Source organism: Amycolatopsis sp. NPDC102522, assembly GCF_055584485.1.
Window position 1 is genome coordinate 54,989 of sequence record NZ_JBVJLY010000025.1, and the last position, 54,189, is coordinate 109,177.

Annotated in this window: 62 protein-coding genes (2 of these 62 only partly in view); 19 read left to right on the forward strand and 43 right to left on the reverse strand. The window is 68.7% G+C overall.

Translation table 11 applies throughout. From position 1 onward, the window contains the following. The 16 genes from ACZ6YV_RS37455 to ACZ6YV_RS37530 form a co-directional block, all read right to left on the reverse strand. Positions 1-443, reverse strand: the start of a protein-coding gene (locus ACZ6YV_RS37455) for an HNH endonuclease (protein ID WP_465514128.1). It extends 616 nt beyond the left edge of the window; the window shows 443 of its 1,059 coding nt (coding positions 1-443); its start codon is at positions 441-443; the stop codon falls past the left edge of the window. Between the two features lie 116 nt (positions 444-559). After that, entirely contained in the window at positions 560-682 is a 123-nt protein-coding gene (locus ACZ6YV_RS37460) for a hypothetical protein (RefSeq protein ID WP_465514129.1), read from the reverse strand. Next, positions 675-1,085, reverse strand: coding sequence for a hypothetical protein (locus ACZ6YV_RS37465; protein WP_465514130.1), 411 nt, complete (start codon positions 1,083-1,085; stop codon positions 675-677). The genes ACZ6YV_RS37460 and ACZ6YV_RS37465 overlap by 8 nt, the downstream gene beginning before the upstream one ends. Next, complete coding sequence (locus ACZ6YV_RS37470) at positions 1,078-2,205, reverse strand: DNA translocase FtsK (protein ID WP_465514131.1); 1,128 nt, start codon at positions 2,203-2,205, stop codon at positions 1,078-1,080. Before ACZ6YV_RS37470 ends, ACZ6YV_RS37465 begins: the two co-directional genes overlap by 8 nt. Next, the gene (locus ACZ6YV_RS37475; protein ID WP_465514132.1) at positions 2,205-2,597 is read right to left on the reverse strand and encodes a hypothetical protein; all 393 of its coding nucleotides are present in this window, start codon (positions 2,595-2,597) and stop codon (positions 2,205-2,207) included. Before ACZ6YV_RS37475 ends, ACZ6YV_RS37470 begins: the two co-directional genes overlap by 1 nt. Further along, positions 2,597-3,175 carry a hypothetical protein gene (locus tag ACZ6YV_RS37480; RefSeq protein ID WP_465514133.1) on the reverse strand — a complete coding sequence of 193 codons (579 nt, stop codon included), beginning with the start codon at positions 3,173-3,175 and terminating at the stop codon, positions 2,597-2,599. The genes ACZ6YV_RS37475 and ACZ6YV_RS37480 overlap by 1 nt, the downstream gene beginning before the upstream one ends. Then, the gene (locus tag ACZ6YV_RS37485) at positions 3,172-3,855 is read right to left on the reverse strand and encodes a hypothetical protein (protein ID WP_465514134.1); all 684 of its coding nucleotides are present in this window, start codon (positions 3,853-3,855) and stop codon (positions 3,172-3,174) included. Before ACZ6YV_RS37485 ends, ACZ6YV_RS37480 begins: the two co-directional genes overlap by 4 nt. Further along, positions 3,852-4,325 carry a hypothetical protein gene (locus tag ACZ6YV_RS37490; protein ID WP_465514135.1) on the reverse strand — a complete coding sequence of 158 codons (474 nt, stop codon included), beginning with the start codon at positions 4,323-4,325 and terminating at the stop codon, positions 3,852-3,854. Before ACZ6YV_RS37490 ends, ACZ6YV_RS37485 begins: the two co-directional genes overlap by 4 nt. After that, positions 4,322-4,801, reverse strand: coding sequence for an SsgA family sporulation/cell division regulator (locus ACZ6YV_RS37495; protein ID WP_465514136.1), 480 nt, complete (start codon positions 4,799-4,801; stop codon positions 4,322-4,324). The genes ACZ6YV_RS37490 and ACZ6YV_RS37495 overlap by 4 nt, the downstream gene beginning before the upstream one ends. After that, complete coding sequence (locus ACZ6YV_RS37500; protein ID WP_465514137.1) at positions 4,798-5,109, reverse strand: hypothetical protein; 312 nt, start codon at positions 5,107-5,109, stop codon at positions 4,798-4,800. The genes ACZ6YV_RS37495 and ACZ6YV_RS37500 overlap by 4 nt, the downstream gene beginning before the upstream one ends. Continuing rightward, a complete protein-coding gene (locus ACZ6YV_RS37505; protein ID WP_465514138.1) occupies positions 5,106-5,435 on the reverse strand; it encodes a hypothetical protein in 330 nt (109 codons plus the stop codon). The genes ACZ6YV_RS37500 and ACZ6YV_RS37505 overlap by 4 nt, the downstream gene beginning before the upstream one ends. Further along, complete coding sequence (locus ACZ6YV_RS37510; RefSeq protein WP_465514139.1) at positions 5,432-6,004, reverse strand: hypothetical protein; 573 nt, start codon at positions 6,002-6,004, stop codon at positions 5,432-5,434. The genes ACZ6YV_RS37505 and ACZ6YV_RS37510 overlap by 4 nt, the downstream gene beginning before the upstream one ends. Further along, positions 6,004-6,450, reverse strand: coding sequence for a hypothetical protein (locus ACZ6YV_RS37515; protein WP_465514140.1), 447 nt, complete (start codon positions 6,448-6,450; stop codon positions 6,004-6,006). Before ACZ6YV_RS37515 ends, ACZ6YV_RS37510 begins: the two co-directional genes overlap by 1 nt. Beyond that, positions 6,447-6,947, reverse strand: coding sequence for a hypothetical protein (locus ACZ6YV_RS37520; protein ID WP_465514141.1), 501 nt, complete (start codon positions 6,945-6,947; stop codon positions 6,447-6,449). The genes ACZ6YV_RS37515 and ACZ6YV_RS37520 overlap by 4 nt, the downstream gene beginning before the upstream one ends. Before the next feature lie 100 nt (positions 6,948-7,047). Further along, positions 7,048-7,323, reverse strand: coding sequence for a helix-turn-helix domain-containing protein (locus ACZ6YV_RS37525; protein WP_465514142.1), 276 nt, complete (start codon positions 7,321-7,323; stop codon positions 7,048-7,050). Then, entirely contained in the window at positions 7,320-7,664 is a 345-nt protein-coding gene (locus tag ACZ6YV_RS37530) for a helix-turn-helix domain-containing protein (protein ID WP_465514143.1), read from the reverse strand. The genes ACZ6YV_RS37525 and ACZ6YV_RS37530 overlap by 4 nt, the downstream gene beginning before the upstream one ends. Before the next feature lie 216 nt (positions 7,665-7,880). Here ACZ6YV_RS37530 and ACZ6YV_RS37535 point away from each other — a divergent pair, with 216 nt between their 5' ends. The 4 genes from ACZ6YV_RS37535 to ACZ6YV_RS37550 all read left to right on the forward strand — a co-directional run bounded on the left by ACZ6YV_RS37535 (position 7,881) and on the right by ACZ6YV_RS37550 (position 11,297). Continuing rightward, on the forward strand, positions 7,881-8,372 hold the full coding sequence (locus tag ACZ6YV_RS37535; protein WP_465514144.1) for a helix-turn-helix domain-containing protein: 492 nt from the start codon (positions 7,881-7,883) through the stop codon (positions 8,370-8,372). Between the two features lie 209 nt (positions 8,373-8,581). Continuing rightward, positions 8,582-8,929, forward strand: a complete 348-nt coding sequence (locus tag ACZ6YV_RS37540) for a hypothetical protein (RefSeq protein WP_465514145.1) — start codon at positions 8,582-8,584, stop codon at positions 8,927-8,929. A 151-nt stretch (positions 8,930-9,080) separates the two neighbouring features. Beyond that, positions 9,081-10,142: a site-specific integrase gene (locus ACZ6YV_RS37545; protein ID WP_465514146.1), complete on the forward strand. Its 1,062-nt coding sequence runs from the start codon at positions 9,081-9,083 to the stop codon at positions 10,140-10,142. A 507-nt stretch (positions 10,143-10,649) separates the two neighbouring features. After that, positions 10,650-11,297: an MFS transporter gene (locus ACZ6YV_RS37550; RefSeq protein ID WP_465514147.1), complete on the forward strand. Its 648-nt coding sequence runs from the start codon at positions 10,650-10,652 to the stop codon at positions 11,295-11,297. 3 nt (positions 11,298-11,300) lie between these two features. Here ACZ6YV_RS37550 and ACZ6YV_RS37555 read toward each other — a convergent pair whose 3' ends face one another. Then, on the reverse strand, positions 11,301-11,711 hold the full coding sequence (locus tag ACZ6YV_RS37555) for a MarR family winged helix-turn-helix transcriptional regulator (protein WP_465514148.1): 411 nt from the start codon (positions 11,709-11,711) through the stop codon (positions 11,301-11,303). Positions 11,712-11,798: 87 nt separating this feature from the next. Here ACZ6YV_RS37555 and ACZ6YV_RS37560 point away from each other — a divergent pair, with 87 nt between their 5' ends. From ACZ6YV_RS37560 to ACZ6YV_RS37570, 3 genes are all read left to right on the forward strand, one after another. Next, positions 11,799-12,875, forward strand: coding sequence for a substrate-binding domain-containing protein (locus ACZ6YV_RS37560; protein ID WP_465514149.1), 1,077 nt, complete (start codon positions 11,799-11,801; stop codon positions 12,873-12,875). 82 nt (positions 12,876-12,957) lie between these two features. Next, entirely contained in the window at positions 12,958-13,581 is a 624-nt protein-coding gene (locus ACZ6YV_RS37565) for an AmiS/UreI family transporter (protein ID WP_465514150.1), read from the forward strand. Beyond that, positions 13,568-14,566, forward strand: coding sequence for an aliphatic amidase (locus ACZ6YV_RS37570; protein ID WP_465514151.1), 999 nt, complete (start codon positions 13,568-13,570; stop codon positions 14,564-14,566). The genes ACZ6YV_RS37565 and ACZ6YV_RS37570 overlap by 14 nt, the downstream gene beginning before the upstream one ends. Here ACZ6YV_RS37570 and ACZ6YV_RS37575 read toward each other — a convergent pair. Next, positions 14,547-15,035, reverse strand: a complete 489-nt coding sequence (locus ACZ6YV_RS37575; RefSeq protein WP_465514152.1) for a hypothetical protein — start codon at positions 15,033-15,035, stop codon at positions 14,547-14,549. The genes ACZ6YV_RS37570 and ACZ6YV_RS37575 overlap by 20 nt on opposite strands. 65 nt (positions 15,036-15,100) lie before the next feature. Here ACZ6YV_RS37575 and ACZ6YV_RS37580 point away from each other — a divergent pair, with 65 nt between their 5' ends. Next, a complete protein-coding gene (locus tag ACZ6YV_RS37580; RefSeq protein WP_465514153.1) occupies positions 15,101-15,565 on the forward strand; it encodes an SRPBCC family protein in 465 nt (154 codons plus the stop codon). Here the strand turns inward: ACZ6YV_RS37580 and ACZ6YV_RS37585 are convergent. Beyond that, positions 15,505-16,917: an MFS transporter gene (locus ACZ6YV_RS37585; RefSeq protein WP_465514196.1), complete on the reverse strand. Its 1,413-nt coding sequence runs from the start codon at positions 16,915-16,917 to the stop codon at positions 15,505-15,507. The two genes, ACZ6YV_RS37580 and ACZ6YV_RS37585, sit on opposite strands and share 61 nt — an antisense overlap. Before the next feature lie 125 nt (positions 16,918-17,042). Between ACZ6YV_RS37585 and ACZ6YV_RS37590 the strand changes: the two genes are divergently transcribed. Continuing rightward, positions 17,043-17,465 (forward strand): winged helix-turn-helix transcriptional regulator, encoded by a 423-nt coding sequence (locus ACZ6YV_RS37590; protein WP_465514154.1) that lies wholly within the window; start codon positions 17,043-17,045, stop codon positions 17,463-17,465. A gap of 8 nt (positions 17,466-17,473) precedes the next feature. After that, a complete protein-coding gene (locus ACZ6YV_RS37595; RefSeq protein WP_465514155.1) occupies positions 17,474-18,592 on the forward strand; it encodes an ROK family transcriptional regulator in 1,119 nt (372 codons plus the stop codon). On the opposite strand, the gene ACZ6YV_RS37600 is transcribed toward ACZ6YV_RS37595, so the two are convergent. From ACZ6YV_RS37600 to ligD (ACZ6YV_RS37615), 4 genes are all read right to left on the reverse strand, one after another. Then, complete coding sequence (locus ACZ6YV_RS37600) at positions 18,570-19,958, reverse strand: amino acid permease (RefSeq protein ID WP_465514156.1); 1,389 nt, start codon at positions 19,956-19,958, stop codon at positions 18,570-18,572. The genes ACZ6YV_RS37595 and ACZ6YV_RS37600 overlap by 23 nt on opposite strands. A 34-nt stretch (positions 19,959-19,992) precedes the next feature. Continuing rightward, positions 19,993-21,357, reverse strand: coding sequence for a pyridoxal phosphate-dependent decarboxylase family protein (locus ACZ6YV_RS37605; protein WP_465514157.1), 1,365 nt, complete (start codon positions 21,355-21,357; stop codon positions 19,993-19,995). Positions 21,358-21,435: 78 nt separating this feature from the next. Next, positions 21,436-21,981 carry a MarR family winged helix-turn-helix transcriptional regulator gene (locus tag ACZ6YV_RS37610; RefSeq protein ID WP_465514158.1) on the reverse strand — a complete coding sequence of 182 codons (546 nt, stop codon included), beginning with the start codon at positions 21,979-21,981 and terminating at the stop codon, positions 21,436-21,438. A gap of 133 nt (positions 21,982-22,114) precedes the next feature. Then, positions 22,115-23,032: a non-homologous end-joining DNA ligase gene (gene ligD, locus ACZ6YV_RS37615; protein WP_465514159.1), complete on the reverse strand. Its 918-nt coding sequence runs from the start codon at positions 23,030-23,032 to the stop codon at positions 22,115-22,117. A 46-nt stretch (positions 23,033-23,078) separates the two neighbouring features. Here ligD (ACZ6YV_RS37615) and ligD (ACZ6YV_RS37620) point away from each other — a divergent pair, with 46 nt between their 5' ends. The 3 genes from ligD (ACZ6YV_RS37620) (at position 23,079) to ACZ6YV_RS37630 (ending at position 26,430) form a co-directional block, all read left to right on the forward strand. Beyond that, positions 23,079-24,035: a non-homologous end-joining DNA ligase gene (gene ligD / locus ACZ6YV_RS37620; protein ID WP_465514160.1), complete on the forward strand. Its 957-nt coding sequence runs from the start codon at positions 23,079-23,081 to the stop codon at positions 24,033-24,035. A 126-nt stretch (positions 24,036-24,161) separates the two neighbouring features. Then, positions 24,162-24,995 (forward strand): DUF4097 family beta strand repeat-containing protein, encoded by an 834-nt coding sequence (locus ACZ6YV_RS37625; RefSeq protein WP_465514161.1) that lies wholly within the window; start codon positions 24,162-24,164, stop codon positions 24,993-24,995. Between the two features lie 178 nt (positions 24,996-25,173). Further along, a complete protein-coding gene (locus tag ACZ6YV_RS37630) occupies positions 25,174-26,430 on the forward strand; it encodes an HNH endonuclease signature motif containing protein (RefSeq protein WP_465514162.1) in 1,257 nt (418 codons plus the stop codon). A 340-nt stretch (positions 26,431-26,770) separates the two neighbouring features. Here the strand turns inward: ACZ6YV_RS37630 and pip are convergent, their stop codons facing one another. Further along, on the reverse strand, positions 26,771-27,712 hold the full coding sequence (pip, locus tag ACZ6YV_RS37635; protein WP_465514163.1) for a prolyl aminopeptidase: 942 nt from the start codon (positions 27,710-27,712) through the stop codon (positions 26,771-26,773). Positions 27,713-27,847: 135 nt separating this feature from the next. Here pip and ACZ6YV_RS37640 point away from each other — a divergent pair, with 135 nt between their 5' ends. Next, positions 27,848-28,945, forward strand: coding sequence for a carboxylate-amine ligase (locus tag ACZ6YV_RS37640; protein ID WP_465514164.1), 1,098 nt, complete (start codon positions 27,848-27,850; stop codon positions 28,943-28,945). A gap of 12 nt (positions 28,946-28,957) precedes the next feature. Here ACZ6YV_RS37640 and ACZ6YV_RS37645 read toward each other — a convergent pair whose 3' ends face one another. Beyond that, positions 28,958-29,563, reverse strand: a complete 606-nt coding sequence (locus ACZ6YV_RS37645) for a response regulator transcription factor (RefSeq protein ID WP_465514165.1) — start codon at positions 29,561-29,563, stop codon at positions 28,958-28,960. Between the two features lie 491 nt (positions 29,564-30,054). Here ACZ6YV_RS37645 and ACZ6YV_RS37650 point away from each other — a divergent pair, with 491 nt between their 5' ends. Next, the gene (locus ACZ6YV_RS37650) at positions 30,055-30,753 is read left to right on the forward strand and encodes an AraC family transcriptional regulator (protein ID WP_465514197.1); all 699 of its coding nucleotides are present in this window, start codon (positions 30,055-30,057) and stop codon (positions 30,751-30,753) included. Positions 30,754-30,836: 83 nt separating this feature from the next. Here ACZ6YV_RS37650 and ACZ6YV_RS37655 read toward each other — a convergent pair whose 3' ends face one another. Further along, entirely contained in the window at positions 30,837-31,832 is a 996-nt protein-coding gene (locus ACZ6YV_RS37655; protein ID WP_465514166.1) for a DUF1702 family protein, read from the reverse strand. Between the two features lie 435 nt (positions 31,833-32,267). Between ACZ6YV_RS37655 and ACZ6YV_RS37660 the strand changes: the two genes are divergently transcribed. The 3 genes from ACZ6YV_RS37660 (at position 32,268) to ACZ6YV_RS37670 (ending at position 34,597) form a co-directional block, all read left to right on the forward strand. After that, positions 32,268-32,873, forward strand: a complete 606-nt coding sequence (locus ACZ6YV_RS37660) for a response regulator transcription factor (protein ID WP_026466657.1) — start codon at positions 32,268-32,270, stop codon at positions 32,871-32,873. Positions 32,874-33,039: 166 nt separating this feature from the next. After that, positions 33,040-33,864 (forward strand): AfsR/SARP family transcriptional regulator, encoded by an 825-nt coding sequence (locus ACZ6YV_RS37665; RefSeq protein ID WP_465514167.1) that lies wholly within the window; start codon positions 33,040-33,042, stop codon positions 33,862-33,864. A gap of 46 nt (positions 33,865-33,910) precedes the next feature. Then, a complete protein-coding gene (locus tag ACZ6YV_RS37670) occupies positions 33,911-34,597 on the forward strand; it encodes a winged helix-turn-helix transcriptional regulator (protein WP_465514168.1) in 687 nt (228 codons plus the stop codon). A gap of 59 nt (positions 34,598-34,656) precedes the next feature. Here ACZ6YV_RS37670 and ACZ6YV_RS37675 read toward each other — a convergent pair whose 3' ends face one another. Continuing rightward, a complete protein-coding gene (locus tag ACZ6YV_RS37675; RefSeq protein ID WP_378237285.1) occupies positions 34,657-35,277 on the reverse strand; it encodes an L-threonylcarbamoyladenylate synthase in 621 nt (206 codons plus the stop codon). A gap of 393 nt (positions 35,278-35,670) precedes the next feature. Between ACZ6YV_RS37675 and ACZ6YV_RS37680 the strand changes: the two genes are divergently transcribed. Further along, complete coding sequence (locus ACZ6YV_RS37680) at positions 35,671-37,992, forward strand: sensor histidine kinase (RefSeq protein ID WP_465514169.1); 2,322 nt, start codon at positions 35,671-35,673, stop codon at positions 37,990-37,992. A 7-nt stretch (positions 37,993-37,999) separates the two neighbouring features. On the opposite strand, the gene ACZ6YV_RS37685 is transcribed toward ACZ6YV_RS37680, so the two are convergent. From ACZ6YV_RS37685 to ACZ6YV_RS37760, 16 genes are all read right to left on the reverse strand, one after another. Further along, positions 38,000-38,608: a response regulator transcription factor gene (locus ACZ6YV_RS37685; RefSeq protein WP_465514170.1), complete on the reverse strand. Its 609-nt coding sequence runs from the start codon at positions 38,606-38,608 to the stop codon at positions 38,000-38,002. Positions 38,609-38,862: 254 nt separating this feature from the next. Next, entirely contained in the window at positions 38,863-39,054 is a 192-nt protein-coding gene (locus tag ACZ6YV_RS37690) for a hypothetical protein (protein ID WP_364201272.1), read from the reverse strand. Between the two features lie 269 nt (positions 39,055-39,323). After that, positions 39,324-39,869: a carboxymuconolactone decarboxylase family protein gene (locus tag ACZ6YV_RS37695; protein ID WP_465514171.1), complete on the reverse strand. Its 546-nt coding sequence runs from the start codon at positions 39,867-39,869 to the stop codon at positions 39,324-39,326. Then, a complete protein-coding gene (locus tag ACZ6YV_RS37700; protein ID WP_465514172.1) occupies positions 39,841-40,326 on the reverse strand; it encodes a DUF6187 family protein in 486 nt (161 codons plus the stop codon). Before ACZ6YV_RS37700 ends, ACZ6YV_RS37695 begins: the two co-directional genes overlap by 29 nt. Further along, entirely contained in the window at positions 40,319-41,638 is a 1,320-nt protein-coding gene (locus ACZ6YV_RS37705) for an FAD-dependent oxidoreductase (protein WP_465514173.1), read from the reverse strand. Before ACZ6YV_RS37705 ends, ACZ6YV_RS37700 begins: the two co-directional genes overlap by 8 nt. Before the next feature lie 8 nt (positions 41,639-41,646). Next, positions 41,647-42,132 carry a DUF6423 family protein gene (locus tag ACZ6YV_RS37710; RefSeq protein ID WP_020629598.1) on the reverse strand — a complete coding sequence of 162 codons (486 nt, stop codon included), beginning with the start codon at positions 42,130-42,132 and terminating at the stop codon, positions 41,647-41,649. A 276-nt stretch (positions 42,133-42,408) separates the two neighbouring features. Next, on the reverse strand, positions 42,409-42,717 hold the full coding sequence (locus ACZ6YV_RS37715; protein WP_378237291.1) for a DUF6235 family protein: 309 nt from the start codon (positions 42,715-42,717) through the stop codon (positions 42,409-42,411). Between the two features lie 113 nt (positions 42,718-42,830). Beyond that, entirely contained in the window at positions 42,831-42,980 is a 150-nt protein-coding gene (locus tag ACZ6YV_RS37720) for a hypothetical protein (RefSeq protein WP_465514174.1), read from the reverse strand. A 448-nt stretch (positions 42,981-43,428) separates the two neighbouring features. After that, positions 43,429-43,629, reverse strand: a complete 201-nt coding sequence (locus tag ACZ6YV_RS37725) for an acyl-CoA carboxylase subunit epsilon (protein ID WP_465514175.1) — start codon at positions 43,627-43,629, stop codon at positions 43,429-43,431. An 11-nt stretch (positions 43,630-43,640) separates the two neighbouring features. Then, positions 43,641-45,182, reverse strand: a complete 1,542-nt coding sequence (locus tag ACZ6YV_RS37730) for an acyl-CoA carboxylase subunit beta (protein ID WP_465514198.1) — start codon at positions 45,180-45,182, stop codon at positions 43,641-43,643. 158 nt (positions 45,183-45,340) lie between these two features. After that, entirely contained in the window at positions 45,341-45,508 is a 168-nt protein-coding gene (locus tag ACZ6YV_RS37735; protein ID WP_465514176.1) for a DUF6222 family protein, read from the reverse strand. 16 nt (positions 45,509-45,524) lie between these two features. After that, a complete protein-coding gene (locus ACZ6YV_RS37740) occupies positions 45,525-46,097 on the reverse strand; it encodes a flavin reductase family protein (protein ID WP_465514177.1) in 573 nt (190 codons plus the stop codon). Between the two features lies 1 nt (position 46,098). Beyond that, positions 46,099-46,539 (reverse strand): acyl-CoA thioesterase, encoded by a 441-nt coding sequence (locus tag ACZ6YV_RS37745; RefSeq protein WP_101605876.1) that lies wholly within the window; start codon positions 46,537-46,539, stop codon positions 46,099-46,101. A 1-nt stretch (position 46,540) separates the two neighbouring features. Next, on the reverse strand, positions 46,541-52,360 hold the full coding sequence (locus ACZ6YV_RS37750; protein ID WP_465514178.1) for a type I polyketide synthase: 5,820 nt from the start codon (positions 52,358-52,360) through the stop codon (positions 46,541-46,543). Positions 52,361-52,540: 180 nt separating this feature from the next. Further along, complete coding sequence (locus ACZ6YV_RS37755; protein ID WP_465514179.1) at positions 52,541-53,470, reverse strand: carboxymuconolactone decarboxylase family protein; 930 nt, start codon at positions 53,468-53,470, stop codon at positions 52,541-52,543. A gap of 2 nt (positions 53,471-53,472) precedes the next feature. Further along, positions 53,473-54,189 carry the 3' end of a GMC family oxidoreductase N-terminal domain-containing protein gene (locus ACZ6YV_RS37760; protein WP_465514180.1) on the reverse strand. Its footprint extends 936 nt past the window's final position, so only the last 717 of its 1,653 coding nucleotides appear in the window; the start codon falls outside the window, past its right edge — the gene reads right to left on this strand; its stop codon occupies positions 53,473-53,475.

Consider the following 54,189-nt stretch of genomic DNA (forward strand, 5'->3'; position numbering starts at 1 on the left):
CGGCAGCAACCGCCGTCCCGGTCATAAACCGCCTGGCGCAGCGGCTGGTCCTTGCTGTCGGCGTTCTGGGCGTCGTTGCGGTCCTTCTCGGCGCGGCTGGGGTTGCGCTTGCTGAACGCGCACAACCGGTACGCGAAGCCTTCGACCCAGGGCGGGCTGTCGTCGATACAGTTCTTCGCCGCGCAGGTGTCGCCCTCACGATGCAGCAGCGACGGCATCCCGAGCACCGGAGTGGTCAGCAGCTCCAGCAGCTTCTTGCGGCCACGGCACGCCTTCTGGGCGTCGTAGGCGGTCAGGTAACCGTCGTGCATGTGGTGCGCCGTCGAGCTGAACAGGCGAAGGTACGCGGCCTGGAGCGCGTCGACGAGCGGGTATCTGCCCTCGGCGAGTTGCATCCATCGCGGATCGTCGCCGACGTTGTCAGGCAGCAGGAAGTACGCCACGGCGTCACCACCTGCCCTGAAGGCACGACAAAGCCCGGAGATGATCTTGCATCTCCGGGCCTTGACGTTTGTGCAGGTTGATCACGGTGGTGGAGCTCCTGTCACCGGGAGGTCGGTCACTTGTCGATCCCTTCGTGCCGCTTCGCGTTCGAGTTCCAACAGCCCTCGTGGAAGCAGTTCCCGTTGGAGTTCACCGGGTGACCACACGCGCTGTCGGGGAGCTTGGGGAGGTCAGCCACGATCAGGCCCTTCCGCGATGGCGCTGCGACGGCTCTCGACGCCGAGAAGCAGAGCGTGGTCCTGTCGCAGGTGGTCCGACATGTCGTCGATGAGCTGCAACGCGGCGCTGAGCCGCTCGCGCAGGTTCTCGGCTTCAGCCCGCACCCGTTCGTAAGCGGCGTCGACCTCGGCTTCGGCGGCGATATCGGCGTCGAGTGAGCGACCGGACGGCAGGCCCACAGCCCACGAAGAGGCTCGGACGAACGCCTCCCGCATCCGCTGGGCGGACCGTTCGTCACCTGGCAGCGGGATGAACATCGCGGGTTCCCGCTCGATCTCGCCCACGATGCGCCATCCGCGCGCCGCGATGGCGGGTGACGGGTCGTCGCCGGTGGCGGCCGCGCCGTTCGTGTCGTCAGTCATGGGTGACCTCGGTGTCGCTCGGGCCGTCGGGGTTGCGGATGGTGTCGAGCAGGGTCGCCAGGTGCTCGGGCTTGACGAGGACGTCGCGGGCCCGGCTGCCCTGGGCGGGGCCGACGACGCCGCGGGCCTCCAGCTCGTCGAGCAGTCTCGCGGCCTTGGCGAAGCCGATCCGGAGCTTGCGCTGCAAGTACGACCCGGACCCGAACTCGCCGTTGACGACGTGCTCGGCGGCCTCGCACAGCAGGTCGGTATCCGTTGCCACGGTGGGAAAGTCGGAGATCGGGACGTCGTCGGTCGCGGCCGGGGCACCGACGCGCACACCGGTGCCGAAGCGGAGGATGCCGGCGCCGGTGCCATCGTCCGGTCCGGTCTTGGTCGTGGGGTCGGGCGGGGGCGGCAGGTCGGGCGGGTGGATCTCGCTGTCCGGGGCGACACCGGCGCCGGGGGTCTCGGTCTCGTCCCAGCGGCTCGGGAACAGGACTCCGCGGTAGGACGATCCGATCTGGATCAGGACCGGGTGGTGCTGGTGGAACCGGTAGAGCTCCAGTGCCGCCTTGAGGATCTTCGCGGCCTTCACGAACGGTTCCAGCTGCGACGCGTTGACGTCCGTGCGCGGCCGCTCGGGCACCACACGGTTCTTGTGGTCGCGCACCTCGGGGTTGATCAGGACGTCGGCCAGCGTCCGCCAGACCTCGCGCGGGAAGTCGCCCAGATCCTTCTCGGTGAACACCAGCCGTAGGCCTTCGCCGTCGAGGTCGAGCTGCCCGGACTCGGCTACTTCGATCTCCTTGTCCCGGATGCTGATCGACACCTCGGCGAGCTTGTTCGCCCGCAGCTTCGGCTTGAACGCGTCCAGCACCGCGCGCACGTCGTCGATGCCCCACAGCACCGCGCGGCGCCACTGCCCGCCGGTCGGCACGAACAGGTGCCCGGCGGCATAGCGGGTGGTCGACGTGCCGACGAGGATGTCCGTCTGCCCCGACTGCGGGCCGTAGCCGTAGCCGCGGGCGGTGTGCAGCAGCACGCCGCCGGTCGGCAGTGCCTCGTCGTCGGGCGAGGTCAGAGACAGCACGGTCAGCAGCTCGACCAGGTACCGGGTGCCCATCGTGATAGTGGCCATCACGCACCACCCGCCGCGGTGGCGGTCCAGTCGAGGACCAGGCGCAGGTCGAGCACGATCCGCCGCTGGTCGGCCTCGGCGGCGTCAGGGTCGTCGGAGTGCCCGCCGATCTCGCCGTAGACGGCCTGGATCACCTCGTAGACGTCCATGCGCAGCCGCTCGGCGGCCGCGCGGACCTCGACCGGCTGCGCCGGGATCTCTCGCGGCCATATGACCTCGACGTGTTCGGGCACCAGCCCCGCCGACAGCTGCCTGCGCGCGGCCGTGACCAGGCGCACCGCGGTGTCGCGCGCTTCGTCGCTGGACGGGAGATCACCGGCCCCGGCGGGCACGCCGAGGACCCACCGCAGCAGCGTGTTGACGTCCTGCGCCTGGCCGTTGTTCAACGCCATCAGTCGGTCTCGCTCTCGGGGGCCGCCGCACGCGGCGTGAAGTACTGGTCGAACTTCGGCAGCAGCCCGGCGGCCTGGAGCTCGTAGGCCGCGGTGCGCCACGGTTCGTGGAGCGGGTTGCCGTCGAACATCCAGTCGTCGGCCGCGGGGATGTAGCCGAGGCGGCCGAGCTGGTCCAGGGTCAGCACGGAGAAGCCGGGGCCGAACGGGTCGTTCGCCTCGTGGTCCAAGACGTTGCGCAGCTTGGTGTGCACGCGCCGGTAGGCACCGGCGAGCACGTAGGCCAGCTGTCCGGCACGCCGCAGGGTCTGCTGGAACTCCTCGACGATCTCGGGGTCGACGACGTCGCACGGGTGGTCGAGCTGTGCCTGGCTGTCGGTTTCCTCGGCGATCTTCGGTGCCTGGACCTGCCAGGTGGCCAGCATGTCCCCGTTCCGCTGGTGCGCGTTCGCGACGTCGGCCGCTGTGGTGGCCTGCTCGTTGAGCGTGGCCACGCGGATGCGGTGATCGTCGGCGTCCCGGGCGCTGATCGGGTAGTCGTCGGAGTCCGGTGTGGACGGTTCGGGGGTGGTGGTCATGCGAGTGGCCAGTCCTTCAGGTCGGCGCGGATAGAGGTCCACGGGTCGGGCTCGGGTTCGGGTGGCGCGGGCCGTTCGGGGCGCGGCGCGGTGAGCGGCCACGCCTTGCCGCAGGCGCACGGCAGCGGGGGGTGTTTCGGGTCCGCCCAGGGGTAGTGGTGCTGGTGGTTGCTGTCGGCCTCGATCTGGGCGCGCTGCTGCTGGACCAGGACGGCCTTCTGCTGAAGCGCGGAGCGGGCCTGTTCGAGCTCGGCCGCCAGACGCTCGGCGCGGGCTTCGGCCTCGGCGTGGTCGTTCGCGATCTGGGCGTTGTCCTCATCGAGGGAAGTCACGCGCTCGGCGACCCGCTTGACCTCGGCCAGCTCGCCGCGCAGTTGCTCGAGTTCGCGGCCGCGCTCGGCGACCTTCCCGCGCAGCGTGTTGACGGCCTCGTTCTGCCGCCGCAGCTCCAGCCGGACGCGTTCCAGCTCGCCCTCGTCGACGACGGCCGGGGCCGGGGTCGCGGCGGCGAGCTCGGCGCCGGCGTCCTCGGCCGCCTTCAGCAGCGGCGCGACGACGGCGGCGAGCTCGGCGATGTACTCCGGCTCGCGCGGTTCCTCGTCGCGGCTCTTCGCGTACTGCTTGTCCGCGCGGGTCAGCACCGAGGACAGGTCGGCAGCCGGGGCGATCGTGGCGGTCATGCCTTCCACCCCGCGGCGAACTCCGGGGTGAACATGTGCTGCGGTGAGTCGACGGCCGCACCGCCGCTGATCACCTTCGCGATGTAGCGCCAATGCCCATCCGCGCCCCAATAACGCTGGTCGATCTTCACCTGCAGCTTGCCCTGGAACCACACGCGGTCTCCGCGCTTGTACTTAGGTTCGGTGGTGGCGTGCGCGGTGAACGCACCCTTGGCGTCGCCGACACGGTCGACCTTGTGCACGCGCATGTCCCGCCACGCCACGTGATACGGGCAGTACTCGAACCCTGCCTGCGCCTTCACCCAGCGGCAGGCGGTGCACTGCCCTTCGGGATCCGGGCCGATCTTGTAGGCCAGCAGCGGGTTGCGTACATAGGGGTTCCCCGGTGGCGGCTTCGGCTTCGGCACGGCCGACGCACCCGGGGCGGGGACCGCGGACAGGCGGCGGGTGTCCCCGCGCCCGGCGGTCACCGTGCACCGTCCTGGTCGAGCAGGGCCTGGAGCGCGGCGTCCATCTCGGACGGATCCGCGCGCAAGTCCGGTTCGGCGGTCAGGGGCACGAGCTGGTCGAACGCGATCAGCGCGCCGTCGACGTCGACGATCGCGACCGACAGCAGGTAACGGCGCCCGGTCACCGAGTCGATCAGCGCGAACTCGACGAAGCGGGCCTTCGGCGCGATCCGCACGGTGCCGGGCGCACCGCCGACCGGCCCGACACGGCCGCTGTCGAGCATCTCCCGAGCGAAGGTCCACTCCCCCAGCGGCGGACGGCCCACCGTCGGCGCGACCGTCAGCGTGACCGCGAACGGGCACGCCGGGTCGAACCCGAACGCGATCCCGACGGACTTCCCTTCCGGGGATCGGTGTTCAGCGCACAGCTGCTGATCGATCAGCATCCCCGCCGAGAAGAAGTAGCGCGGCCCGGACACCGCGGGTGTCTGCGTCATGTGGACGGTCCCTTCTGGACGAGCTCGACCCAGGCCGTGACGTCCTCGTCGTGCAGGGCCTGGTGGAAGTGGTGGCTGCGGTCGCCGGGCGGCACGTACACGACCGACCACGGACGGGCACGGTCGCTGAAGCGGCGGTCACCGCGGATCGCGACCACCCCGCCCAGGGACTCGCGCATCTCCAGCCGCGGCGTGGCGTCGGCGAGCATCCGCTGACGGGCCTCGTCGGCGGCGTGCTGCCCGTGATCCGCGAACAGCTCCTGCAACTCCTCGATCTGGGCATCCGTCAGCCCCTCGACGCGGGTCACGGCTTGCTCCCCGCCATGGCGGTGTGGAAGGGGCACTTCGCCCCGTCCGTCGCCGAACACGCCGGGCATTCGGTCTCCGCGGTTTCAGGGGTCGGCGGCTGAGTCGGCATGTCGTCTCCGGAGACTCCGAACTCGCCATCCGTCCAGAGGTGCAGCAGGAGCAGGGCTCGCCGAACGCCTTGGTAGTAACCGGTTTCGTTCGCGCTGAGCTCGCCCGAGAACTTCGCAGCGAGACGGGCCGCGTTGTCGAGATCCTTCTGCAGCGTCTCGCTCACCCGGTCAAGCGCGTGCCGCAGATCGGTGGCGTTCTGCTTGTTCTTGTTCACGCGTTGCGCTCCTTCGAGGTGTAGGGGCAACGGCGGCAGCCGAACACGCCAGTGACCGGGTTGAGGTTCCGTTCCGAGTAGCCGCAGTTCGGGCAATCGGCGTCGATCGCGATCAGCGGCGTCGGTTCGCCGGGGCGGCTGCGTTCGTAGTCGATCGCGGCCAGTAGGCGGTCGATCAACGCGGTCGCGGCGGGGAAGTCCAGCCGCAGGTCGCCGAGTTCGATGCCGTCGGCCGAGCTGTAGACGGCCGGGACCGGGTCGATCGGCGAGCCCGGTTCGACGACGGCCTGGCCCCAGCGGGCGAAGGTGTCGCCGTGGTGGTCGAAGACGTCGTCCGGGCGGATCGGGGTCGCGTCGTCGACGCGGTCCCCGATCACCAGGTCGCCGTCGCCGTCGAGGCAGACGGCGAACCGGCCGACCTCGGCGGCGGTGGGCTGCATCAGCTGGCGCTCGGCGGCCACGTTCACCGGGCAGTCGAACAGGTTCGGGCGGCACGACAGCGGGTGCTTGATCATCCAGCCGTCGGCCCCGCGATCGAGGACGTGCTGCCCAGCCTTGGTATCGGCCATCACTCGCACACCTCCACCCGGACGACCGCGCCGGGCGCGGCTAGGGCCTGGCGGATCGCGCCGATCCGCTCGCCGCGACCGGGCATTGCGGGGGTGCCGAGCGCGCACGGCAGGCAGGTGTCGGCCTTGCGGATGAACGCGAACTGGTCGCCGTTGCGCGGGGCGCCCCAGACCCGGATCGAGGTGATCCGAGGCCGGTCGGGGAAGCACCAGATGCAGCCGGTCGGCACGAACGCCGCCGTCGCCTCGTCCACCCGGATGCGGCCGGGGTCGGCGAGTGCTTCGATCCGTGCGATTCGATCGGCCAGGGCGGGCAGCAGCGCGTAGACGTCGTGCCGCGGCTTCGGGATCGTGACCGGGCCGCGCCGGGCCCAGGAGAACGCGGCGGTGCAGAACCGGGCGAGACGCGAGCCGCCCGCCTGAAGGTCGAGGATCCGGGCGCTCACGCCAGCCACCAGCCCAGGCCCGTGCCCAGCAGCACGCCGACGGACAGGAAGAGCACCGCGACGCGCGGGTACGTCATCCGGCGGTACACCCACCCGACGAACCCGGGCCGCTTCTCCCCGAGCACCTCCAGCATCCCGGCGACGTCGAGCGGCGGCAGACCAGCCTGGAGCGAGGCCGTGGGGAACGCGTCGAAGGCGCCGTCGCGGTAGAGCTCGGCGGCCGCCTGGCGGACGTCGGGCCGCTGCATCGCGTCGGTGAGCCGCTCGGTGTACTCCGGGTCGATGTCGTCGACGACCGCGCCGTCAGGCTCGACCACCGGCATCCCCGGCAACGTGCCCGAGACCCGCCCGGCCCCGTCAGTGACCGGCTCGACCGGTCCGAAGACCTCGGTGTCCACGGTCTCGACGAAGTGGCGGCCGCGAGTCGGGCCGTTCGTACGCTGCGCGGCGGCGACAAGGTCATCCACCACGGCGTTGATATCCTGCCTATCGATCATGAGGGACTGCTCCTCTGTGGTCAGGGCCCCATGCCCGGGGCCATCGGTCCGCCTTGCGTTCCCGCGCGAGGCGGACTTTTTTGTTGGGACGTAAGGAGATTCAGACGACGCTGTCGTTCGCGTCACGGACTTCGAGGTAGCGCCGCAGTTCGGCAGCCGGGACGACCCAGAGGTGCCCCGCGCCCACCTGCCGAGCAGGGAGCTCGCCGGTTCGGCACATTTCGAGGACGGTCTCGTAGCCGATGCCGATGAGCTTCGCGACCTCGCTGGGCCGGTAGGCCTCGCGCGGCGGCTGTTTGGCCGCCTTCTCCAGCCGTTCGACCTTCTTGATCAGGCGTTCGACGGCTTCGAGGACGGTGTCGAGGACGGCGGTCATACGGCTGCCCCGGTCAGCCGCTTTGGCCCCTTGGTGCGTTCGGTGGTCGAGCGCTTCGGCGGGCTGGTCGGCTTCGACGGCTGCTGCGGTGGCGTGTCCGGAGTGCCGTCCGAGGCATAGGCGATTTCCGCCACCACGTCGCGGACTTCTTCGTCGCCCCGAACGAGGTGGTTGCAAATCGCGTAGATGCGGTCAAGCCGGATGACGTCGCGTCCAGCTACCGCGTTGCGGAGCGTGCCGTACGGGATCTCGGTCAATTTCGCGAGAGCCTTCGAGCTAACGCCCCGCTCGGCCATGCGGTGCTTGGTGGCATCCGCGTGAAACTTGTTGGGCGTGGTCATTGCCACAGTCTGCAACGTTCTGCATCATCCTGTCAATGCAGAACGTTGCAGAATATTGAACTTACCCTTGCGTCTCTGCACTACTCTGCACTACTCTGCATAGCCATGAGGGGAACGAGAGAAAGATTCCGAGGTAGAGCCAGGAAAGTTCGTCACACCAGACAGGTAGCGGACTGCAATGGTCTGCGGCATTCTGCACACGTGACTGGAAACAGGGTGCGCACAGCCGACTACAGCGAGGCGGCCCGCCAGCGCCTCGGTAATGCGGTTCGCGAAGCCCGCGAGTCCATGGGCGCCAAGTTCAAGTTCCGGCCAGCCTTCGCGAAGGCGGCTGGCATGGCCAAGCGCTCACTTGATGACCTTGAAACCGGCAAGCCGACCGTCGGCGAGACGAATCTGCGACTGGTCGGCAAGTTCATTCCCCATTGGACCCAGGACACGCCGCAGAACATCCTGGAGGGCGGCGAGATCCCGCCGAACCCGCCCACACCATCGTCGACCGAAGAGGGCAGCGCCACACCGCCGCAGCACCAATGGTCAGCAGAGGCCTGGCAGCGGATGAAGTCCATGTCCGTCAGTGAGGCTCTGGAGTTCGTCGAGCGCGAGCGCGTCATGCGCGGCGAAGCCACTGCACTGCTCGCCATGCGGGCGATCGTGGAAGCCCAAGAGGAAGCCCGGCGCGAGCGCAAGAAAGACGACGAGTCCTAAGAGGACGTGCAGCCTACGTTGTCGCATAACGATCACGCTCGCGCTGTAACACATCCGATATCGATGTAACACACCGGTGATCGGATCATTACGCCACTCGAACGAAAGTTCGAAAAATCCTGTTGAACCGCCTAACAAACCGTTAAGACCTGCGGATATACCTCCGACAACCGGGTTAACCCGTACACCCGAAGGAGGGACTCCGACCTGTGACTGCTCCGACCACCACCAGCACAGTCCCAGCGAACGCGAAGAGGCTCTACAGAGCAGCTGTCGCGATCTTCGCCCTGGCGATCGCACACGCCGTCGTCGCGTTCGCGCAGGACTGGACTTCCGCGCTTCTCGTTGTCCACATGTCGACCGCGTTCGGCGTCGGCTTCGTCGGCCTGTACGTCGAATGCCGGGACCGGCGCGTCGAGGCTCCCCCGCCGAGGTCCCGGCTCGCTGTTCGCGACCTCTACCTGGCGGAGATGGACGACCTTGATCGGAGATTGCGGGAAGGCGGTGACGACGACCCGACCGAGGAAGGACCCGAATGTGGCCAGACCAAGAACTGAGATCGGCACCTACGGGAAGATCAGCGTCACGAAGCTGGGCGAGAAGAGCTACGTTGCCGGCGCCCGCTTCCGACTCCGTAACGGGCGCCTGCCGTTGGTTCGGCGCCGCGGTGAGACCGGCCCGGCGGCCGTGCGACGGCTGAAGAAGGCCATGACCAAACTGGCCAACGACGCGGCCGGACGAAAGATCGACGGCGACACCAGCTTCGGCCGGCTGATCGATCTGTACCTCGAAGACTTCGAGAAGAAGGTGAAGCGCGGCGAGCGCGCGCACAAGAGCCTGTACGACTACCAGGACTCGGGCGCACACCTGAAGCGAGAGATGGGGGAACTTACCTGCCGGGAGGCCGAGAACGTCGGCGCGTGCAACGACGCGTTGCAACGGATCCGGGACACGACAGCGAAGAGCAACCGGTCCAAGCGCGGCGGCGGGGGGTACGCCGCTACCCAACGCGCGAAGACGGTATTGAGCGGAGTGTGCCGGTTCGGTCAAATCCACGGCGCCATGGAGACGAACCCGGCGAAGTCGGTCGACCCGATCGAGCAGCGCAAGGACGGCACCAAGGACGAGATCAAGGCTCTCGAACCAGAGGTCCGCAGGGACTTTCTGGACAAGCTGCGTAAGTACTGCGAAGCAGCCTCGACGGGGCCGCGGCGCGGGGTCAGGGGGCAAGCATGGGAAGACCTGCCCGATACAGCGGAAGCGATGTTGGCGACCGGGGGGCGGCCCGGCGAGGTGCTCGCCACAACCGGACCAGACATCGCACCGACGGATCGCACGTGCTACCTCGCTTTCCACCTAGTACGCGTCGAGGGGGAAGGCATGGTCCGCAAGCCAGGTCGGAAGCACAACGGCAAGCCGATCCGGCCGCGTTACCCGACCTGGTCGGCGGCGATGTTCGCCCGGCGAAAGCTCGCGGCCGGCGAAGGCCCCCTGTTCCCAACTTGGAACGGGCAGTGGCAGGACCCGTCCAACTTCATGAAGCGGATGCGGATCGCGTGCGACGCGATCGGCTACGGCTGGATGTCGTCGATGATGCTGCGGCACACCGTTGGTACTCACCTCGGCGACTCCGGGGTGTCCAGCAACCAGATCGGCGATCAGCTCGGCAACACGGCCGAAGTGGTCGAGCGCCACTACCGCCGGCCGAAGGTTACGAACGACGCGATCGCGGACGCGCTCGAGGATTTGCTGGGCGACGAGACGGGGTGAAGATCGGTACACGGGATCATTAATGGATCACAAACCCTTCCGATTAGACCCGACCAGACCCGTCACTTTGCGACCGTCCACCCAGGTAAACCGATAGAACAGGGTTAGATCCGACGGTTTCCTTAGATTCTCTAGGTCGCAGGTTCAAGTCCTGCCGGGGGCACGTCGCGCCTGGTCAAGAGCCCCTCTTGACCAGGCATTGGGACCCAACGGGGTCCGAGGGTCCAGCAACGGGCCACACCGGGCGAGATGCCGTCCTGGTACCCACAGTCGAGGTACCGGGACGGCGTCCCACCCGCCTACCCCTCGTGATCATCCCGACACTCACGGCAGGCCTTGCAACCGCTCCAAAACTCACCCACGGGTGGAAGTTCACCAGGCGACTTGGCCGCACGAAAAGGATCCACCGAGCATTCGCGTCCGAAGCACGCGGCGTCGCGTTGTCACGTCCCATGCGGTATCGAGGAAGTGGTCCATCGGCGGCGACGGCCGCTATAGGTTGTGCGCATGTACGTGCCGACGCCGCCCCAGAGCGACCCGCATCCGACCGCCGGGCCTCCCTGGTGGCTCGTCATCGGGCCAGGCTTCGCCGCGCTCATCGGTCTTTTCCTGGTCACCGTGATCTATCGCTTCGACGGCGGGTCGGCCCTTCAGATCGATCTGGCCATGTCCAGCCAGTCCCTGCTGCTGAACGGCCTCGTCGCATACCTCGTCGCGGCCGCGATCGCCTTCCCGGCAGGCCTGCTTCTCGGCGCGCGCTTTCCGACGTCGGTGACCGTGCCCGCGATCGTCTTGATGCTCTTCGGCGTGTTACTGGTCGCCTTCGTCCCGAACAGCGGCCTGTTCCTGGCCGGCCGGGTGCTCAACGGACTCGGCGCGGGCGCCGTCCTCGGGGTGACCGTCGCACTGATCCGGCGACTCCAGGCCGGTCGCGGCGCCGCGACCGGGGCCACGGCGGGCCTCGGTGTCCTCGCCTTGGTGGTGGCACCGGTCCTCGGCGGTTTGCTCTCGGACGCCACCGGTTTCCGGGTGGTGTTCGTGGTGGCCGCGCTGTTCGTGTTCCTCGCGCTCGTCGTCGCCGGAGTCCTCGGCATCGTCGCGCTGGTCAAGGCGAAAACGCCGGCCCGGCCGATGCCGTACCCGCCGTACGCCTGACCTTCAGTCGCCGAGACCCCGAAGCGCCACAAGCAGTTCGTCCGGCACGTCGAGCCCGGCTTCGACCTCGGACACCTTCGCGGCCACGCGCCGGTACGTCGCCCGGCCGCGGGCGCTGAGGTGGACGAGTACCCGGCGCCTGTCCGCGGCGTCGACCTCGCGGTACGCCTGCGCGGTGGTCACCAGTTTGTCGACCACCCTGGTCAGGGTCGGGGCGGTGGCCAGCGTCCGATCGGCGAGGTCGGCCATGGCGAGGCCGCCCTTACCGCTCAGCGCGTCCAGCACCAGCCACTGGTCCAGGGTGAGACCTTCCTTGGCGAGCACCTGCTCGACCCTGGCGGCGACGGACCTCGCGGCGCGGGTGAGCGAGCCGGTGAGCGACATTCCGGCGGTCGCGACGCCGCGTGTCCCCATATCCCGTCCCCTTGCCAAAACCGGACACCCTCGCAATACTTCCAGGTGGAAGCACTTTGACCTTACCGGGCCACCGCACGGAGCGCCATGCCCCTACGCCTCGCCACGCGGCCCCGCGACGACACCTGGCGGGTGGCCATGGTGGTCCCGTTGCAGGGGCCGGCCGGGCTGTTCGGCCCGTCCTGCGAGGCGATCACCGAGCTGGCCGTCCACGAGCTCAACGAATCCGGCGGCATCCTCGGCAGGCAGGTCGAGGCCGAGGTGGTCGACGGCGGCGGCAGTCCCGGACAGGTGGCCGAAGACCTGCGGCGTCTCGTGGACAGCGGGCGGGTCGACGCGGTGAGCGGCTGGCACATCTCGTCGGTCCGGCACGCGCTCGCGCCGGTCGTGGCCGACAGGCTGCCGTACGTGTACACCTCGCTCTACGAAGGCGGCGAGCGCCGTTCGGGGATCTTCTGCACGGGCGAGACACCACGCTGCCAGATCGAACCGGCACTGCGCTGGCTGCGCGACCAGCTCGGCGCCCGGCGCTGGTTCGTCGTCGGCGACGACTACGTCTGGCCGCACCGGTCGGCGCGGGCGATCCGGCAGTACGCCAAGGATCTCGGCCTGCGCATCACCGGCGAGGCGTTCGTCGGACTCGGCGAGGGCGATATGTCCACAGTGGTCCGTTCGGTCGAACAGTCCACCAGCGACGGTGTGCTCATGTTGCTGGTCGGACAGGACGCGGTGCGCTTCAACCGGGCCTTCGCCGCGCGAGGGCTCACCGACCGGTTGATCCGCTTCAGTCCGCTGATGGAGGAGAACATGCTCCTCGCGAGCGGCGCGAACGCCACCGGCAACCTCTACGTCTCCGCCGCCTACTTCCGGTCCATGGTCACCGCCGACGCGATGGACCTGCTCGGCCGCTACGTCGACCGCAACGGTCCCGGCGCCCCGGCCTTGAACAACGCGGCCGAATCCTGTTACGAGGGACTGCACACGCTGGCGAAACTCGTCCGCCGCGCGGGGACGCCGGATCTTCGCGCGCTCAACGCGGCGATCGACGGTGTCGCCTACCACGGCCCGCGCGGCACGATCGAGTTCCGCGGGCAGCAGGCCGACCAGCACGTCCATCTCGCGGTCGCCGACGGCTACGACTTCGAGGTCCTCACCCGGCTCTGAACTCCCCTCTTGACTCGCTCCGGCACACCACATACTTTCATTTGAAATTATTCCACGTGATGCACGTTACGCGGAGGTGAGCATGGGCAACGTGGGCCTTCTCTACGTCGGCGCCGCCTTGATGATCAACGGCCTGATGTTGCTCGGCCGAATACCGCCGCGCTCGGCGGCGGTGCTGAACCTGTTCGTCGGCGCACTCCAGTGCGTCACCCCGACCGTGCTGATCCTGCAGGCGGGCGGGAACCAGGACGCGATCCTCGCCGCGTCCGGCCTGTACCTGTTCGGTTTCACCTATCTGTACGTCGGCATCGCGAACCTCGCCGGCCTGGCGCCCGAAGGCATCGGCTGGTTCTCGCTCTTCGTGGCGGGCGCCGCCGTGGTGTACGCGGGAATCGCTTTCTGGCACGACAACGACCCGGTGTTCGGCGTCATCTGGCTGTCCTGGGCGCTGTTGTGGACGTTGTTCTTCCTGGTGCTCGGTCTCGGCAAGGAGCGGCTGACGCGGTTCACCGGCTGGACCGTCCTGTTGCTCAGCCAGCCGACCTGCACGGTGCCCGCCTTCCTCGGCCTGACCGGCGCCTACCGCAGTGACGCCGGGACGGCGTTGCAGGCGGCCGCGATCGCGGTGGCGCTGGTCGCGGCGGCCGGTTCTCTCGACGTCCTGAAAAACCGTTCCGAGAAAAGGAGTCTTCATGCGACACGGTGACATTTCCGCCAGCCCGGACACGGTCGGCGTCGCGGTGGTCAACTACAAGATGCCACGGCTGCACACCAAGGCCGAAGTCCTCGACAACGCCCGCAAGATCGCCGAAATGGTGGTGGGCATGAAGTCCGGGCTGCCCGGCATGGACCTGGTGATCTTCCCGGAGTACTCGACGCAGGGCATCATGTACGACCCCAAGGAAATGTACGAGACGGCGGCGAGCATCCCCGGCGAGGAAACCGAAATCTTCGCCGCGGCGTGCCGGGAAGCCCAGACCTGGGGCGTTTTCTCCATCACCGGCGAGCGCCACGAGGACCACCCGAACAAGCCGCCGTACAACACGCTCGTGCTCATCAACGATCAGGGCGAGATCGTCCAGAAGTACCGCAAGATCCTGCCGTGGTGCCCGATCGAAGGCTGGTACCCCGGCGAGGAGACCTACGTCAGCGACGGCCCCAAGGGCATGAAGATCTCGCTGATCATCTGCGACGACGGGAACTACCCGGAGATCTGGCGCGACTGCGCGATGAAGGGCGCCGAACTGATCGTGCGCTGCCAGGGTTACATGTACCCGGCCAAGGAACAGCAGGTGCTGATGGCCAAGGCGATGGCGTGGGCCAACAACTGCTACGTCGCCGTGGCGAACGCCGCCGGTTTCGACGGCGTCTACTCGTACTTCGGCCACTCCGCGATCATCGGCTTCGACGGGCGCACGCTCGGCGAGACCGGCGAAGAGGAATACGGGATCCAGTACGCGCAGCTTTCGGTGTCGGCGATCCGCGACGCGCGGACCTACGACCAGTCGCAGAACCACATCTTCAAGTTGCTGCACCGCGGTTACACCGGCGTACAGGACGCGGACGAGGGCGACAAGGGTGTCGCGGACTGCCCGTTCGACTTCTACAAGCTCTGGGTCACCGACGCCAAGAAGGCGCAGGAGAAGGTGGAGGCGATCACCCGCGACACCATCACTCCTCCGACCCCATGATGAGGACGGTGAGCCGGACACCGCGTGAGGTGTGGGCGAAGCTCAGCACCAGCGGGACGAGCACCATCGCGAAATAGGTCCACAAAGGCCAGTGGTAAAGATGGGTCAGGTGCCAGGTTTCCTTGAGGGCGATGAAAAAGGCGCCCGCGCACACGATGAACCAGCCTTTGGCCTTGTTGGCGAAAGTGGCCATGGTGCGCCGCTGACCTGCCGTGAGCGTCCGCATGAACGCACGCTGCACCTTCTTCCGGCGGCGCCGTTCCTTGATGACGGCCACCGGCGGCACCAGCCACCACCAGCGCGACGTGGGGGTGCCGCCGGTGGGACGGCGAGTCTGGACCGAACGCAGGTCTTCGAACCGCTCGCCCTCCTCGCGCAGTTCCAGCGCGCCCTGGTACATGGGCCCGGCGACGAGGAGCCAGCCGCCGAGGAAGGCGGACCAGGCGACGACGTACTCGATGTGGATCACCCCTCCCGGACCACCCGACGTCCGTGATCCGCGGTGACCAGCCTATCCGCCCTAGACTCGGGACGATGGACAGGATCGACAGCGGCAGCAGGGTGATCGCCGCCCCGCCCGCGGCCGTCTACAAAGCCCTCCTCGACCGGGAGTCCCTCGAAGCCTGGTTGCCGCCCGAAGGCATGCGCGGCCGCGTCGAACACTGGGATCCGCGGCCCGGTGGCGGCTTCCGGATGACCCTCACCTACCTCGACGCGTCCACCGCGCCCGGCAAATCGTCGGACGCGACGGACATCGTCGAAGTCGGGTTCGCCGACCTGGTGCCGCCGGAACGCGTGGTGCAAACGGCCGTCTTCGAGTCCGAAGACCCGTCGTTCGCGGGCACCATGACGATGACCTGGCAGCTCGCCGCCGCGGGTGACGCCACCGAAGTGACCGTCACCGCGACGGACGTGCCGACCGGCATCGGCCAGGCGGATCACGAGGCCGGGATCGCCTCCTCCTTGGCGAATCTGGCTTCCTTCACCGAAACGCGCTGACGGCCGGACGCGATGACGATCGCGGCGAGGACGGCCATCACCAGCGGCACGACCAGCGCCGCCCGGAAGCCGCCCAGTGCGGCCTGCGGCGAACCGTCCCCGAGCGCGGCGACGTTGACGGCGGTCACCGCGGACAACCCGAGCGCCGCGCCGAACTGGAAGGCCGTGTACAGCAGACCACCCGCCAGCCCCTGCTCGTCTTCGGCGATCCCGTCGGTGGCGACGATCGTCAGCGGGCCGTAGGCGAGAGCGAACCCGAGGCCCAGGATGATCATCGACGGGAACATCGCCGCGTACGTCCAGTCCAGGTCCAGCGGCAGGAAGAGCGCGTACGCCACGGCGGCGAGCACGAAGCCGCCGAAGATCAGCCGCGTGTTGCCGAACTTCGCCACGAGCCGCGGGGTCAGCGTCGGCGCGAGGATCGCGTCGATCCCGACGGCCAGCAGCGCCAGGCTCGTCTCCACCGTCGACCAGCCCCGGAGCTCCTGCAGGTACAGCGTGACGAGGAACTGGAACCCGAAGAACGAACCCGCGAAGAGCAGGGCGCTGACGTTCGCCCGCACCAGCGGACCCGACCGCAGGATGCCCAGCCGGACCAGCGGCGCGGGCGACCGGCGTTCGACGGCCACGAAGGCCGCCAGGGCCGCCACTCCCCCGGCGAAGGACGCGACAGTCCAGCCCCAGCCCTGCGCGGGGTGTTCCAGCCGGACCACCGCGTAGGCGATCAGCAGCATCGCCGCGGTCACGGTGACCGCTCCGGCGAAGTCCGCGCGCCGCTGGACACGTTCCTGGTTCGCGGGTTCCTTGATGAGCCAGAGCGCGGCGAGCAGGATGACGGCGGAGAGCAACACCGGAGTGAAGAACACCCAGCGCCAGTCGATCCTGGTCAGCAGCCCGCCGATGACCAGGCCGAGCGAGAACCCGCCCGCCCCGGTGCCGGCGTAGAACAGCAGGGCCTTGTTGCGTTTCGGACCCTCCTCGAAGCTCGTGGTGATGATCGACAGGCCGGCCGGGGTCATGAAGGCCGCGGCGACGCCGGTGACGAACCGGGCGAGCAGCAGCATCCAGCCTTCGGTGGCGAACCCGCCCAGCCCGGAGAAGACGAGGAACACCATCAGCCAGGTGACGAACATGCGGCGGCGGCCGTACATGTCCGCGGCGCGCCCGCCCAGCAGCATGAACCCGCCGTAGCCGAGCACGTAGGCGCTCACCACGCCGCTCAGCGTCGCGGTCGAAAGGCCGAGCTCGGCCCGGATGGACGGCAACGCGACGTTCAGCATCGCGACGTCGATGCCCTCCAGGAAGATGGCGCCGCACAGCACCAGGAGCACACCCCAGGCCCGCCCGCTCATCCGGTCGGCGGCACGTGTTGCAGTCAAGATCAGTTCTCCCTCAGTGGACAAGGGACCGACGGTTACCCATCTGCCGGTCGGTTCCCTCTTGTAACCAAGGAGATCTTCCGACACTATCGGTGACCATGGAAGAAGGCACTTTGAACTCACCCAGTCGTTGTGAACTCACCGAGGAGGACTACGAGGCCTTCCAGTGGGACACCCGGGAGGACTGCGAGGTCCGCCAGATCCTGGACCGGGTGGCGGACAAGTGGTCGCTGCTGGTGATCGCGCTCCTCGACCGGAACACCCTCCGGTTCACCGAACTGAAGTACAAGATCGACGGCATCAGCCAGCGCATGCTCACCACCACGCTGCGTCACCTCGAACGCGACGGGCTCGTGACCAGGACCGTCTATCCGGTCGTGCCGCCCCGCGTGGACTACGCGCTGACCCCGCTGGGCATCACGCTGCACCAGACCATCCAGTCGCTGGTCACCTGGACCGAGGAGCATCAGAGCGAGATCGCCGTCGCACGCGACCAGTACGACAAACGCGTCACCGTCTAGGGAGTCGCATGGCCAGACTGTCCGGAGGGGATCCGTCACTGTTGCGGCGGTTGAACGCCGCCGCCGTCCTGCGAGCGCTGTACGCGGCCGAAGAACTCACCCTCTCGGAACTGGTCAAGGCGAGCGAGGTCTCCCGGCCGACGGTCGAGGAGATCGCCGCCGACCTGGGCGGACAGGGCCTGGTCGAGGAGGTCCCGCTCTCCCCCGGCGCACCACGCCCGGTGGGCAGGCCCGCGAAGCGCTACCGCTTCCGCCCCGAGTCCGGACACGTCGCCGGGCTCGAAATCAGCCCGCATCAGACGTTGTGCCTGGTCGCCGACCTGCGGGGCGAGGTCGTCGGACGGGCGAAGGCCGGGCTCACCCCGGAAATGGACGCGGCCGACCGGCTCGACACCGCGCGCCGGGTGCTCGGCACCGCCGTCGAGGGCCACGCGAACGTGCGAGTGCTCGGCATCGGCACCACCGGCGTGGTGTCCGGCGGCAAGGTCGTCCGCAACGATCGCCTTCCCGGCTGGACCGGCCTCGACCTGCCCGCGAAGTTCGGCGGCGGCTGCCCGGTGCTCGCGGGGAACGACACCAAGCTCGCGACGCTGGCCGAACACTGGCGCGGGATCGCGCACGGCGTCGACGACGTCGTCTACGTGCAGGCCGGGCGGACGGTTTCGCTGGGCTTGCTGCTCGGCGGGAAGCTGCACGCCGGCCACAACGGCGCGGCGGGCGAGATCGGCGCCCTGCGGCAGGTCGGCTGGTACACGGCGCTCGACAGGTTCCTCGCGTTCGGCGACGGCTCAGGATCCGCCAAGGCCACCAGACGGGTCTTCGAGGCCCTGCGTGGCGGCGATCCGGAGGCCGAGGCGATCGTGGCCGCCTTCGTGACGGATCTGTGCGTCGGCGTCGCCGCGACCGTGCTCGCCGTCGACCCGCAACTGGTCGTCATCGGCGGCGGGCTCGCGCAGGCCGGGGACCTGCTGACGACGCCGCTGCGCGCCGAACTCGCCCGGCTGTGCCTGTTCCCGGTGCGCGTCGAGACGTCGACACTCGGCGACGACGCGGTGGCGCTCGGCGCTGTCCGGCTGGCGCTGAGCCGCGTGGAGCGCGAACTGTTCAGCGTCGCGGACGTCGCCTGAGCAGGCCGATCACCACGATCAGCACGGCCACCGCGCCACTGGTGAACAGCTGCGCCCGCGCGTCGGCGTCCGTCCACATGAGAACGAGGACGCCCGCCATCGCGACCAGGGCGACCCAGCTGAGCCACGGGAAACCCCACATCCGCACCGGCAGGTCCGCGGCCGTGCCGTCGCGTTCCGCCGCTTTCCGCAGCCGCAACTGGGAGAGCGCGACGAAGATCCAGACCAGCAGGATGTTCGCCCCGATGGCGTTGAGCAGGAACGGCAGCACGTGTTCGGGGGCGAGGAAGTTCAGCAGTACGGCCACGAAACCGAACGCGACCGACGACAGCACCGCCGTCCGGGGGACACCCGTTCCGGACAGTTTCAGCATCGCGCGCGGCGCTTCACCGCGCTCGGCCAAGGAGAACACCATCCGCGAAGCGCCGTAGAGGTTCGCGTTCAGCGCCGAGAGCAGCGAGGTCAGCACGACGAAGCTCATCAGCAGCGCCGCCGACGGCACCCCGATCTGCTCCAGGATGGTCACGAACGGGCTGGTGTTGGCCGAAGCGGACTCCCACGGCAGCAACAGCACGATCAGCGCCACGGAGCCGATGTAGAACAGCAGCAGCCGCACGATGACGGTGCGCGTGGTGCGGCGGATCGAGCCTGCCGGGTCTTCGGACTCCGCCGCGGCGATGGTGACCAGCTCCATGCCACCGAAGGAGAACGCGACCGCGAGCAGACCGGTCAGCACTCCTTGGAGACCATTGGGCAGGAACCCGCCGTGCCCGGTGAGATTGTCCAGCCCGACCGGCGTCGTCCCCGGCAGGACCCCGAACACCGCCAGCGTGCCGAGCACGAGGAACCCGACCACGGCGGTCACCTTGATCGCGCCGAACCAGAACTCGAACTCCCCGAACGAGCGCACGGCGAACAGGTTCACCACGGTCAGCACCGCCATGAACAGCAGCACCCAGGTCCACTGTGGAATCGTGGGCAGCAGCCCGCTCGCGATCCCCGCCGCCGCGGTCGCCTCGGCGGCCACCACGACCACCAGCAGCGACCAGTACAGCCAGCCGACGGTGAACCCTGCCCAGCGCCCGAGCGCCTTCTCCGCGTACACCGAGAAAGATCCGCTGCTCGGCTCGGCCGCCGCCATCTCGCCCAGCATGCGCATGACCAGCACCATCAGCAGGCCCGCGACCACATAGGACAGCAGGATGCCGGGACCGGCGGTCTTGACCCCCGCGCCGGTGCCGACGAACAGCCCGGCGCCGATCGCGCCGCTGATGGCCAGCATGGTGACGTGCCGCCGCCGGAAACCGGTGCCGAGCGACCGGGTTTCGGTCGCGGTCACGGGTTCGGCGGGACCTGGTGCGGGCATGGTGGATCCATTCGTGTGCGGCGGTACGCGGTGCTCAACCGCGGGACAACTCTTCCAGCCGTTCATGGAGCCGGTCGACGTGGTCCTCACTTTCGGGCTTCATCAGCACGCTACGCAGGATCCTCGCGCCGTCCGCATCCGCGTCGACCCCGGTGTGACGCAGGCCGAACTGCGGCCCGCTCACCCGGAGCGTGCTGAGGAACACCGGATCCTTCGCCGCGGCCATGCCGACACGCATGATCCGTGCGCTCGTCTCGTCGATCTTCGACAGCGAAAGCGGTTCCGTGCGGGGGAAGTAGGTGACGATGTCGAGTTCCGGTGGCTGGTACAGGTCGAAGCGCTCGGAGTCCTCCAGCAGCTTCGCCCATCGCAACGCCGCGCGGCGCCCGGCCGCGAGCACCCGGCCCAGCCCGTCGGGGGTGGGCGGCAGCACCCGGAAGGTGAGCCACAACGCGGCGGCGGCCGCGCCCGCCCGGGAGCATTCGAGACTGATCTCGCCGAGGTGCAGGTCTTCCGAGGTGAAGTAGGTGTACGGCGAATCGTGCAGGTAGAACCGCCCTGCCCCGGGATCCTTGAACAGCACCGCGCCGCAGCCGTAGGGCTGGAGGCCGTGCTTGTGCGGGTCGATGACGATCGAATCGGCCTCGGCGATGGCGAGCCACGGCGCTTCGGGCAGCCCTTCCGGACCGTCCAAACCGGACAGAAGCCGGAAGAAACCACCGTAGGCGGCGTCGACGTGCACCCGGACGCCGTAGCGTTCACGCAGCGCCATGGCCTCGTGGACCGGTTCGACCGTGCCGAGCGCGGTCGTGCCCGCGGTGAGCACCACGGTGCCGATCTTCCCGGTGCGCAGCAGCTCTTCGAGCGCGTCGAGGTCCATCGCGCCGCGAGCGTCGACAGGCACCGTATGCCCCTCGACGCCGAGCACCCCGCACATCCGGCCGTGCGTGTAGTGCGCCTCGGCGCTGTACGCGATCCCCTTGCCCGGATGCGTTTCGCGCGCGACGAACAGCGCCTCGAGGTTCGCCATCGTGCCGCTGGTGGTCAGATGCCCCAGATGCTCTGTGTAGCCGAACATCGTGGCCAGCTGCCGGACCACCTCGCGTTCCATCTCGGCCGTCGCGGGCCCGCCGTCGAGCGCGTGGTTGTTGGGGTTGACCAGCATCGCGGTCAGATAGCCGACCACCGCGGCCGGATGCGGCGGTTTGAGCATCTGGCCCGCGTAGGACGGGTGGAAGAACGGGTAGTTGTCCTTCAGTCGCTCGGTGAGCTCCTCGAACGCGGTCTCGAACCGCCCGTCGGGGATCTCCAGCGACGGATGCGTCCGTACGGGGGTGAACGTCTCCGCCCACGCCTCGTTCGACGTCAACGCCTGACCGAGCCAGTACCGGAAGTCCATCAAGCGCGCCCTTCGATCGTTCGGCTCCAAAAAACGTAGAAGTCGCCGGAGGTCTCGCGCAACCGTCTTCGGTAGGGGTCAGCTCTCCCGGGCTATAGCCGCCTGGCGCCGCTCTTCGCCCCTCTCCTCCAGTTGCTTGACGATCTCCCGCAGCGAAACGGCCAGATCGGTGCACTCCGCCGGGCTCAGCCTGTCGGTGACGAACGCTTCTTCCTGGTTGAACTCCGGGAAGAGCTCCCGCATCAGCCGCTCCCCCTCCGGTGTCAGCGCGAGCAGCACGAGCCGACCGTCGACGGGGTGTTTGCGCCGGGTGACCAGGCCATGGGCCTCCAAGGTCTTCATCACCCCGGTCAGCGTCCCCTTGGTGATCCCGGACTCCGCGGCGACGTGCCTGGTCTCCTTCTCACCGAAGATCCACACCACCCAGAGCACCACGAACGCGGTCCAGGTGAGGCCGGCGGTGCGCAGGACCGAGTTCTCGAAGTGCAGCCGTACCGCCGTGGCGGCGCGGTGGAGGTTGGCCACCGCCTCCATCCGCTCCCAGAGCAGCGGGATCCCGCCCAGTTTGGCCCGCACGGCGTTCTCGGTCTCGGCCAGCGTGTGATACCCGGTCAACAGCCACATCCTCACCGGCCCCGCGGCGCCAGTACGGTGGGCGCGCACCCCCGCGCGCCCGATCCGCCGATCGTATGCGGAACGGGCGGGAGTCCACAGTGGTCTTTCGGGGCGCCTGTCCTGTTTCGGACAATTTCGCGCCTCACCGAGTGGGAACGGCGGCGCGGTGCTCGGCGATGTCGCCGAACAGATCGCCCATCTCCTCGACGCGCTCGATCACCTGCCCGGCGGTGAACAGCAGGTCGGCGGCCTTGCGGCAGGCCTCGACCTCCTCCCAGGTCACCGGGGTGGACACGGTCGGGACGGCGCGGCCGCGCAGGGAGTAGGGCGCGATGGTGGTCTTGGCGGTGTTGTTCTGGCTCCAGTCGATGAACACGCGGCCGGGGCGGATCGCCTTCGTCATCCGGGCGACCACGGTTTCCGGTGACCGGCGCGCGAGTTCCTCCGCGACCGCTTTGGCGTACTCGGAGGTGCGTTCGTCCGATCGGGTGCGCACCGGGCAGTACAGCTGCATTCCCTTGTTGCCGCTGGTCTTCGCGTACACCGTCAGGCCGTCTTCGGTGAGCAGGTCGCTGAGCGTCTCGGCGACCCGGCAGCAGTCGACGACGTCCGCGGGCGGGCCGGGGTCGAGGTCGAACACCAGCAGATCGGGCGACTTCCGCGCGCCACGCGGTCCGACAGTCCATTGTGGAACGTGCAGTTCCAGTGCGGCGAGATTGGCCGCCCACATCAGCGTCGGGAGGTCGCCGACCACCGGGTAGTCGAGCGTCTCCTCCCCGCCCCGGCGGCCCCGGTTCGTGAGCCGCGCGGTGCGCACCCATTCGGGCGCGTGCCGGGAAACGTTCTTCTCGTAGAACGGTTCGCCGTCGACGCCGTCCGGGAACCGGCGGAACGTGGCGGCGCGGTCGCGCAGATGCGGGAGCATGGCCGGGGCGACGCGGCGGTAGTAGTCGAGGACCTCGCGTTTGGTGAAACCGTGCGCCGGATAGAGCACCTTGTCCAGATTGGACAGCCCCAGCCGCCGTCCCTCCACCTCGACCGTTATCCGCTCTTCAGGCACCCTTCGACGATAGATCACCGGCGGGGTTTCCGGGGTACCGTGAGCCATGAGTACTGTGCCGGACGCGATCGCCCCGATGCTGGCGACCGACGGTGACCTGCCCACCGGCGGGTGGGGGTACGAATACAAATGGGACGGCTACCGCTGCTGCCTGCGGGTCGCGCGCGACGGCGAGACGCGCCTGACCAGCCGGCGCGGCCTCGACATCACGGCGACGTACCCGGACGTGACCGCCGAAGCGCTCAGCGGCCGCGAAGCCGTCCTCGACGGCGAGATCGTCGTCCTCGACGACCAGGGACGGCCGAGCTTCCCGCTGCTGCAGACCCGGCACCTGCGCACGCCCGACGCGTCGCTGCTGGAACGCAGCCCGGTGCACTTCTTCGCCTTCGACGTGCTGCTTCTCGACGGCGGCCTCCTGCTGGACGAGCCCTACTCCGCCCGTCGTGAGCTGCTGACCTCCCTGGGGGCCGGTGGCCGCATCGTCATCCCGCCGGGTTACACCGACGACGACATCTCGCCCGATCAGCTGCTCGAAGTGGTCCGGCAACACGGTCTCGAAGGGCTGATCGCGAAGAAGCTCGACAGCCGGTACCACCCCGGCAAACGGACGCGGCAGTGGATCAAACGGGCGCTGTGGCACACCCAGGAAGTCGTGATCGGCGGCTGGCGGCCCGGCGAAGGACGGCGCTCGGGGACCCTCGGCGCGCTGCTGCTCGGCGCGCACGACGAGTCCGGTGACCTGCGGTACGTCGGCGATGTCGGGACCGGGTTCAGCGACAAGGTCCTCGATGACCTGTACGCCCGGCTCATCCCGCTGGAACGGAAGACACCGCCCTTCGCTTCGGAGGTCCCGCGTGATCGGGCGCGGCGGGTGCGGTGGGTGACGCCGGAGCTCGTCGGGGAGGTAGTGCATCGGAACTGGACCCCGGACGGCCGGTTGCGGCACACGACGTGGCGGGGACTGCGGGCAGACAAGACCCCCGAGGACGTCGTGCTGCCGTGACAGCGGCGCACGTCTGCCTGACTCGGGGTCCCACGGCGTGTCAGCGCTGTGGCAGCCCGGTGTCAGGACGGTCGGCGATCGTTGCTTCAACAACACGAGATCACCACCTCCGAGGGAGTTCCCACCATGTCTGTTTTCACCACGACGTCGCCGATCACCGCCACCCTGACCACCGCCGGTGCCTGGGTCCGCGTCGCCGCGAGCGACCGTTCGGACACGGTGGTCCTGGTCGAGCCGATCGACAGCACGAGCAAGTCGGACGTGAAGGTCGCCGAGAACACGAAGGTCGACTTCGCCGGCGGAGAGCTCTCGATCGAGACCAAGAAGGCGGGCGGCAAGAACGGTTCGGTCGCGATCACGATCGAGGTGCCCACCGGTTCCAAGCTGGTCCTGAACACGGCCTGGTCGGACGTGCTCGCCGAAGGCCGGTTCGGTGACTGCGAGCTGGAGGTGTCGTCAGGCCGGATCAAGGTCGACCGGGTCGCGGCGGTGCGGGGCAACCTGGCGGCGGGCGAGGTCACGATCGGGCATGTCGCCGGGACCGTGACCGTCGAAGGCGGCACGGCGGGCATGCGGATCGGCGAGGCCGAAGGCTCCGTCAAGTACGTGGGCGCGACCGGGAAGATCTGGATCGGGCACGCCCGGTCCGGCGTCGACCTCGCCGGTTCGAGCGGGAGCTTCGACATCGACCGCGCCGACGGCGACGTCATCGCGAAGGCGGCCAACTGCCCGATCCGCGTCGGACGGCTGTCGCACGGTGCGGCCGAGCTGATGAACGCGTCCGGTGGCATCGAGGTCGGCATCGGCGGGGACAGCGCCTCGGTGGACGCCGAGAGCAAGAAGGGTTCGGTGCGCAACTCGTTCGGCACGGGCGGGGTTGCTGACGGTGTTGCGGGCGGCGTCAAGGTTTACGCGCGCACTCGGCTCGACGACATCGTCATTCGCCGCGCGGCCGCTTGAGGTTCCGACCGCTTGAGGTTCCGACCGTGGTGACACCCTTTGCGGGTGTCACCACGGTTTTTCCGTTTGAAACTCGCATTTAGTCTACTAATTGCCACTGCCTGAACGGCGTCATACTTGTGGGTGTTACATAAACGTGTGATAGAACATCTGTTCGACTGCGGGTAATGTTGATCTCGTGGCCATCGACAGCACATCCCCGACGACACCCGCCGAGTGGTGGCGCGTCGACACCGCGATGTTGCATGCCCGCAAACAAGAACTGGAAGTCCTCAAACGCCAACTGGATGCCGAGCAGAACGCGATCCTCGCCGAAATCAACACCCGAGGGATCCGCGGCTGCTCCGGACACTCGACGCTGGCGGCACTGATCTACGAAGACTTCCTGGTCACGGACAAGGAAGCCAACGACCGTGCCGACCGTGTCCTCGCCCTCCACCCCGGCCCCACCATCGGCGGCGACCCAACCCCACCTCTCGCGCCCTTGACCGCTGCAGCAGCGGCGGAAGGCGCGATCGGCGGCTCACAAATCGACGCCATCATCCGCACCCTCGCCCGTATCCCCTCCACAGTGGCGGAAGGCAAGATTCGAGACGGCGAAAAGATCCTGGTCGATCTCGCTCGTCATACCGGACCACGCGCCATCGCCCGAGCCGGACGACGCCTGCTGGACAACCTCGACCCCGACGGGAAGGAACCCCGTAATGAGGATCCCAAGGATGTGCGGCCGGAGTTGCGGTTCGTCAAACACCGCGACGGCACCCTCGGCCTCAAGGCGACGCTTGACCTGGAAACCTACGCCCGCCTGAAGTCTGACCTGGATCCCATGGCCAAGCCCCACAAGGCCATCGACGGCATCCGAGACCCCCGCACCCAAGATGAGCGCTATGGGGATGCCTTCACCGACTATGTGCGCCTGAAAACCACCAGCCGCAATTTGCCCGGCCAGGCAGGCGAGGCCACCCACATCCTCGTCACCATGTCGTACGAAGACCTGATCAACGATCTCGGTGAAGCTCACCTGGATCTAGTCGGGCCGATCAGCGCCACCGACGCCCGCATCCTCGCCTGCGACGCTCGTGTCAGACCCGGAGTCCTCGGCACCGCGGGCGAACCCCTCGACATCGGCCGCTCCAAACGCACGGTGTCCTTGGCCCAGAAGTACGCACTCACCATCCGCGACAGAGGCTGCGCGTTCCCTGGCTGCGATATGCCGGTGCCGCGTTGTACGGCGCACCACATTGTTTTCTGGCGTCACCACGGCGAAACGAAAATCGACAATCTCGTGCTCCTATGCACCCGGCACCACCGGCTGATCCACCGCAGCGAATGGAAAGTCCAGATAGCCCAAGACGGACTTCCCGAATTCACCGCCCCCACCTACCTCGACCCCACCGGACAACCCCGACGCAACACCATGCACCTCAGGACATAGACCGACCGCCCCCCGCAAGCAGTCGACTACTTGCGCCACCCAAACGAGCCGGGACTGGAGCCGTGTCGTTCGCTGCAGCAGGCGATGGCGGGTGTGACTCCCGCAGCGCGGACAAGGCGGCGGGATCGCGTGGATCAACGGCACCAGCCGGGGTGACGTCGTACCGACAGCATCTCGTGCAGCTGCTGCCACACACCGACCTCGGTCCAGTCCTGCATCTCCGAAACCGACGCTCCACCCGCGGCAACAGACCGTCATCGCCCACCCTCGCAGAAGACCACCGGGACACAACATCAAACCCACAACCAGGATCCTTAGTCGACTACTCGCGTTCGTGTCATCACCCGCGTGAGGCGAACCGGTCCAGCGCGTCCAGCTTCCAGGCTCGCTTCACGTCGCTGGACCGATGGCCCGAGCCGTCGTCGATCAGCAGTTCGGCTCCGGGCCAGGCTCGGGCGAGTTCCCAGGCCGTGTCCACTGGGCAGCTCAGGTCCCGGCGTCCGTGGATCAGTACGCCGGGGATGTCCCGCAACAGGGCGGCATCGCGGATCAGAGCGCCCGGTTCAAGCCAGCCAGCGTGAGAGTAGTAGTGCGTGACGATGCGTGCGAATGCCAATTCCCACTCGCCGATCGGACCTTTGTGGACGGTCGCGCCTGGCTCCAGAGAAAGGACGGTGTCCTCCCAGGTACACCAGGAACGGGCGGCCTCGGTCCGGATGTGCGGGTCGGGATCCGCCAGGAGCCGTGCGTAGGCGACGACCAGGTCACCGGAGAGATCGCCGCGGAAGCGGGCCCACTCTTCGGGGAAGAAGCGGCCGGCGCCGCGATACAACCAGTCGACCTCGGAAGGGCGTGTCGTGCTGATGGCGCTGACGATGATCTCCGTGACCCGCTCCGGGAACCGTTCGGCGTAGGCGAGTGCGAGCGTCGTGCCCCACGAGCCGCCGGTGACGAGCCAGCGTTCGATACCCAGATGTTCGCGTAGCCGTTCCATGTCGGCGACGAGATGCTCCGTCGTGTTGTACCGCATGTCTGTCGCCGGGTCGCTCGCGTGCGGGGTGCTGCGGCCGCAGCCGCGCTGGTCGAACAGCACCGCGCGGTAGCGGGCCGGGTCGAACATCCGCCGCATGCCAGGCGTGCAGCCCTGTCCGGGGCCGCCGTGCAGCATGACCGCCGGTTTCCCGGCCGGGTTCCCGCAGGTTTCCCAGTGGACGAGGTTGCCGTCACCTACATCGAGCAGTCCCGAGTCGTAGGGCTCGACAGGAGGATACAGATCGATCATGAACCGAGACTAGACCGTCAGTGAGACCGCGAAACACTTTCGCCGCAACGAAGTTCAGCACACCGGCCCTTTCCTCGCCGCGCTCGAAGGGGGAGATTCATTGGTACCGGCCGAAATCACCAGAAACGGAGAACCATGGCGCTTGACGGCATGAACTTCACGCTCGGTGTGGAAGAAGAGTTCGTCCTCCTCGACCCGATGGACGGCTCGGTCGCGTTGCGCGCACCCGATCTTCTCGAGAACCTCGCGCCCGGACCGGACGTCACCGGTGAGCTGATGCGATTCCAGATCGAGACCGCGACCGACGTCTGCCGCGGCCTCGACGAGGTGCGGTCGGAATTGACGAGGCTGCGGCAGACCGTCGCGAGGGCGGCCGAGGCCGACGGCTGCCTGATGGTGGCGGCGGGGATCCCGCCCGGTGAACTGCGGCCGGACGCGCTCACGTCCGATCCCCGCTATCGGCGGATGGCCCAGGCGTTCCCCGAACTGATCGACGAGGCGGGGACGTGCGCCTGCCATGTGCACGTCGGCCTGCCTTCGCGGGATCTCGGCGCGCGGGTCCTCGCGGGGCTGCGGCCGTGGCTCGCCCCGTTGCTGGCGCTCAGTGTCAACTCTCCGGTCGAGAACGGCACCGACTCCGGCTGGTCGAGCAGGCGCTTCCCGATCTGGGACCGGTGGCCGACGGCGAAACCTCCCGACGAATGGTCCGGTGCGGCCGCCTACGACCGGAGTATCGGGGACGCCTTGCGTCACGGCGCCGCCCTCGACGCGGCAGGCGTGTACTTCTACGCCCGCCTTTCCCCTCGCTATCCCACCGTCGAGGTACGGATCGCCGATGTCTGTCTGGCCGTCGACGACGCCGTGCTGCTCGCGGCACTGGTTCGCGGACTGGTCGCGACCTGCGCCGGAACCGCGAGGCCGCCGCGAGCCCGCGGTGCCCGGATCGGCGCGGCGTTGACGGCCGCCGCGCGCCGCGGCCTCGACGGACCGGGCATCGACGTCTTCACCGGCAGGGAGGCCGATCAGCGCGACCTTCTCGGGGAACTCGTCGATTTCATCCGGCCGGCGCTCGGTGCCGCGGGTGACACCGAAGACGTGGAGCGGGGGCTGGACTCGCTGTTCGAGCACGGGACAGGAGCGACCCGGCAACGCCAACTGCTCGCGGAAGCGGCTTCAACCGGTGAATTCGCCGCGGATCTCGCCCACGCGACGATGAACGTGCCGACCCGATGAAGGGGGCCGGCGTCACAGCCAGCCGGACTCCCGGGCGATCCGCACCGCGTCGACACGGTTGCGGGCGCTGAGCTTCGAAACGATCGTCGTCAGGTAGTTCCGCACGGTACCGGCGGACAGGAAGAGTTCCGCCGCGATCTCGGTCGGGTCGGAGCCGACCGACGCCAGCCTGAGCACCTCGATCTCGCGGGCGGTGAGCGGGCATTCCTCGCTGTCCCAGGCGGCGAGCGCCAGATCGCCGTCGACGACGCGCCGCCCGGCGGCGACCCCGCGGACCGCGTTGGCCAGCCTGTCGGCGGGCGCGTCCTTCCGCAGGAAACCGTTGACCTTCGCGGCCAGTGCCCGCCGGAGGGTGCCGGGGCTGCCGAGCGAGGTGAGGATCAGCGTGCGCACCTCGGGCAGTTGCTCGTGCAGTTCGGCGGCCGCGGTGAGCCCGTCCTTGCCGGGGAGGTCGATGTCGATGAGCGCGATGTCGGGGCGCGCGGACTGGGCGAGCGGGAGGATCTCGTCACCGCTGGCGCATTCGGCGACGACCTCGATGTCGGCTTCGAGGCCGAGCAGCGCGACCAGAGCCCCACGGACAATGTGCATGTCCTCCGCCACCAGGACCTTGATCATCGACCCCATCTGCCTTTCGCCTGCGCCTCGCCCCACGAGCCGACAATACTATCCTCACACACCCGTCCCGCGAAATGGAAACCGGCCCTTGACCGCCGCGGGGGGACGCGGTCAAGGGCCGGTTCTGTGTTGCCGCGGGAATACGTTCTTCGGACCGCACCAACACGGCCGGGGTAGTTCCGGCGTGAATGCGCTACCAGGAATTTTGCGGCCATCCGACGCGAAGATCCAGTGTTCACACCACCGCCGACCTGTGGTTTTCGCATGGTCATCCCATGATGTGCGGCCTTCCCCAGACCCACCGGGGGCACTGTGAAATTTTCACGTCGCCGCACACATGAATCCATATCCGGCGGTGAATCAAGCACTTCAGGAGAAGCGGCGGCGAACACTACTGTCGGAAACCACAAAGCACACCGGAATTCCTTGAACGAAAGGACGGTACAATGGATGAGACTGTCCGGCGAGCCGTGGAGCGAGCCATTGGCGCCATGAACGAGAAACTGGGCGAAGAGCTCACTATCGACGACATCGCCCGTGCGGCGACCTTCAGCAAATTCCATTTCACCAGGGTGTTCCAGCAGGCCACCGGCGTCTCGCCCGGCCGGTTCCTGTCCGCGCTGCGGCTCGACGAAGCCAAGCGCCTGCTGCTGACGACCTCGATCACGGTCGCCGACATCAGCCACCGCGTGGGTTACAACAGTGTCGGCACCTTCAGCACGCGGTTCAGCAGCCGCGTCGGCCTCTCCCCCTCCGCGTACCGCCAGCAGGGCGGTTTCCAGCACCGTCTGGCGGGCGAACCCCGTCCCGGCCCGAAGCCGGCGATCGTCCGCGGTTTCGTCTCGGCGCCGCCGGAGATCTCACCCGGCCTCGTCTTCGTCGGTCTTTTCCCGACTCGCATCCCCGAGGGCGAGCCCGTGCGCTACACGGTCATCGACGTCCCCGGCCCCTATCAGCTGACCGACGTCCCGGAAGGCACCTGGCACCTCGTCGCTCACTGCGTGACCGGGCCGCTCACCCGCCGCGGCACCGGGTTCACCGGGCACCACGGCCCGATCACCGTCGAGCCGGGCGTCACCGCGCGGCTCGCGGACCTGCGGATGCGCCCCAAGCGCCTGTTCGACCCGCCGGTCCTGCTCGCGCTGCCCGACCTGCGGCACCGGCCGGAGCCCGTCAAGCGCGCGGCCTGACCTTCACCCCAGTGCCATGAAAGGGTCGTTCAAGACAAAAATGTCTTGAACGACCCTTTCATGACGTCCGTGGGAGCGGGGTCTCAGGCGGACAGGCGGCCCACCGAGGGAGCGAAGCCCTCGCGGATGTTCTGCCGCCAAAGTTCGTAGGCGGGTGTCCCGTCGGCGGCGTTCTCGACGACCTCGGTCGAGTCGGCCAGGTCGACGGCCTCCTCGATGCTCAGCCCGGCGAGCGTCCGCGCGGCGCGGCGGGTGTGCGCGGGGACGAACGACGAGAACGTCCTCGCCTTCACCGCGAACACGACACCGAGGCCGAGTTCGTCCTGGTGCTCCCCCGCCGACTCGCGCAGCCTGGCCAGCCCCGGCTGATCACAGCCGCCCGCGAAGGTCGAGGCGAGCCCGACGCCGCTCCACAGGTCCGGGCGGCGTCCGGCGGGGAAGCGGTTCACCGCCGCGGCGACCTTCACCGGGTCCGCGCCGTTGATGAACCACAGCGCCCGCCCGATGCCCTGGTCACAGGCGCGCGGGAAGTACGCCGGGGTGCCGGCCCACGGGTACGGCTTGGGGACGAACTGCCCGTCGACCCACTTGCGCGTGTCGAAGTACGCGCGGTCGAACGCGTAGCCGTCGACGGCCAGCCAGCTCATCGTCGGATGGAACGGGACGCCGTCCAGATCCGGCAGCACCTTCTTCCACAGCGGCCGGGGTAGCCGGGCCATCGCGAACCCGATGCCGATGTAGGTCAGGAACACGTGCGGGAGGCCGGGGCCGCTCATCAGTTCGGCCGTGCGGTCCTTCCGGCCGCCGGGCATGACGTCGAGGATGGTGAACGCCATCGCCGCGCCCTCGTAGGCGAACCCGCGCATCTCCTGCTCGACCATGTCCAGCCGCCGCTCGGCTTCCCACAGCGCGGGTCCGTGGATCCCCCATTCGAACCCGCACACCACCGCCTGCGGGATCGACTCCAGCCGGGCGGTCGCCGGCTTCGGCGGCACCCCGAACCCGCGTCCCTCGAAGCTGACCGAAGCCAGCGAAGGTGCGAACACGGCCTGACGGAGGGCACCCAGCAGTGAGCTCATCACATACGTCCTTTGTGGATAGTGGCGGCTTCGCGCGCGAACTCGGCTCTTGCCGAGGAGACCACGCCGTGCTCGCCGTCCGCTCGACGGTCGATCGAGGTCGGAGCCGGTACCGCCGAACAGTCCATCCCGGCCATTGACAATGGCGATTTCACCCGTTCGCCGAGCTAATTCACCGGAGTGGTACGTACTCGACGGGGAATGAAAAGCACTTATGTCGGCAATTTTACCGTCTTCTATCCTGACACTGGGTAATCGATCGATAGCAGTTTCATACTCCTCGAAGCTTCCGCATCGCCGCAGCTCACCAGGGCATTGATCGACCGAGCAGGCCGCCGAAAAAAGCACAACCTTGAATCGTGCGATTCAGATTCACTCTTCCGGGTTTGATATGTACACTGAGAGTTAGCGCGTTTTGGGGAAGAGGAGGTCGGAGTGATCCGAGTCCTATTGGCCGAGGATATGCACATGGTCCGCGGCGCCTTGGTCGCTCTGCTGAACCTCGAACAGGACATCGAGGTCGTCGCGGAGGTCTGCTCGGGCGACAAGATCCTCCCGATGGCCGCGGAGTACCTCCCGGACGTCGCGATCATCGACATCGACCTGCCGGCCAAGGACGGACTCGCCGCCGCTTCCGAGCTCTACCAGCAACTTCCCAGCGTCCGTACGCTGATCCTCACCTCGCTCGGGCGTCCCGGCACGGTGCGCCGCGCGCTCGACGCGAAGGTCAACGGCTTCCTGCTCAAGGACGCGCCCGCCGACAAACTCGCCAACGCCGTCCGCTCGGTCGCCATCGGCCGCCGCGTCATCGACAGTGAACTCGCGTTGTCCGCCTGGGAAACGGAGGATTGCCCGCTGACCCCGCGGGAGGTCGAGATCCTCCGCCTCGCGGCGAACGGGCGCACGGTCGCCGACATCGCGGCGGAGCTGTTCCTGTCACCGGGTACCGTGCGGAACTATCTCGCCACGGTGGTCACGAAACTCAACGCCCGCAACCGGGTGGACGCCATCCGCATCGCCACCGACTCCGACTGGCTCTGACCCGCGCGCGTCTTCTCCTTTGCCGCGAACGGTTCCGCGCTCCAGGTCATGACGATCGCATACGCGGCAACGAAGAAATCACGGTTCGCCGGGTGTTTCCGGCACTGTTCCGAAGGTTCTCCCTCTGTCACCGTCACAGAGGGGGAGTCCGCCGGAGGGGCAGGGGATGCACGCGATGACCATCGACCAGGGAGACACGGCCACCGCGCCGGTCGCCTCGAACCGGGTGCCGGACGCGGTACGCGCGCGGCTCCTCGGCCCTCTCGAACTGCACGCCGGCGGCGCCGATCGCGCACCGACCACGCCGAAACTCCTGCAACTGCTGGCGATGCTGCTCATCCGTCCCGGCAAGACGGTCCACGTCGACTCCCTGGTCCACGAGCTGTGGAACGCCGCGCCCCCGCGCAGCGTCCGCCGGACCCTGCACACCTACGTCCACCACCTCCGCCGCCACCTCGATCCCGACGGCAACGGCGATCTGCTGATCACCTGCCCGCCCGGGTACCGGCTGGACGTCGATCCGGCGGTGGTCGACGTGTCGGAGTTCCAGCGGCTCCAGCAAGTCGGCCGCACTCTGCTGGACGAGGGCGACAACGCGGCGGCCGCCCACGCTTTCCGTACCGCGCTGGACCTGTGGTCCGGTCCCCCGCTGGCCAACATCCACTGTGGACCGACCCTGGCCGCCTACACCGTCTATCTGCTGGAGCACCGGCGCAACGCCCGTGACCTGTGGATCGAGGCCGAGATCCGGTCCGGGCGGCACCGGGAGATGCTCGGCGTGCTGCGGTCGCTGACCACCGCGAACCCGTTCGACGAAACCCTGCACGGCCAGCTGATCCGCGCGCTGGGACTCAGCGGGCGGCGCAGCGACGCGCTGGCGTCCTATCACTGGCTGCGGGCGAGGCTCGAGGACGAACTGGGGGTGAAACCCTGCGCCGAACTGCGAGAGCTGCACCGCGAACTGCTTTCCGAGGGACACCCGATCCGCTGAACGAGCACCACCCCGCCACCAGATCCAGGAAGTTGAGGAGTCAAGCATGACCGCTCGCACCTACGGCCAGTTCTGCGGCCTCGCCCGCGCGCTCGAGATCATCGGGGAACGCTGGTCCCTGCTCGTGATCCGCGACCTGGTGCTCGGCCCGAAGCGCTTCGACGAGCTGCAGCAGGGCTTGCCGAAGATCCCGACGAGCATCCTGTCGACCCGGCTCAACGAACTCGAACGGCACGGTGTCGTCCAGCGACGGGTGCTTTCGCAGCTCGACGCCGGGGTGGTCTACGAGCTGACCGAGTACGGCAACGACCTCGACCAGATCCTGCTGCAGCTGGGCCTGTGGGGTGCCCGTTCGCTCACCGACCCGGCGGCGGACGACCTGTTCACCCTCGACGCGGCCATCCTGTCGCTGTACACGACGTTCCAGCCGGACGCGGCCCGCGGCGTCCGTGGCTCGTTCGAGCTGCACTACGGAGATCAGATGATCGTCCACGCGGTGGTGGAGGACGGCGCGGTGACCGCGGGCGAGGGCCCGCATCCGGATCCGGACCTCGTCATCGAGCCGCGCGGGCCGCTCATGCTCAAGCTGCTGAACGGCGAGCTGGACGCCACGAGCGCGCTCACCTGCGGCGCTGTCGCCATCAAGGGCGACCCTGCGCGGCTGGAGCTGTTCACGAGGCTGTTCCACATCCCCTCGGCGCCGTCGAAGGCCGAAGGGCTCGTCACGCACTGAGGACGTGTCCGCGGCGGGACCGGGCCGAGACACCGGTCCCGCGCGGTCACTCCAGGTGCCTATTCGAAACGTGAAGTGTCGCCGGCGCCGTGGCGCACGATCTCCGGCTCCCCCGACGAGAAATCGATGACCGTGGTGGGCTCGACCCCGCAGTCGCCGGAGTCGATCACCGCGTCCACCACGTGCTCCAGCCGCTCCTTGATGTCCCAGCCCTGGGTCATCGGCTCCTCCTGGTCGGGCAGCAGCAGCGTGCTCGACAGCAGTGGTTCGCCGAGTTCGCCCAGCAGCGTCTGGGTGACCACGTGGTCCGGGATGCGCACGCCGACGGTCTTCTTCTTGGCGTGCAGCAGACGGCGCGGAACCTCCTTGGTGGCCGGGAGGATGAACGTGTAGCTGCCCGGCGTGGACGCCTTGATCGCGCGGAAGACCGCGTTGTCCACGTGCACGAACTGGCCCAGCTGGGCGAAGTCCTGGCACACCAGGGTGAAGTGGTGGCGGTCGTCCAGCTTGCGGATGCTCCGGATGCGATCGATGCCCTGCTTGTTCCCCAGCTGGCAGCCGAGGGCGAAGCAGGAGTCCGTCGGGTACGCGATGAGCCCGTCTTCGCGCAGGATGTCGACGACCTGTCCGATCGCGCGTCGTTGCGGATTTTCCGGATGTACGTCGAAATACCTGGCCATACGCCGAGCTTAAGGCCCCCGGCTCCCGCGCGCCGCGACAGGCCGCCCCGTGTGTCGTCCACAGCGGTGTACACGGCGCCGTACACGCGCCTGACGTACACAGTGGAACCCCGGAGCGACTCACGTCTTCCATCGTGGCGTGTTCCGCGATCCTCCGCAGGGTCCGAACGCCCCACACCCGGCCGTCGGGCGCCGGGATTTTCCCTGTCCCCGGCGGGGAAAACGTCTCCCTGTTCGTCGTTCTCCCTTACCTTGAAGGATCAACGGGGGTAACAAGCATGGGTTAGGATCCGAATACACCGCGATGGAAGGGTCGTGCGGCGCCCTGACTCGGCCGTCGCGAGGGCGAAGCACAACGAAGATGAGACGTCTCCTGTTACCACTGGGGTGCCTGTGCCGGAACAGCTCGCGGTGACCGCCGAACCACTGGGGACCGCCGGGATCGACCGGCGCCCCAGGAGAGCGCTGTTCCTCGCCGGGCTGATCATCACCGTCGTCTTCGTCAACTCGTGTCTGTTCGGTCTCCTCGCCGTCCTGACGCGGCCCGGGGTGGACTTCTGGCAGGGTCTGCTGGCGGTGCTGTACGTCGGGCCCGTGCTGGCGATCCAGCTGCTGTACTTCAGCCGTCCGGCGGTCCGCCTCGACACCAAGCTCGCGAAAGCCATGCTGGTGGTCCAGGCGTGCCTGGCCTACCTGCCGACGCTGCACTTCGAGGCGGCGCTGAGCTCGCTGACCACCCTCGCGGCGGGCAGCGCGCTGCTGTTGTTCCGGCCGCGGACGGGCTGGACGGTGTTCACCGTGTTCATGGCGGGCACGACGTGGATCCTGTGGACCTACGACGACACGTGGCTCGGCGCGGTGTTCGACAGCATCACCGCCGTCTTCTACGCGCTGGTCGTGTACCTGCTGACCTGGCTCGCGCGGCTGGTGACCGAACTGCACCAGGCCAGGACCGAGCTGGCGCGGCGCGCCGTGGCCGAGCAGCGGCTGGCCTTCGCGAGGGACCTGCACGACCTGCTCGGGCTCAGCCTGTCCGCGATCGCGCTCAAGGGCGAGCTGGTGCACCGGCTGCTGCGCAAGTCGCTGGACCGGGCGCGCGAGGAACTCGCCGAGATCACCGGGATCGCCCAGCGGACGCTGTCGGACGTGCGGTCGGTGGCCAGGGGGTACCGGGAGCTTTCGCTCGAGAAGGAATCGCGGACCGCGGTGTCGCTGCTCTCGGCGTCGAACGTCGCCGTGCGGGTCGACCTCGAGCAGGTCGAACTGCCGGTGAAGCTGCGCACCCTGCTGGCGAAGGTGCTGCGGGAGGGCGTCACGAACGTGCTCCGCTACACCGGCGTCGAGCAGTGCGAGATCACCGTGCGCGAGAACGCGGGCCGGGTCACGCTGGAGATCGTCCACGACGGAACGGCGCACGAGGACGTGCCGGAAGAGACGGCCGAGAGCCTGCGCGAGGTGACCGCGGAGGTCTCCGGCCACGGCGGGACGCTGAACGCGGGCCCCGACGCGGCGGGCCGGTGGCGGCTGAGCGCCGACCTCCCGGTACCCGACCGGATCGAACCCACCGAGACGGCGCTGGCCCAAGTGTCCGGGCACTGGTCCCGGATCGACGCCAGGAACGTCCAATGGACGCTGACGGTGGTCTTCATCCTCTTCGGTCTCTCCGCGATGGCGCGGGCCTTCATGCTGACCGAGGACGGCTGGTCCCTCGCGCTCATCGCCGGCTACCTCACCGCGCTGATCACGTTGCAACTGTCCTATTTCGCCCGGCCGAACCTCCGGCTGCGCTCCCGGCAGACCTACGCGCTGCTGTTCGTCCAGGCCTGCCTGATCTTCCTGCCGCTGATCCCGCTCGGGCACACCTGGGTGAGCCTGCCCAGCCTGTTCGCGGGCACCGCGTTGCTGGTGCTGCCGCCGCTGGCGGGATGGACGGCGTTCGCCGCGACGGCCGCCGGCGTGGTGCTGATCCGGATCGAATACGGCACCGACTTCCTCGGCGGCTTCTACAGCTTCGCGTCCATCCTGAACACCGGGCTGATGGTCTTCGGTCTCATCTGGCTGATCCGGCTGGTGACCGAACTCGGCGAGACCAGGAAACGCCTCGCCGAGGTCGCGGTCGCGGAGGAGCGGCTGCGGTTCGCCCGCGATCTGCACGACCTGCTGGGGATGAGCCTGTCGGCGATCGCCCTCAAGAGCGAGCTGACCAGCCGGATCATGGACATCGACACCACCCGCGCCTCCGACGAGCTGCTGGAGATCCTCGGGCTGACCCGGCAGGCGCTGACCGACGTCCGCTCGGTGGCGAGCGGCTACCGGGAGCTGTCGCTGGATCAGGAGTCCCGGTCGGCGCAGGCGGTGCTGGTGGCCGCCGACGTCCAGGTGCGACTGGAGATCGAGCACGAGGACCTGCCGGTGACGGTGCGGACGGTGCTGGCCGTGGTGCTGCGCGAGGGCGTCACGAATGTGTTGCGGCACAGCAAGGTCGAACGCTGCGAGATCGCCGTGCGGCGGACCGGCGACGGCGTCGCGCTGGACATCGTCAACGACGGCGTCGAGAACGGACGGCCGCCGAAGCCGGAGCAGCCGGGGCGGGTCGAGGCCGCGGGCAGCGGCATCACGAACATGTCCGACCGCGTCGCCGGGCTAGGCGGCGAGCTGACAGCCGGGGTCGAGGCCGACGGGCGGTTCCGGCTGCGCGCGGTCGTGCCCGTCTAGGGCGCGCTCAGATCCAGCCGGACTCTTTGGCGATGCGGATCGCGTCGACCCGGTTGCGGGCGTTGAGCTTCGAAACGATCGTGGTCAGGTAGTTGCGCACGGTTCCGGTGGAGAGAAAGGCCTTCGCCGCGACCTCCAGCGTGTCGCGGCCTTCCGCGGTCAGCCGCAGGACGTCGATCTCACGCGAGGTCAGCGGGCATTCCACGGTGTCCCAGGCGGCGAGCGCCAGATCGCCGTCGACCATCCGCCGTCCGGCCGCCACGCCACGCACGGCGTTGGCGAGTTTCTCCGCCGGGGCGTCCTTCAACAAGAACCCGTTCACTTTGGCCGCCAGGGCCCGGCGGAGGGTGCCGGGCCTGCCCAGGCTGGTCAAGATCAGGGTTCTGACCTCGGGAAGCTGCTCGTGGAGTTCGGTGGCCGCGGTGAGCCCGTCCTTGCCGGGAAGATCGATGTCGATGACCGCGACCTGGGTCCGCGAAGTCCGTGCGGCGGCGAGGATCTCGTCACCGGACGCCACTTCGGACACCACCTCGATATCCGGTTCCAGCCGCAGCAGCGCGACGAGCGCTCCCCTGACGATGTGCATGTCTTCGGCCACGAGAACCCGGATCACCATCGCGCCGCCCCTTCAACGCACACCCCCGTGGGCTCAACATAAACACGCCCGGACGGAACGCGTTCCACCGTTCGGGTGGTGAGTCGGTTTGGTCCACTTCGGAGGCGCTACGGCAAAAGGGTCACCTGGCTACGGATTCCGCAGTCGGTCGGTGACTTTCCGTCGCCATGGCCGATGGCCGACCGGGACGGGGAAGCACGAACCGCCCGTTTCCCGCGTCCGGAGAGGCGGGAAACGGGCGGCGGCGGATGCTCTCAGCTCGCCTCGGCCAGCGGCGGGGCGGTGCAACAGGCGCCGGTGAAACAGTTGAAGACCTCGCCACGCGGCTGGTTGGTCCAGTGGTCGAAGCGGTCGATCACCAGCTCGACCTGATTCCCGGCGGAATCGGTGTCGATTCCCTGGACGGCGAAGAGCGAGCGGACGTTGTCGGTCACAGCGTTCTTCATCGAGTGGCTCCCAGGCTTTTCGGTGGTTTTCCTTCGATGAGGAAATCGTGCTTCCCGAGGCCTGTTCGCGGCCAGTGCCATGCATCATCGCGGGGATGTGCTTTTCGCCTACGCCAGAAGGTTCGCCAAGCTGCTCCACTTCCCCGGTCACGACTATCGAATGGAGCAGCGGAGGCCTTTTCCGGTCACGGACCGTGTCAGAGTGAGCGCATCGGGGCAAGGTGACGGCTTGTGGTCACTTGACCGTGTTCCTCACCTGGATGGCGTAGTCACCCGGCGAGCAGGCGCGCCAGACCGGCGTACCCGCCTTCCTTCAGCCGCACGCCCGAAGTCTTCGCGTATGCGGCGTCGGCGCGGATCCCGAGTCCCTCGACCATCCGGTTCATGAAGTTGAACAAGGCACAGACGAGCACGGCGTCGTGCAGCGCGGCCTCGTCCCAGCCCGCCGCGAACACGGCTTCCGCGTCGGCGTCGGTCATCAGCGACGGCGTCCGCGTCAGCTTGCCCACGTAGGCCAGCACGGGCTTCATGCGTCCGTCCACGGGCGAGGAGTCGAGGTCGGTCAGCGCGGCGGCCAGAAGTCCTTCAGGCACACCGAAAGCCTCGGCGGTGACGGTGTGGACGCCATGGCAGTACCGGCAGTCGTTGACGCCGGAGACGTAGGCCGCGATCAGCTCCCGCTGTCCCGCGTCGAACGCCGAGGGCGCCCGCATGATCAGTTCGTGGAGGTCCAGCAGTTTCGACGCCGGCGCCGGGAACTTCTGGAAGACCTGCAGCAAGGTGGCGTCAGTCGGCAAAGACCCGAGATAGGACATCGTTGGTACCGCTCCCCTTTTCCGGCGCCCGCCCGCGTCCGGCGGACTCGGCCATGGCGTCGACGTCGTCGCGACGCAGCCAGCAGGCCGCGAGGCAGGCCACCGACGCCGGGCCCAGTCCGGTCACCGTGGCGGTGACCCGCGCGGTGGCGTGTTCCCATTCTCTGCGCAGGGAACCGGCCGTTGTCATCTCCGGACCTGCTTCGATCAGCGGGCGGACCGCGCGCCAGCGGAGGATCCCGGCTTCGACCAGCGCGTCCATGCCCAGGTCGAGCGCGTCGTGCCGGGCCTGGTCCACGGCGAGGGCGACCAGCGCGGGCTCGTCGGCGAGCCGCGCGAGCCCGACGCCGGCGAGCAGCCGTCCGGCGTCCAGGCCCATCAGGATCACCCCCGACTCGGTCGACGGCGAGTCGTCGATCGAGGGCAGCGTGAATCGGGAGTCGTAGGGCTCAGACACGGGCGACGTCCTTGGCGGCCACCCGCAGCGGGATGTCCCGGCGCAGGTTCTCGGCGACGGCGGCCGCGACCCGGGCGGTGGCGACGCGGTGGCCGTCGATGTTGCGCGCGGCCGGGCCGAGCGCCATCCCCGCGGCCGCGCCGACGGCGAAGACCCGGGGCGCGCCGACGTAGGCGAAGGTGCGTTCGTCCAGCTGAGGCCAGCCGCCGCGGTCGAGAACGGCGTCGTCGGGCATCAGGCCGTCACCGATCGACGGCGTGGTGCCGAGCGCCAGGACGGCGTGGTCCACGGAGACGCGCGAACCGTCTTCGAGGTGGAGGCCGACGCCCGGGGTCACCTTCGTGATCGCTTTGCCGCGATGCACGACCAGCCGCCCTTCGGCTTCGGCCGCTTCGAGCATCGGCCGGAACTCGAACATGATCGACGCGCGCCGGAAGCGACCCATCAGTTCGAGCCTGTCGGACCAGCTCACGCCGTCGAAGCGGGCGCGGCCTTCCGGGCGGAAGAACGACGAGTTGACGTCGGCGCATTGGTAGCGCTCGCCCGCTTCGCGCACCACCCAGTGCACTTCGCGGCCTTCGGCGAGCCCGGCGGAGATCAGATGCGCGGCGGTGAGGCCGGCCCCGACGACGGCGAGCCGCTTTCCGCCGGGGGGAACGGGTTCGTCCCAATAGCTCACGCCGCGCGGCGGATAGCCGCCGCCCCACCAGGTGTCCGGGGCGGACCGGCGCTCCTCGCCGAGGCACAGCACCGCGTGGCGCGCGGTGACGGAGAACCGGTCGGCGCGCACGGTGACCGCGTCCGACGTCGGCAGCACCTCGCGGACCGAACCGCGCCAGGTCCGTTCGGTGACGTGATGGCTCGCGGCCAGATGACGGCAGTAGGCCTCGAAGACGTCGACGGGGACGACGGAGCGGTGCCCGGCCTGCGCCATCCGGATCTCCCGGCGCTCCACCGGGGTCAGCACCGACCAGTGCAGCCGGGCGAAGTCGAGCAGTTCGCAGTCGCGGTAGCCCTCGACGCCGGGGTGGTGCTCGTACGGCGACCGCAGCACGCGCTGGCCGAGCAGGTCGACGCGGTCGAAGAACCGGCCGCAGGGGCGGCCGTCGCGATCGACGACGACGATGTCGCGGACGCCGTGGTGCCACAGCGCGGAAGCGACCGCGAGCCCGGCCGGGCCCGCGCCGACGATGACCACGTCGGCGCCGGGCGGCGGTTCGGGGGTGACGGCCGCGCGGGTGGCCGGGAGGACCGGCCACTCCCGTCCGCGCGGCGATTCGAGCAGCTGGGGTTCCGGGACGAAGGTGATCACCGGTGTACTCAGCCGATCACGGTCACCGGGACGATCAGCTCGATCACGGGACGCTGTTTCATCCCGTTGCTGATCAGTTCGTCCAGTGTCTGCTGGGACTGCTCGGCGGTGTCGGTCGCGATCGGGCTGTAGCGGGAGTACGAGTAGGTCGGCTTCCGGCCGCCCGCGTCCAGCGAGTACACCTTCAGCACGGCCTCGCCGGGCCGGACTTCACCGTCGTAGAAGGTGAGGCGGCGCTGGTCCGGCGTCATGAACGACTTCGAGAACTGACGGGAAAGCACGAGGGTCTCGGCGTCGTCGACGAAGGTCGAATCCTCGTCGGTGACGACCTGCATCGCGACCCAGGTCTTGTCGGTCAGGTTGGTCTCGGACTTGATCACCTGCCAGCGACCCGGCTCCGGCAGGTTGACGCTCACCGAGACGTCGTGCTCGGTGGTGTCGATCGCCCCGGAGATCATCAGCACCCGGCGGCGGACGTCGGCGACCCCGGCCATCTGGATGTCACGCGCGCGTACCCGCGTGGAAACGTCCAATCCCGGGAATTCAGGTGACGACATCTTTCATGCCTCCAGACCTCGATAACCGCAATTCCGAATCGGCGCTATTTCCCAATCCGCAAACACGGGAAGAATTTCACGCCGAACTGGACGGTGTCAAGATGAGAAACGCATGATCCACTGGTGCGGAAGGCTGCCGGTACAAGTCCCGCCGCTGGTCCGTTCAGCGGTATCGGGCTTGGTCTCTTCGGCCCCACCCACCCGCCCGGCAGGTCAGGAGCCGTCGGAGTCCTCAGCCCACACGGCGGCGGGCGTACCGTGCTCCAGCGCGCCGATGTAGACGATCTCGAACGAGGAATCGGACCGCCTGAGCCCGATCCGGATCACCAGATCGTGTTTCACCAGGATAATGAACTGGTGCGGATCCCGGCCGTCTCCGAAAATGTCGTAGATGAGAAAAGCGGATCCGTCGGCTACCGCGAAAAGAGCTTCGTAGATAACATTGCGTTCGGCCTGCGGGGCGTTGATCGCCCATTCTTCCAGCACCTGCAAACCCGACGTGAGCTGGAGGCGCATAGCCATCCGAAGGCCTCCTCGAGGTCTTTCCGGGTCGCGGGCGAAGTTCATTCTCTCGCGCGGGATACCCGATGGTCTTCTTTGTCCTTGCTGTCTTCGCCGGTCGCGGCTCATGTCCGCTAGTTGTAGCCGAGGACGATGTGCTCGGCCGGGAACTCGTTTTCGGCAGGCTGCCTCGGCTCCGGGACGAACGCCACCGGGTCGGCCTCGGCGAGCCCGCGCGGGTCGAAATCATCGGTCACGACCCAAATTCGCACCTGTGCCGTCATGACGTTCCTCCCGGCCTTCGATGAAGAGCTCACTTGACAACCAAGGATGGACCCGTCCGATCGGAAGCCGATCGTGGTGCGCTCGAGGGTGGCTGGAGACGCCGGTGAGCAAAAATCGAGTCGCCGGTATGGCCCTTCCGGTAGTGCTCTTGTGGTACCCGGAAAGCCAAGGAGCACGCCATGACCGAGCGCCTCGACCCGTACGAGATCTACGCCGACGACGAACTCGACGTCGACCTGCTGGGCCTGTCGTGGCCCGACCCCGCCGTCCCCGAGCAACGGGACCGGCCGTGAGCGCGGTGTGATCAGACGCCGAACTCGCGTGATCAGAGACGGAACTCGCGTGATCAGACGCCGCACACCCGAGTGCGGCGCCTGATCACGCGAGTTCCGGCTTCAATCACGCGAGTCACGTCCCTGATCACGTGAGTGACGCCTTCGAACGGCGTCAGCGCAGGGTCGAGGTGCGCCAGGTCGCGGCGGCGAGCGGCGACCACGCAGGCCGCGCGGGCGCGGCGGGCGGGGGCGCGGCGGACGCGGACGCGGCGAGCGCGGTGAAGACGGCGACGAGCGCCGCGAGTTCGGCGTCTTCCGGGTCCCCCCGCAGGACCCGGAAGACCGGCGCACTGTCCTTTCCGGACGGTGACATGGTTCCCCCGTTCAGATCGGGTGGTTGCCGTGCTTGCGCTGGGGCGCCGCCTTTCGCTTGTCCTGCAGCATGTCCAGCGCCCTGGCGACGGCTGAGCGGGTGTCGGCAGGGTCGATGATGTCGTCGATCAGCCCGCGCTCGGCCGAGTACTGGGGGTTCATGAACTCCTCGGTGTACTCGGCGACCAGGTGCGCGCGCAGCGCGTCCGGGTCCGATGCGGCGGCGAGGTCCTTGCGGAACAGCACGTTGACCGCGCCCTCGGCACCCATCACGGCGATCTGGTTGGTCGGCCACGCCAGCGACAGGTCGGTCCCGATGGATCGCGAGTCCATCACGATGTACGCGCCGCCGTAGGCCTTGCGCAGGATGACCTGGATCCGCGGCACGGTCGCCTCGCAGTAGGCGTGCAGCAGCTGCGCGCCGTGCCGGATGATCCCGGAGTGCTCCTGCTCGACCCCCGGCAGGAAGCCGGGGACGTCCACCAGGGTCACCAGCGGGATGCTGAACGCGTCGCAGAACCGCACGAACCGCGCCGCCTTCTGCGAGGCGGGGCCGTCGAGCACGCCGGCGAACACCATCGGCTGGTTGCCGACCAGGCCGACCACGCGCCCGTCGACCCGGGCGAGCGCGCACAGCACGTTCTGCGCCCAGCGTTCGTGCAGCTCGAAGAACTCGCCGTCGTCGGTCAGCTCCGCGAAGACGTCCCGCATGTCGTACGGCTTGTTCGGTTCCACGGGGACGAGTTCCGCGAACCGGGGCCGTCGGTCCTTGCCCGCGTCCTGCGACGGCTCGCGCGGCGCGGGCTCCAGGTAGTTCGACGGCAGCAGCGACACCAGGTAGCGGACGTCGGCGAGGCAGCTCTCCTCGTCGTCGTGCACCACGGTCGCCACGCCGGACGACGCTCCGTGCACGTCCGCGCCGCCCAGTTCGTCGTGGCTGACGCGTTCCCCGGTCACGGTCTCGACGACGTCCGGCCCGGTCAGGTACATGCGGGCGGTGTCGCGCACCATGAAGACGAAGTCCGCGAGCGCGGGCGAATACGCCGCCCCGCCCGCGCACGGCCCCAGCACCACGCTGATCTGCGGGATGACGCCGGACGCCTCGACCTGGCGGCGGAAGATACCGCCGTAGCCGTTGAGCGCCATGACCCCTTCCTGGATCCGCGCTCCCCCGCTGTCGTTGAGCCCGATCAGCGGTGACCCGGTGGCGACGGCCAGGTCCATCACCTTGTGGATCTTCGCCGCGTGCGCCTCGCCGAGCGAACCACCGAAGACGGTGAAGTCCTGCGCGTAGACGAACACGCGTCGTCCGTCGATGGTGCCCGAGCCGGCGACGACACCGTCGGTGTACGGCCGGTTCTCCGCCAGCCCGAGCCCGCTCGCCTGATGCCGCCGGTACAGCTCGACCTCGGTGAAGGAATCGGGGTCCAGCAACAGATCCAGCCGTTCGCGCGCGGTGTGCTTGCCGAGCGAGTGCTGCCGCCGGACGCCGTCGAGCCGTCCGTCGACGATGTGCTCGCGCAGTTCGTCGCGCTGGGTGCGCAGCAACGGCATCGTCGGCTCCGGCGGGTGCACCGGTTCGGCGCCGCGGGCGAGCGGGATCACCTGCCCGTCGGTCGCCCTCGGGATCCGGGGGCGCCGCAGCCGGTCTTCCGGCAGCGGCACCACCTCGGAGTCCTCCGTGCGCTGGGCGCCCGGATCGCCCTGCAGGGTCACGCCGCCTCCTTGAGGCGGGTCTCGCGCTCGAGCTCGTCGAGTTCGATCTCGCGCACGATGTCGCGCCAGCACACCCCCCGCCCGAGCCGGGGCATCGTGGTGACCACCGGCGGCCGCTCGGACGAGAGCTCCGGAGCGGGCGTGGCGGATTCGTTGATGGTCATGACAGTTCCTCTCCCGTTAGGCCGATGCCCGTACCCGGCCGTCGATCTGGTGATAGCCACCGCTGTAGAAGACCAGCGACTCCTGCGCGGTACCGCGGCTGGAGGCGACCACCCGGCCGAGGAAGATCGAGTGGTCACCGCCTTCGTGGACCTCGGCCAGCTCGCATTCCAGCCACGCCAGCGCGCCGTCGAGCAGCGGGGCGCCGGTCTGCGGCCCCGCCGTCCAGTCCACGGAGTCGAACTGCGCGAGCCCGGCCGGGCGGCGCCAGTCCGCGAAGTACTTCGCGAGGTCCTTCTGATCCGACGCCAGCACCGTGACCGCGTACGAGCCCGCCGTCACGATCGCCTCGTGCATCCGGGCCGCGCGGGAAACGCAGCACAGCACCATCGGCGGTTCCAGTGACACGGAGGTGACGGCGTTGGCGGTCATCCCGTGGGCCCGTTCGCCCCCGGCGGTCAGCACGGTGACCCCGGTGGCGAACTGGCCCATCACCTCCCGCAACCCGGCCTGCGCGGACAACCGGCGCCGCGAGGCGGGTGTCGGCAGGCGTTTCAGCACCGGCCGCGAAGGCTCGTCCACCGTGCCCACGTCATTCCCCCTTGCCGTTGACCGTGTACGGGGCCAGCGCCTCACGCAGCTGTTCGGGCACCCTGCTGGGTACCGTCGCCGTGTTCGGGCCGCGCATGCACGCGATCCGCTGCCGCCCGCGGGCCACCAGCCGCTCGCCCTCGTCGGTCAGGTGGACGTAGTCGAAGGTGAACTGGATCTGGGTCTGGGTCAGCTCTTCCAGCCGCAGCCGGATGGACAGCTCGTCGAACGCGGTGATCTCCGCGTAGAACTCGCAGTCGACCTTGAGCGTGAACAGCTTGAGGTCGTGACGGACCTCTTCGAGCACCGCGGGTGCCTTGTCCTTCAGGAACATCTCGCGGCACCGGCCCTGCCAGCGCACGTAGTTCACGTAGTAGACGTTGCCCACCAGGTTGGTCTCTTCGAACCCGACCGTATGGAGGATCTCGTAATAGTCGGCCATGTCAGTTCTCCTCTCCCTGGAGCACCGCGAAGACGACGGGATCGGTCCGGTCGTTGACGGTCGTCACCCAGGTGGCGATGCGGGCACTGCCGTGGGAAAGCACCGCCCAGCCGTCCGGGTCGACCCGGTGCACGGTGAGCGCCTGTGTCATGTCGCCGGTCTTGCGCACGCATTCCAGCGCGCTCCAGACCCGGGTGTGCGCGACGGAAAGCGGCTCGCGGGCGTCCGCGGCGAGCAGTTCGCCCACCGAGAGCAGATCCTCGCCGAGCAAGCCCGCCCAGTCCTCCGCTGTCCGTTCGATCGCCGTCTCGACGTCACACGCGATCCGGCCGGTGCCGGCGATCGCCAGGGTGAGGTCGGCGCTGTGCGACGCGCTCACCTCGACGCCGTCGGCTTCCGGTTTCCCGTCCGGGCGGTAGCGGATCTCGAGCGGGGTGTCGACGGCGCGGCCGGCGGCCAAGGCCGTCTGTGCCCGCCTTTCCGTTGTGGTTTCGACGGAAACGCCCACCGGGTCCGGTTCGACGACGATCGCACGGGACGAGCCGAGCAGCCGTTCGATCGAACGCTCCAAATAGGACCCGAGCATCGACGGGACCCACGGCCCTTCGCCGTCGCGTTTGCGCACCGCGCGCAGCTTCAGCCCTTCCCACCGCTCGACGAGCTTCCCGTCCGGGTTGCGGACGTCGAGGTCGTAGAGGTAGCTGTCGCCGTCCTGCGAACGCTCGCGGGCGTCGAGGAGCACGTACTCCGGGTCCTGCTCACCGGGCTCGGCCAGGTACAGCCGCTCGATCCCTTGCGGCAGCAGGGTCGCGTCCGGGACGCAGCACTGGATCGCGTGCATCATCGCGTCGCGGGTGCCCGGGTCGGCCAGGAGCTGCTCCTGCGGGAGGAACGGCGCGAACCAGTCGACCTTCGCGCCGGTCGCGATCTCCGCGACCGCGTGCCGCGCACTCGCCCGCCGGTAGCCGGTGACCCGCTGGAACCGCTTGCCCTGGAAGAGAACCGTGCCGTACAGCTCGGTCGTCGGGTCGACCGGGACCGGCGGCAGCGCGACGTCGCGGACGACCGTCTCGCCGAGCGGATCCGGCCGGGAGAACGTCAGCCGGGCCCGGAAGTGATCCGCGCTGAACCCGGTCTCGCCGCTGCGCAGCACCACGTCCACCGTTTCGGCGTCCCTGGCCAGCGCGGCGAGCCGGATCGTGGTCGATCCGCCCGGCGAGACGATGATCGGGCGCAGGAACTCGACGTCGGAGAACACCGGGGCCGGCAGGCTTTCCAAGGCCAGCGCGGCCTTGGCGACCTGGGTCATCGCCTCCATCCCGATCACCGCCGGGAACAGCAGCTGACCGTCGAGCAGGTGGTCGGCCAGGTACGGGTCGCTGCCCGCGGAGAGGTCGGCCTCGGTGATCAGCTCGACACCCGGGTAGTGCACGACGGCGCGGTCCACGAAGCGGGTCAGCGGCAGTTCGCGCTTCTCCACCGGCAGGGTGGCCAGCCCCGCGGTACGGCCGCAGACGACCAGTACCGACGGGGCGGCCGGATCGCCGACGACCTGGCGGAGGATCTCGATGCCCTCCTCGGTCGGGATGGGGGTGATGCCGTCGCGCATCAAAGCGCTGACGACACCGAGCTTTTCGCCCATCCCGGTCCCGGACCAGACCGACCATTCCAGCGCGATCGCCCGTGCCTGTGGGTGTTCGCGGCCGAAGCGCACGGTCAGTTCGGTCATCCAGTCGTTGGCCGTGGCGTAGTGCGCCTCACCGCGCAGGCCCGCCCGTCCGATGATGCTGCCGAAGGTGACCAGCAGCTTGATCTTGTCCTTGTCGACGGCGTCGAGGACGGCGTTGAGGCCGCCGATCTTCGGCGCCAGGGTCTTGCGGAAGGTCTCCTCGGTCAGGGAGAACAGCGCGGCGGGCTCGTTGCGCCCCGCGCCGTGCAGTACCGCGGTGACCGGGCCGAACTCGGCCTGGATCCGGCCGATCGCGTCGGCCACCTGCTGAGCGGCGGTGACGTCGGCGCGCTCGTAGCGGTAGGTGATGCCCGCCGCCGCCATGCGCCCGAGGTTCTCCGACAGTTCGGCGTCGTCGGCCGGGTCGCTCCGGCCCAGCAGCGCCAGTTTCGCGCCGGAGTCCTTGGCCAGCGCCAAAGCGCTCTCCGCGGTGATGCCCTTGCCGCCACCGGTGACGAGCAGGACGTCGTCCGTGCCCAGCGGGGTCCCTTCGGCCTCGGACGGCTTCAGTGCGCCGAGCTTCGGCACCGTGCGGACACCGGCGGTGTCGTAGCGGACTTCGCTGAAGTCGTTCGTCGCCGCGACTTCGGTGACCACAGTGGACACCGCCGCGCCGACCGCCTCGGGGTCGACAGGGTTGATGTCGGCGAGGTCGACGATCGTGGTGCGGGCCGACGGGTCCTCCAGCCGCAGCGTCTTCGCCAGGCCGGAAGCGCCGAGTCCGTGCTGCACCACGACGAACCGCGTGCCGTTGGGCGCGGCCAGCACCGCGCGGCCCGCGTCCAGGAACAGTCCGACATCGCTCGCGTCGCTGTCCTCGTTCAGGCACAGGAGGACACCGTCGCCGACACCCGCTCCTGCCAGCGCCGCGCGCAGCGGCTCCGCCAGCGGATGGCCGTCCGGGGCGAACGCCGTCCAGTCTGCGGTGGAGATGCCCGTCGTGAGGTCGGGCGCCGGCTTCGGCGCGACGACGTACTCGACCGCGAAGGGCCGGACCCACGGTCCGACACCGGCGACCTCGGCCTGGTTGCTGTCGGCGGGTTTGGCGGTCTGGGCGAGTTCGTCGATCATCTCGGCGAGTTCACCGAGACAGACGGTCGCGAAGTTCGGCATGCCCTCCAGTGCCGGGCGGCCGAGCGCACGGGTCACGTCGTTGACCAGCTGGCCGACGGTGATCGACGAAAGGTGCAGGTCGTCGAGCGGATGCGTGTCGGCGGTGACCGCTTCGAGCGGCAGTTCGACCCGCTCGGAAGCCAGCTTGCGCAGCAGGTCGAGCGTGCTGCTGCCCCCGTTTTCCGAAGCTTCACCGGCGGTGGCCTCGGCAGGTTCGGCGACGCGCTCACGAGCCAGTTCCGCGCCGATGGACGGCGCGGCCTCACACGGGCTGGCGAGGAAGTTGAAGACACCATCGACCGGAAGGGTCCGGACGACGCGGCCGGTGAAGAGCGCGGAGGTCTCCAGCGGGGCGCCGAACGCGAACGCGGCACCGGCGACCTTCAGCACCGCGGCCAGCGTCGGGCTGTCGGTGTCGATCGCGAGTACCGGCGTGCCGGGCGCGATCTCGCCGAACAGCCCGGTGAGCACCCGGCCGGGGCCGACCTCGATCACCAGGTCGCTGCGCTCGGCGACCTTCGCGGCCGCCTCACGGAAGCGCACCGGCAGGACCACCTGGTCGCGCAGCAGGTCACGCAGGTCCTCGGCGGCGTGCAGGACGTCACCGGTCACCGTGGACACGACCGGCCTGTCGAGCCGGGCGAAGCCGAACGCGGCCAGTTCCTCGGTCATCGCCTCGGCGGCCGGGACGACCGCGGGCGAGTGGAAGGCGTGCGAGACGTTGATGCGGGTGGCGGTGAAGCCCTCCGCGCGGGCACGGGCGATGACCCGCTCGATCGCTGTCGCGGGTCCGGAAAGGACGGTCTGCTCGGGCGCGTTGTAGCCCGCGATGACTACCTCTTCGCCCTCGGCGAGCCGTTCGGCGACGCCCGGGGTGGCGGCGATCCCCGCCATGGCACCGTTTCCGTCGCTCGCGGTCGCCATCACCTTGCCGCGGATCTTGGCGAGCTTGAGGACTTCGCGTTCGGTGAGCGCGCCGCCCCAGTGCAGTGCGGTCAGCTCGCCGAGGCTGTGCCCGGCGGCCGTGTTCGCCTCGATGCCAAGGCTCTTGAGGACGCGGAGCCCGGCGAGCGATCCGGTGACGATGCGCGGCTGCGCGACGTCGGTGGCGACCTGGTCGGCGCCGGTGGACAGGCCCGCGGCGCGGTAGATGTCGTCCGCGTGGGCGAAGCGTTTGCGCACCGCGCCGACCGTGCCCTGCCCGGAACCCTGACCGGGGAACAGGAATCCGATCTTCGGGTCCTTCGAGCGGGAGCTGGCGAAGATGCCCTCGCTGGCGGAGAAGACCTCCGGCTCCCCCTCACCGAGGAGGTCGAGGAGTTTCGAGAGCTTGCGCTCGGCGTCCTCCGGGTTGCTCGCGACGATCGCCGCGCGGACCGGTTTTCCGGACAGTTCCGCGGAAAGCGTGCCGGCGAGGTCCGCGAGCTCCGCGAACGAAAGCTTCGGCACGACCTCCAGCAGCCCGGTCACCTGACCGCGCAGCGACGCGGCGTCATCGGCGTCGAGCAGCAGCAGTTCGCTGTCCTGCCGTCCGGCGACCAAAGACCGGGTCTTCTCGTCGAGCTCCTTGCGCCGCGCCGCACCCGGCGCTTCGGTGACGGTGACGTGCGAGTTGATGCCGCCGAAGCCCATCGCGGAGACGCCAGCGCGGACAGGGTGGTCCGTGGGCCACAGCCCGGCCTCGGCCGGGACGTACATCCGCGCCGAGTCGCCGACCAGCGACTCGTGCGGTTCGAAGTGGCCGGTCGCGGGCGGGATGACCTGGTGGTACACGGCGAGGGTGGCCTTGATCAGCCCGGCGACCCCGGCCGCGGCCTTGGTGTGGCCGATGTTGCCCTTGATCGTGCTCAGCGCGGCACGGTCGGCGAGCGGGTCGGCGTCGCGGCGGGCGGTGGAGAGCGCCTCGATCTCGGTGGCGTCGCCCAGCGCGGTCCCGGTGCCGTGACCCTCGAAGTAGGAAACGGTCTCGACGCCGTAGCCCGCCTTGTCGTAGGCCCGCTTGAGCGCGAGGCGGTGACCCGACGCCTCGGGCCGCGTGATGCCGCCCTTGCCGTCGGAGGAGACACCCCAGCCGCCGATGGAGGCGTAGATCCGCTTGCCCTGCGCGATCGCGTCGTCCTCGCGCATCAGCACGAGCATGCCGGAACCCTCGCCGGGCCAGAAACCGTTGGAATCGGCGTCGTAGACCTTCATCTCACGCTTGGCGAGCGCGCCGGTCTTGGCGAAGCCGATCACTTCGAACGGGTCGATCGACAAGTCGACACCGCCCGCGACGGCGACGTCGAGGTCACCTTCGGAAAGCGCGTTCGCCGCGGTGACCACGGAAAGCAGCGACGACGAGCAGGCACCGTCCACAGTGAACCCGCCGCCGCCGAAGTCGAAGAAGTTGCAGACACGGCCGGCGATCGTGTTCGCCAGCCCGCCCGCGAGCGAGTCCTCGTCGATCTCCGGGAACGGCGCCTTGTACTGCGCTTCGAGATCGTGGAGGAACTCGGCGGTGTCGCCCTCGGCCCAGCCGCGCTCGGCGAGCGCGGCCGCGACAGTGCGGCGCACGTACGGCCAGCGCAGCCGCATGATGTTGGCACGCGAGAACTCGCCGGTGAGGCTGTTGCCGATGACCACACCCGTGGCGGGACGGGGCAGCCCGTCACCCTCGGGGAAACCCGCGTCCGCCAAGGCCTGCGCGGCGACGTCGAGGGCGAGCCAGTGCGTGGTGTCGGTCGAGCGGAAGGTACTGCCCGCGACCTTGTACTTGATCCGGTCGAACTCGTAGTCGCGGAGCACCGCGGCCTTCTGGGCGTAGAAACGGTCCGCGGCCTTCGGGTCGGGCGAGTAGTAGTCCTCGCGGTTCATCCGCTCGTCGGGCAGTCTCCGAAACGCCCGACGGCCGGCGAGGACGTTCTCCCACAGTTCATCCGGGGAACCGGCGTCCGGGTATCGGAGACCGATACCGACAATCGAAATCCGCTCAACGCTCATGCCACCGCACTCCCCTAGCTCTCAACCACTCAAGTCATGGAATCCGGTTCCGGCGCCCGGCTCTGTCTCCAGGAGCTCGGGCGACCGTCCGCATCTGCAGTCCGGTCAAGCATGACCCTGAGCAGGACTGGCAGTCTTCTCTCATGTTGTTGAAGGCCGACCGGAACCGCATTCAGAGGACTAATTGCGGACCGGGGTCAGCTCGACGCAGCGCGTGGCGGCGGTGAAAGCCGCCCAGCCCACCAGTTCGACCAGTTCCCGATCGTCCAACCCGGCCGCGGCGACCAAGGCGTCGTCGACCTGATAGGGCGCCTTCGCCACCACGAGAGCCAGCCGGGTCACGGGATCGTCGAAGGCGTCCACCCAGGACCGGCTGACCCCGGGCGGCATACCGTCCCAAGTGGACAGTTCCCGGGCCACGACATCCCGCACGGTCGAAGAAACCGCCAGCGAGCCGAACGTCGCGGAAGCACGCGAGAAGGCGTCCTCGACGAACGGATTCCCCGCCGCCCAGGAGAAGTCCCGCGAGCCGGCGGGCAAGAACTCCAGCGAGTCGCCCGGCGGAGCATCGATCACCGGCCGCAGGAACCGCCCCAGCACCGCTTTCGCCTTCGCCCGTGCGGAATCCGGCACGGACGCGGGCAGCGGCGACGGCCCGAGGAACACGCTCACCACCCGGTTCAGGTAGTGGAACGCGAACGCCACGGCCGTCAGTTCGGCACGGGCGACCACCGACAAGGAGTCCGACGAGCGCGGGTCTTCGGAAGCCTCCAAAGAACGCCCGAGCGAGTCGAGCGCCATCCCGTGGACCTCGACGCAGTAGGGACACGAATTCGCTTGCGACACCAGGGAAGCGACGACTTCCCGGTCCGCCCGGCTCGTCTCCCCCACCGCCACCAGCGATTCCCGCAGCATCACCCAGCTCGCCGCGAGCACCGCCGGTGACGGCGAATGCAGCGCCACCGGCGGTGCCAACATCCCGAAGTCCCGTTCCAGCTGACGGTAGACGTCACGCACGAGCCCGGACGCCCGGCCGAACGGAACCGGCCGGACGTACCGGACTTCGCGCAACACCCGCCGCAGTGCGAGCCGCACCAGCTTGGGCGCCATGATCAGCTCCCGGCCACCAGCGACAGCTTGCTGACCGCCCGCCGCCCGGTGATGGAACCGTCCGGCGCCGGAGCACCGTAGGAGACGTCGACGCCGCGCGCCTGCAGCGCCCGCACGATCCCCGGCACCGACCGTTCGGCCAGCGCCGCGATCGTCATCGCCGGGTTCACCGTCAGCGCGCCCGGCACGGAAGCGCTGTCGGTCACGAAGATCCCGGGGTGGTTACGGAGTTCGTGGTTCGGGTGCAGCGCCGAGGTCTCCGGGTCGTCACCGATCCGGCACGACGCCAGCGGGTGCACGGTGTACGCGCCGACGACGTCGTTGGTCCACGGCGCGACCTTCGCCAGGCCGTCCTTCTCCAGGATCTCCTTGCACTCCGCGTCGGCCAGCGACCAGCCGTGCAGGGTGTTCGGCGTCGGGTCGTACTTCAGCGGGCCGCGGCCGAGCATCTGCTGCGAGATGCGGTACGCGTTGCCGGTGGGCGGCGGCGCGCCGAAGACGCCCTCGTTGTCGTCCTCCGTCATCAGGAAGATGGTCAGCCAGGAGGCCCACTTCTTGAGGATCTCCTTCTTCTGCGCCCCGAACCACCTGGGTTCGTCACCGTCCGGCACCTGGGCGAGGATCGTGCCGAGGCCCGGCGGGAAGTACAGCTGCTCCAGCGAGTACCGCTCGTACTCCGGCAGCGAACCGTCGAGCTTGTCCCAGTTCGCCACGGTCGG

Coding starts and splice junctions, on each gene's coding strand:
- ACZ6YV_RS37465 (WP_465514130.1), bottom strand. CDS start 1,085: ATGACTGACGACACGAACGGCGCGGCCGCCACCGGCGACGACCCGTCA.
- ACZ6YV_RS37470 (WP_465514131.1), bottom strand. CDS start 2,205: ATGGCCACTATCACGATGGGCACCCGGTACCTGGTCGAGCTGCTGACC.
- ACZ6YV_RS37475 (WP_465514132.1), bottom strand. CDS start 2,597: ATGGCGTTGAACAACGGCCAGGCGCAGGACGTCAACACGCTGCTGCGG.
- ACZ6YV_RS37480 (WP_465514133.1), bottom strand. CDS start 3,175: ATGACCACCACCCCCGAACCGTCCACACCGGACTCCGACGACTACCCG.
- ACZ6YV_RS37485 (WP_465514134.1), bottom strand. CDS start 3,855: ATGACCGCCACGATCGCCCCGGCTGCCGACCTGTCCTCGGTGCTGACC.
- ACZ6YV_RS37495 (WP_465514136.1), bottom strand. CDS start 4,801: ATGACGCAGACACCCGCGGTGTCCGGGCCGCGCTACTTCTTCTCGGCG.
- ACZ6YV_RS37510 (WP_465514139.1), bottom strand. CDS start 6,004: ATGGCCGATACCAAGGCTGGGCAGCACGTCCTCGATCGCGGGGCCGAC.
- ACZ6YV_RS37520 (WP_465514141.1), bottom strand. CDS start 6,947: ATGATCGATAGGCAGGATATCAACGCCGTGGTGGATGACCTTGTCGCC.
- ACZ6YV_RS37525 (WP_465514142.1), bottom strand. CDS start 7,323: ATGACCGCCGTCCTCGACACCGTCCTCGAAGCCGTCGAACGCCTGATC.
- ACZ6YV_RS37530 (WP_465514143.1), bottom strand. CDS start 7,664: ATGACCACGCCCAACAAGTTTCACGCGGATGCCACCAAGCACCGCATG.
- ACZ6YV_RS37545 (WP_465514146.1), top strand. CDS start 9,081: ATGACCAAACTGGCCAACGACGCGGCCGGACGAAAGATCGACGGCGAC.
- ACZ6YV_RS37550 (WP_465514147.1), top strand. CDS start 10,650: ATGTACGTGCCGACGCCGCCCCAGAGCGACCCGCATCCGACCGCCGGG.
- ACZ6YV_RS37555 (WP_465514148.1), bottom strand. CDS start 11,711: ATGGGGACACGCGGCGTCGCGACCGCCGGAATGTCGCTCACCGGCTCG.
- ACZ6YV_RS37560 (WP_465514149.1), top strand. CDS start 11,799: ATGCCCCTACGCCTCGCCACGCGGCCCCGCGACGACACCTGGCGGGTG.
- ACZ6YV_RS37565 (WP_465514150.1), top strand. CDS start 12,958: ATGGGCAACGTGGGCCTTCTCTACGTCGGCGCCGCCTTGATGATCAAC.
- ACZ6YV_RS37570 (WP_465514151.1), top strand. CDS start 13,568: ATGCGACACGGTGACATTTCCGCCAGCCCGGACACGGTCGGCGTCGCG.
- ACZ6YV_RS37580 (WP_465514153.1), top strand. CDS start 15,101: ATGGACAGGATCGACAGCGGCAGCAGGGTGATCGCCGCCCCGCCCGCG.
- ACZ6YV_RS37585 (WP_465514196.1), bottom strand. CDS start 16,917: ATGAGCGGGCGGGCCTGGGGTGTGCTCCTGGTGCTGTGCGGCGCCATC.
- ACZ6YV_RS37590 (WP_465514154.1), top strand. CDS start 17,043: ATGGAAGAAGGCACTTTGAACTCACCCAGTCGTTGTGAACTCACCGAG.
- ACZ6YV_RS37595 (WP_465514155.1), top strand. CDS start 17,474: ATGGCCAGACTGTCCGGAGGGGATCCGTCACTGTTGCGGCGGTTGAAC.
- ACZ6YV_RS37600 (WP_465514156.1), bottom strand. CDS start 19,958: ATGCCCGCACCAGGTCCCGCCGAACCCGTGACCGCGACCGAAACCCGG.
- ACZ6YV_RS37605 (WP_465514157.1), bottom strand. CDS start 21,357: ATGGACTTCCGGTACTGGCTCGGTCAGGCGTTGACGTCGAACGAGGCG.
- ACZ6YV_RS37610 (WP_465514158.1), bottom strand. CDS start 21,981: ATGTGGCTGTTGACCGGGTATCACACGCTGGCCGAGACCGAGAACGCC.
- ligD (WP_465514160.1), top strand. CDS start 23,079: ATGAGTACTGTGCCGGACGCGATCGCCCCGATGCTGGCGACCGACGGT.
- ACZ6YV_RS37625 (WP_465514161.1), top strand. CDS start 24,162: ATGTCTGTTTTCACCACGACGTCGCCGATCACCGCCACCCTGACCACC.
- pip (WP_465514163.1), bottom strand. CDS start 27,712: ATGATCGATCTGTATCCTCCTGTCGAGCCCTACGACTCGGGACTGCTC.
- ACZ6YV_RS37640 (WP_465514164.1), top strand. CDS start 27,848: ATGGCGCTTGACGGCATGAACTTCACGCTCGGTGTGGAAGAAGAGTTC.
- ACZ6YV_RS37645 (WP_465514165.1), bottom strand. CDS start 29,563: ATGATCAAGGTCCTGGTGGCGGAGGACATGCACATTGTCCGTGGGGCT.
- ACZ6YV_RS37650 (WP_465514197.1), top strand. CDS start 30,055: ATGAACGAGAAACTGGGCGAAGAGCTCACTATCGACGACATCGCCCGT.
- ACZ6YV_RS37655 (WP_465514166.1), bottom strand. CDS start 31,832: ATGAGCTCACTGCTGGGTGCCCTCCGTCAGGCCGTGTTCGCACCTTCG.
- ACZ6YV_RS37665 (WP_465514167.1), top strand. CDS start 33,040: ATGCACGCGATGACCATCGACCAGGGAGACACGGCCACCGCGCCGGTC.
- ACZ6YV_RS37670 (WP_465514168.1), top strand. CDS start 33,911: ATGACCGCTCGCACCTACGGCCAGTTCTGCGGCCTCGCCCGCGCGCTC.
- ACZ6YV_RS37675 (WP_378237285.1), bottom strand. CDS start 35,277: ATGGCCAGGTATTTCGACGTACATCCGGAAAATCCGCAACGACGCGCG.
- ACZ6YV_RS37685 (WP_465514170.1), bottom strand. CDS start 38,608: ATGGTGATCCGGGTTCTCGTGGCCGAAGACATGCACATCGTCAGGGGA.
- ACZ6YV_RS37690 (WP_364201272.1), bottom strand. CDS start 39,054: ATGAAGAACGCTGTGACCGACAACGTCCGCTCGCTCTTCGCCGTCCAG.
- ACZ6YV_RS37695 (WP_465514171.1), bottom strand. CDS start 39,869: ATGTCCTATCTCGGGTCTTTGCCGACTGACGCCACCTTGCTGCAGGTC.
- ACZ6YV_RS37710 (WP_020629598.1), bottom strand. CDS start 42,132: ATGGCCGGGGTCGCCGACGTCCGCCGCCGGGTGCTGATGATCTCCGGG.
- ACZ6YV_RS37715 (WP_378237291.1), bottom strand. CDS start 42,717: ATGGCTATGCGCCTCCAGCTCACGTCGGGTTTGCAGGTGCTGGAAGAA.
- ACZ6YV_RS37720 (WP_465514174.1), bottom strand. CDS start 42,980: ATGACGGCACAGGTGCGAATTTGGGTCGTGACCGATGATTTCGACCCG.
- ACZ6YV_RS37725 (WP_465514175.1), bottom strand. CDS start 43,629: ATGTCACCGTCCGGAAAGGACAGTGCGCCGGTCTTCCGGGTCCTGCGG.
- ACZ6YV_RS37730 (WP_465514198.1), bottom strand. CDS start 45,182: ATGCCGTTGCTGCGCACCCAGCGCGACGAACTGCGCGAGCACATCGTC.
- ACZ6YV_RS37735 (WP_465514176.1), bottom strand. CDS start 45,508: ATGACCATCAACGAATCCGCCACGCCCGCTCCGGAGCTCTCGTCCGAG.
- ACZ6YV_RS37745 (WP_101605876.1), bottom strand. CDS start 46,539: ATGGCCGACTATTACGAGATCCTCCATACGGTCGGGTTCGAAGAGACC.
- ACZ6YV_RS37750 (WP_465514178.1), bottom strand. CDS start 52,360: ATGAGCGTTGAGCGGATTTCGATTGTCGGTATCGGTCTCCGATACCCG.
- ACZ6YV_RS37755 (WP_465514179.1), bottom strand. CDS start 53,470: ATGGCGCCCAAGCTGGTGCGGCTCGCACTGCGGCGGGTGTTGCGCGAA.